We start from the raw sequence: 57,671 nt of genomic DNA on the forward strand, positions 1-57,671 counted from the left end.
AAAAGCTGCCCAGCTCTGCGATATATTCTTTATTGGCATTGTTATCTCCGGAAATCATCTGCAGATTGCACAGCTCAATCCCTTCAGTGACGTTCCGGGCCAATGATTTTTCTATAGCCTCTGGATAATTCATGAATTTAATATCCTCATACAGTTCGCGCCAGGCACAGATCCGGTCATAGTATTTCCGGTTAGTCATCTTGCCTGTGATACTGTCGCCTCTGCGCAGATACAAATATTTGGGCGAATCCAGGGAAACGACCTTCCCGGCCTGCATAAACAGCTTATAGGTCGCGAACATGTCCTCGAAATATTTGCCGACCGGATACCTTACCTTTGCGAACAGCTCCGCCTTATACAGCTTATCCCAGGCCAGATTCTTGATCTCGGTATCTTCCAGCAGCTTTTTGAAGGCTTCTTCATTATTGTAGACACGGACTTCATGGGAGAATTCCTTATCCATATACACATCGTCTTCAACCTCGGTATGGCCGCACACGGCAATGTCTGCATCATGGGCGGTGATCAAGCCGTGCAGAGCCTCATACATATCGGGTTCAATCCAGTCGTCGCTGTCTACAAAGCCGATATATTTCCCTTCGGCAATATCAATGCCGTAATTACGCGCGTCAGACAGTCCGCCGTTCTGTTTGTGGATGACCTTAACCCGGGAGTCGAGCTCTTTATAACGTTCGCAGATTTCGCCGCAATTGTCAGGAGAGCCATCGTTTACAAGAATCAGTTCGAAGTCTCTGAAGGTCTGTGCGAGGATGGAATCGACACATTTACGTAAGTACATTTCAACTTTATAGATAGGCACAATGATGCTTATCTCCGGTTTCATGCAACAATCACTTCCTTTCAAAATAACGGATGACTGGGCCAGAGACAGAAGTGTCAACAAGATTGCGCTATAGTACATTTTTAACTCGGCACAATGATTTGTAATTATATTACTATCTGAGTTAAAAGATTGTATATACTACTTTAGTTTACTTATAACTGCTTCGTTTATTGCAAAAAAGAGCGCCGGAGCGCCATTTTCGGCTGCTCAGAGCGCTCTTGAATTTCGGAGAAAAGCAAAGATTTAGCGGATTTCGATCTTCAGCGAGCTGTTGAAATGCCCGCCCTGCGGAAGGGTGATTATGCCGGTCTTGTCCTGCAGATTCCCCGTGAAATCCTCTTCGTCCGCGATGCCCTGCCAGGGCTCGATGCACACGAACGGCGCGTTCTTCGGCTGCCATAGGCCAAGATCAGGGAAGCCCCCGGAAGTGACGGCCACGCTTTTGTCTGTAAGCTTGCTTTTCAGCGTAACCGTCTTTGATTGAACGCCCTGAAAAATCAGCGCCCCTTCCAGAAACAGTTCGTGGGAGAGGGGCAGACGCTGTTCATTATCCAGTACAGACGTGCTTTTGCCGCTGATGATGAGACCCGCATCATTCAGGAACAGACGGTCCAGCTGCTCTGATTCAGAGAATTCAAGGTAATTGTCGGTGATATCGCCCTGCCCGTCCAGCGGGCAGTTGAAGGCCGGATGGGTACCGAGCTGGAAGAAAATATCCTGCTCATCCGTATTCTCGACACGGTAGCTGATCTCGAGCGTGCTGCCGCTCAGGATGTAGGTGAGCTCCAGGCTGAATGCATACGGATAGCTGGCTAAAGTCTGCTTGTTCTGGGACAGCCGGAAAACGGCCTGGGTATCAGTAGCTTCAACCAGTGTGAATTCACTGCGTCTGGCAAAGCCGTGATTGGAGATAGTGTAGGTGTTGCCGCCACTGCGGATCTCACCGCCGCGGGCTGCCCCGATAATCGGGAACAGCACCGGAGAACGGCCTGTCCAGAATGCTGCGTCTCCGCTCCAGATATATTCATTGCCGGTAGCCAGCAGCCTGAAGCTGATCAGCTCAGCGCCCAGAGAGTTAATGACCGCCTCGGCTTCCCCGCTGCGCAGTATAGTGTTCATGTGTTAAATCCCCTTCCATTTTCATTGTAGTGTTCATCGTGTTTTCACTTCGTGGCAGCTCATATTCTACCAAACTCTTCCGCTGTGTTCTAACAGAACGTGAATATTTCCCGAAAAACATTATTACAGACTGTACAGTGACTAAAAATGCCATTGGTATAACATATAGAGAAAGCAATAGTACCATGATCGTCAGAAGCGGAGGGGAATATAACATGCAAATGCAGCAGCTATTGGTAAATGGCGAGAGGCTGAGGAATACCATTGAAGCCTTTGCGGATTTTGGGCGCACGGATCAGAACGGGGTAACGCGGCTGTCGCTGTCAGAGCAGGATGTGCTGGTGCGTAATTATTTCCGTTCCTGCTGTGAAGAGCTGGGCATGACAGTAAAGACCGATGACATGGGCAATATGTATGCCACGCTTGCCGGCAGGGAGGCTGGCCCGCCTGTAGTCATCGGCTCCCATCTGGATACGGTGAAGAAGGGCGGCAGATTCGATGGGGTACTGGGCGTAATCGCCGGGCTCGAGGTGGCAAGAACACTGGTTGACCACGGTATTACCCCGCGCCTGCCGGTAACGGTTATGAACTTTACCAATGAGGAAGGAGCACGCTTTGAGCCTTCAATGATGGCCTCCGGCGTACTGTCGGGCAAGTTCGACAAGGCAGCCATGCTGCAGAAAAAGGACCCGGAAGGGACGACCTTTGAGCAGGCGCTGCTTGCCAGCGGCTATGCCGGAGAGGCAGAGAACCGGATAACAGAGGCGGCAGCTTATCTGGAGCTGCATATTGAGCAGGGACCGGTCCTTGAGCGTGAGCAGCTTACAATCGGGCTGGTGGACTGCGTAGTCGGTATGGCCTGCTACGAGATTGAAGTGACGGGCGAATCAGACCATGCCGGAACGACGCCGATGGAGATGCGCAAGGATGCGCTGTTCGCGGCTGCAGATATTATTACTGAACTGCGGGCGAAGCTGGGCAAGCTTGATTCTGGACTGGTATATACGATGGGGCGGATGAATGTGCTGCCGAATATTCACACCGTTATCCCGAACAAGGTGATTTTTACGGTGGAAGCGCGGCATAAGGATATGGATATCGTCCGTGAAGTGGAGGCAATCATTAACGGCCTGCCGGAAGAGCTGCTGGAATGTACGGTTCATACAAGTAAGCTGTGGGGCCGCGATACAGTCTGGTTCGATCCGCATATATGCGGTCTTGTGGAGCAGGCAGCGGTCACACTGGGTTATTCCCGCCGGACAATAGCCAGCGGAGCAGGCCATGATGCCCAGTTCGTAGCCGGATTCCTGCCGTCGGCAATGATCTTTGTGCCCAGCGTAAACGGCAAAAGCCATTGTGAAGAAGAGCTTACCTCCTATGCGGATTGTGAAAAGGGTGTAAATGTCGTCCTGGAAACCGTGCTGTCGGTGCTGAGGGGCTAATGGTGTTATTAAACATTACGTCTGAGAGAATATAGAGGGAAGGGCACCGGCTGCGGTGTCCTTTTTCATGTGCCGGATAGCCTGAATTGGCCGGATTTATCTCATTGTGTAAAAACACAATCATGGCAGATAATGTTTTTCTTTTTACCCAAAATGCTATAGAGAACCGCATGTTATGATTCTTTACATAAGAGAACCACATAAGACGGGAGCGATTAACAATGATTATTGGCGTACCTAAAGAGATCAAGAATAACGAGAACCGTGTAGCGATTACCCCTGCAGGTGTTGTCAGCCTGATAGCTGAAGGACATAAAGTGCTGGTGGAAGCCGGAGCCGGAGGCGGCAGCGGATTTCCGAATGAAGCATATGCCGCAGCCGGTGCTGAGCTCATTGCTGACGCCGCTGCTGTATGGGCTGCCGCTGAGATGGTCATGAAGGTTAAGGAGCCGCTGGAAAGCGAATACGGCTACTTCCGTCCGGGCCTGATCCTGTTCACTTATCTCCACCTTGCACCAGAGCCTGCACTTGCCGCAGCACTGAAAGATAAAGGGGTATTCGCTATCGGCTACGAAACGGTTGTAGACGGCCGCACACTGCCGCTGCTTACACCAATGAGTGAAGTGGCCGGACGGATGTCTGTGCAACTGGGTGCACAATTTCTGCAAAAAAATTACGGCGGACAAGGCATTCTGCTCTCCGGTGTTCCCGGCGTCAGCAGAGGCAAGGTCAGCATTATCGGCGGCGGTGTAGTCGGCACAAACGCAGCAAAAATGGCGATTGGCCTTGGTGCAGAAGTAACCATTATCGACCTGAGCGCAGACAGACTGCGCCAGCTGGATGATATTTTTGGCTCGCAGATCAGCACACTGATCTCTAATCCGTATAACATTGCCAAAGCTGTCGCGGAAGCTGATCTGCTGGTGGGTGCGGTACTGATTCCGGGTGCTAAAGCACCTAAGCTTGTAACGGAGGAGATGGTCAAAGCGATGAAGCCGGGCTCCGTCATCGTCGACGTGGCGATCGACCAGGGCGGCATCGTCGAAACGATTGACCGCGTAACCACCCATGATAATCCGGTATTTGAGAAGCACGGCGTCCTGCACTATTCCGTAGCCAATATGCCGGGAGCTGTAGCCAAAACCTCGACCATTGCATTAACCAACGTAACCGTTCCTTATGCACTGCAAATAGCGAATAAGGGTGTATTCCAGGCTATCGAAGACAACGCCGGACTGAAGAGCGGTGTCAACGTAGCTAACGGAAAAATCACCTGCCAGGCCGTGGCCGAAGCTCTTGGGGAAGAGTACTTCACGGTAGAGAAAGCAGTAGAGCAGGAGTTCACTCTGATCTAAGAGGTGTTCAGCCTGAGGATAGAGAGAGAAGCAAGGCATACAGGAACTATAGAGAGCAGAGGGGTAACACTCTTTAGCCCGGCGGGTATCCTCCGGGTTTTTTCTATGCAGAAATACTGGTTTTCAGCAGATGGCGAACAGCATATTTTACAAATAACCCCTAGTCATGTTAGGTTTTCTTGCATAATTATATAGCCAGCACCAAATCTGAGTAATATAATGTAAACACTTATACGTTAAAGATTCGGATTCTTCAGGCTGAGGTGGGTACATTGACAGAAGCAGGTCCAACTTTTGACCGTTTTTTTGACAGTATGGAATCCCTGGCGGATACCATCAGCGAATCGCTGCAGTCCCAGGTGACAATAGAGGACAGTAACCACCATGTTATCGGCTACAGCTCCCATCAGTTTGAGAGTGATCCGGCGCGCATCTCCACAATCATCGGCAAACGCGTGCCTAACACGGTTATCATCGGACTCCGTAAAAAGGGCATCATGCACCAGCTGGAGAACACAGCCCGCCCGATCCGCATTCCGGCGGTAATGGAGGTGGGGCTCGGACCGCGTCTGGCCATGTGCATCAAGCATCAGCAGGAGATTCTGGGCTACATCTGGGTGGTGGACCGGGGGAATCTGGCTGAGGGCTATGCTGAGGGGATTGTCGAGAAGGCCGCGGGGATCGCCGGGCGTTATCTGCTGAAGCAGCGCGGCTGGAAAAACAGGCAGGACAAAGCGTTTGAGGATTTCTTCTGGAAGCTGCTGACCTCGCATTATGACAATGAGCCTCGTATCCGCCAGGAAGCGGAGGCCTGGTCCATTCTGCTGCCGGAAAGCTATTACATCGGGGTTATTGAGAGCGACAAGGTAATGGATGAGCATTTTCTGCTGCGGCTGCGGCAGACGATGGATGCTTATGCCGGGCAGCGTCTGCTGTTTATGACGGCTGAGCATAACCGCCTGATTCTGCTGTTCTCGTTTGTGTTTCCGCTGGAGGGGACAGGGGTTCTGGCCTCGTTCGTGCACAAGCTGCTTACAGACATGAGCCGGAGTGAGAATTGTGTGCTTACTGCCGGATGCAGTCCGGGGTACAGGGAATACACCTCAGCCGCGATGGCTTACCGTGAAGCACTGTCCGTGCTGGAGATCAAAAAGCTGCTGCCGTACCATGCCCGCAGCCTGCTGCTCTATGATGAAATCGGGTTCTGGGCATATGTTCCGGCTATTATCGAACAGAAGCGCAGCCGGCCGCGGCGCAGTGCACTGCTCGATCCGGTTAAGCTGCATGACCGTGAGCACAAAAGCGATTTTCTCAAGACGCTTGCAGTCTACCTGACGCTGGACGGAAACCTGAAGGAATCGGCAGCCTTTCTGCACATTCATACCAACACTCTGATGTACCGGCTCAACCGGATCGCTGAAATTACCGGCAGAAGCCTGAAGGAGACCGATTACCGGACCTCCATCTATCTGGACATCCTTACCGAGGAGACGATGCAGGTGAACAGCTGGTTTCAGGAGCGGGGCGGCAGCACGGGTTCTATTCCATCCTAATAATGCACAGGTGAAAGTCCGCCCCCGGAAGGGGACCGGACTTTTTTTGAATGTAACAGAAAGTGTGCACCAACTGCATACCCGACACGTACAATAACCTATATTTTGTGAAGGAATCAGGAAAGGGGCTGACAGAATGGGATTCGGCTATGGCTCACCCGGAGGCTCGGATTTTGAGCAGAGGATGCGGGGGGAGATACTGGCGGCGGCGATGCTGATGAATGCGGGCGGAACCGATTTTTCCAATTTTAAAAATTCCCGCTGCAATCCGAAGTATTGGAACCGTACGGCAAGCGGCGGATTTGAGCTGAGACAGGGAGTGCGCCCTTCGGCGGCGGTTAATGATATTTTTGTAAACGGTCAGCTGTATGCATTTGAATGTGCAATGGCGATGGTGATGATTCTCTATAAAGCGACGATTGCCTCAATCGGTGCGGACGCGTTTGACCGCTATTTTACGGACCTCTTCCTGTGGGACTGGAATTACGACAGCAATCTGCAGATGATCACCACCTTTAATAAGTTTGAGATGCAGCCGGGGGACGTGGTGTATTTCAAAAACCCGGATCATGATCCGGAGCTGCCGGAGTGGCAGGGGGAAAATGCGATTATGCTGGGGGCAGACCAGTACTACGGACATGGACTCGGCATTAAGAGTGCCGAAGAAATGATAGCTTCACTTAACAGGAAAAGAGTTCCGGGCAGCAGGACGTCTGCATACTTGACCGACGAGGCGCTGCATCCCAATTTCGCCTATATCAGCGGGCTTGCGGCGAGAGGCGGCGTACCGGCGTTAAAGGGAAATAGCGATAAAAATGCTATCTTTTCGAGGATTGGTGTACGCACCTATATTTATAAGTAACAACGGCCGGCGGGGCACTGCGCTAAAGAAAGTGATAATCGTGTGTATGAAGGAGGACTGTTCTTAGGCTATCCGGCTGAGACAGTCTTTTTTTGGCTGGGGTCAGCCCGATTTGCACAATAAACAGCAGAGAAGTCCACACCAAAGGGAACTGCCGGAATATTACTATATAAATCACTCAGCCGTCTGCCGGTCAAATCGTCCAAGCTATAGATTTGGAGGATGCTTACAAACAGAGGCTGAGGGTGGGAGAAATAGCTGGGACTAAGGCGGCGTAAATCCCTGTTCTGCGGACGAAGCCGTTGTATTACTGTGCGAAGAATCGTAAAGATTCACAATCTGAAGCTAAGGGAAGTGGTGATGGAATGAGCTTTTTATCAACGGGGCCGATTGAAAATAATCCGGTCGGCGGGGTAAGACCGACTCAGCAGGTGACCATACGAATAGATAACCGGAGCGATACTATTGCATCTACAGTGTCGCTTCAGGGTTATTACATGAGCGGCGGAACGAGAGTGCTATATGTCAGTGAAGCTCTCAATATTGCGGCCAATCAGGTAATCACTGTTAATTATTTTGCCGATCTGGATGCATTTGAGTTCACCTTTGCTACTCCTGCTGCGCCTCCGGCAATTGATCCGGTACAGGTTTCGTTATGGGGAAAAAGCAGTACAGGCCAGCTGGTAACCGCCCACCGGCTTGTATCCGCTGAACTGCTCGGAGAGACCGTAGGGGTTACCGGTGCAACCGGCGCGACTGGATCGCCTGGAGCCGCAGGTGTAACCGGCGCAACAGGAGCAACGGGGGCTGGCGTGACTGGGGCAACCGGTGTAACAGGTGTAACAGGTGTGACCGGTGGGACTGGAGCGGCAGGAGTAACGGGCGCAACGGGAGCAACGGGTGTTGGAGTGACTGGTGTGACCGGTGTAACTGGTGCCACAGGAGTGACTGGTGGGACTGGAGCGACAGGTGTAACGGGAGCGACAGGAGCAACGGGAGCTGGAGTGACTGGTGCAACCGGTGTGACAGGAGTGACCGGTGGGACTGGAGCGGCAGGAGTAACGGGCGCAACAGGAGCAACGGGGGCTGGCGTGACTGGGGCAACCGGAGTGACCGGTGAGACTGGAGCGGCAGGAGTAACGGGCGCAACAGGAGCAACGGGAGCTGGCGTGACTGGGGCAACCGGTGTGACAGGAGTGACCGGTGGGACTGGAGCGACAGGTGTAACCGGCGCAACGGGAGCAACGGGAGCTGGAGTGACTGGTGCAACCGGAGTGACCGGTGTGACAGGAGCGACAGGTGTAACGGGAGCGACAGGAGCAACGGGAGCTGGAGTGACTGGTGCAACAGGAGCAACCGGTGTGACCGGTGAGACTGGAGCGGCAGGTGTAACGGGAGCAACGGGAGCAACGGGTGTTGGAGTGACTGGTGTGACCGGTGTAACTGGTGCCACAGGAGTGACTGGTGGGACTGGAGCGACAGGTGTAACGGGAGCGACAGGAGCAACGGGGGCTGGCGTGACTGGTGCAACAGGAGCAACCGGAGTGACTGGTGAGACTGGAGCGGCAGGTGTAACGGGAGCAACGGGAGCAACGGGAGCTGGAGTGACTGGTGCAACAGGAGCAACCGGAGTGACTGGTGAGACTGGAGCGGCAGGTGTAACGGGAGCAACGGGAGCAACAGGTGTTGGAGCGACTGGTGTGACCGGTGTAACTGGTGCAACCGGAGTGACCGGTGGGACTGGAGCGACAGGTGTAACGGGAGCAACGGGTGTTGGAGTGACTGGTGTGACCGGTGTAACGGGAGCGACAGGTGTAACCGGCGCAACGGGAGCAACGGGAGCTGGAGTGACTGGTGCAACCGGAGTGACCGGTGGGACTGGAGCGGCAGGTGTAACTGGCGTAACGGGAGCAACGGGAGCTGGAGTGACTGGTGCAACAGGAGCAACCGGTGTGACCGGTGAGACTGGAGCGGCAGGTGAAACGGGAGCAACGGGAGCAACGGGAGCAACGGGTGTTGGAGTGACTGGTGTGACCGGTGTAACTGGTGCAACCGGTGGGACTGGAGCGGCAGGTGTAACTGGCGTAACGGGTGTTGGAGTGACTGGTGCAACCGGAGTGACCGGTGGGACTGGAGTGACTGGTGCAACAGGAGCGACAGGAGTAACTGGAGCTGGAGTGACCGGTGTGACTGGTGCAACCGGAGTGACCGGTGAGACTGGAGTGACAGGTGCAACCGGTGTAACGGGAGCAACGGGAGCTGGAGTGACTGGTGCAACAGGAGCAACCGGAGTGACTGGTGAGACTGGAGCGGCAGGTGTAACGGGAGCAACGGGTGTTGGAGTGACTGGTGTGACCGGTGTAACTGGTGCAACCGGAGTGACCGGTGAGACTGGAGTGACAGGTGCAACCGGTGTAACGGGAGTGACTGGAGCAACAGGAGTGACCGGCGTAACGGGAGCAACGGGTGTTGGTGTAACCGGTGCAACCGGTGTGACTGGAGCAACAGGTGTTGGAGTGACCGGGGCGACTGGCGCAACCGGCATAACGGGCGTAACGGGAGCAACGGGAGCCGGAGTCGCCACAGAAGGATTTTCAGCATTCCTGCCTACCTTAGCTACAGCTGCAAGCACCCAGCTTACCGGCTGGACGGTCACTACTCCTTACTATGACAGTGCCACTTTCAATGAGACTACCGGTAACTACACCGTTCCGGTAACCGGGCGGTATTCCTTTGAAGCGACCATTAACTATGCAACCACTGCCGCTATCACAATCTCATTAGGTGCAGCAACAAACCCGGCCTTTGTCCTGCGGAGAACTTCACCGACGACTACCGACCTTGTAAGCGGACTGTTCCCGCTGCTTAACGTTAACGTTGCACTTATACTCACGCTTAGAACGATTTTAGGAAACGGCACCGTGACCCTGACAGGGGATTTCGAGCTTAATGCCGGCGATGTAATCGGGCTGTTCTATGTGGCTGACGGTTTGACGGTTCCGCTTAATCTTGGCGGCAGCACCTCGGGAAGTGTCTGGTCGATGGTCCGTCTGACTTAATTTTCTTACCTTGGCCCAGGTACACTGCGGGCAAAAAAAGAAGCCGGTTCCCGGGGATAATCCCGGGCCGGCTCTTTTAAGCTTTTTACACGGAGAGATTAGTGTGACAGCTCCACAAAATCACCGCGGAACCGTTCATAATCAGCAGCTCTGCATTCCAGCCGCAGCCTTGTGCCCTGCTCTTCGTAGCTGACCTCCTGAACATGGGCGTGTTCGTTAAAATAAGAAACGATGCTGCCGCGGTCAAACGGAACAAGAATTTCACACTGGATATAATCATTGAACACATGTGAACGAATCAGCCCCGTAAGCTCGGAAATTCCGCTGCTCTGCCTAGCTGATATTGTAATTGTGCCGCCTTCGACAGCCGGGTAGGCACGGTCAGTCAGATCCGATTTATTGTAAGCATACACTGTAGGAATACCGTCAGCCCCCAACGCTTTCAACGTTTCTGAAGTTACTGCCATATGCTGCTCATGCTGCGGATCGGATGCATCTACGACGTGAATCAGCAGGTCTGCTTCGGTTACTTCCTCCAGTGTAGAGCGGAACGCCTTGACCAGATGATGGGGCAGCTGGCTGACGAAGCCTACGGTATCTGTTAAGAGGAAGGTTTTGTGGTCCGGCAGCCTGATGCTGCGGACGGATGTCTCCAGTGTTGCGAACAGCATATTCTTGGCAAATACCTGCTTATTTGAGCCTGGGTGATAGGTCTCAACCATTGCGTTCAGCAGGCTGGACTTGCCTGCATTGGTATAGCCGACAAGACAGACCACAGGCACTTCATTTTTATGCCGTTGCCTCCGCTGGATCTGGCGCCGCTCGACCTGACCCTGCAGCTCGGTCTCTAGTGCCGTGATCCGTTCCTCAATTCTTCTGCGGTCCAGCTCCAGCTTTGTTTCACCGGCGCCTCTGTTTTTGAGACCTGATCCGCCGCCCTGGCGGCCGAGCGATTCCCGCATCCCGTTCAGGCGGGGCAGCATATACTGCAGCTGAGCGACCTCGACCTGCAGCTGGGCTTCTTTTGTTTTGGCGCGGTCGGCAAAGATATTCAGAATCAGAATCGTCCGGTCAATGACCTGGCGGTCCAGGGAGGACTCCAGGTTGCGGATCTGTGAAGGGGCCAGCTCATCATTAAATATGATTAGGGTATCCTCATCCTCCACCAGCATGGACAGCTCCTGGATTTTGCCGGTTCCTAGATAATGGGAAGGGTTAATCCGGCTGGCCTTCTGGCTGAGCTCTCCGATAACCGTTATATTGCAGGCAGCCGCCAGATTGCGCAGCTCCTCCATGGAATAGGCGAAGTTTGTGTCATTTTGCAGCTGTACTCCAACAATAATTGCGTGCTGCCTAGTGGTTTCCATATAATAATCAACCTCCTGAAATTTGAGAAAAGTAAAATATGCGGGCTGACGGCGGGAGATTGCGGTCCGGGCAGACATAAAAAAGCACAGGCGTTATCTGCCTGTGCTTACAATAGAGGTAACAGAATAGGCTGGAGGTAACATGCGGTGTACGCACGTTACCTTACAGCAGGCATATTTCACAGCTGAGATGACTCCGTTCACCCGGACATATGCCGGAGAAAACGGAATTCCCGATGCCTAATCGAAGGCAAGGATTCATTGCTATGAACAATACAATTTCTAAAGGCGTGGCGGATATATACCGGAACACCGGTCCGCCGGTCAAGCTGCGGGTTGCCCTTAAAAATGGATAGACCTATCCTGAGACCTCTGCACATGGGCAGAACTTTAGCGCTATTCATGTCTGATTAGCCGCGCAAAGTACGAATCCGGATAAAATCTATCACATTCATTTGCAACCCTCCGTTCCTAAAAGTTGAGTTAATCTTAGCACATCCGTTATTTTCTGGCAAACGGGTCCCCTGAGCTATGCTGAATCCAGAAACTTCTAAACTTGTATGCATACAATATAGGATGTGAGGTTACTTGGAGAGGAGGAGGCGAAATGCCTGTATTAACTTCGAATACACTGACGAGCAATGCAACACCGGGTTTCGGTCCCATAAGCCAGGCGGTTGTTAAGGTCGTTAACAACGGGACGTCCCGGGCCGTAGTGTATCTGACCGGACTGAACAATGATGTGAGCCCGGAAACTATGTTTGTTCAGGAGCTGTTTGAGCTGGATTACCAGGAAGTGATCAGCAGAACCTACAATATTGAGCAGGACTTCTTTCAGTTCAATGTAGTATATTCCCAGGAGAATCTGCGTGTTCAGATTTTTCTTGTCGATAGCGCAGGAACCTATTCCCCCGTTAGAATGCAGCAGTTGGCCGTAAGCCGGATTACTTCGGAGTTCCGCGACAATATCACCCTGACAGCAGCCGGCTTTGCGGCTATCAGCTTCCGCAGAAACGGGGCGCTTACGATACCTGAAGCGGTAGCGGCTGAACTGCGGGCAGACAGTCTGGAGATCCTCGCATCAACACCGGTTCGCTATCAGCTGATAGCAGGCGGTACGCTCAACGGCAGCTTTGTTAATTTTCCGACACCGACAACGGCAATACCGTCAACCGAAACTGCGCTGCAGGTTAATTATACGTGTACAACGGTAACGGGAGGCAATGTAATTACGCAAGGTCTTGGATCAGGCATTGCCGGAGCCTATCAGAATATTCAGGTGAGTCTGCTAAGCCAGCAGCTGATGTACGATCTGCAGGAGGAGCCGATTACGCTCGTGATCAGCTCGCTTGCCGGCGAGGATAGTGTGGCTGCAACGTTTAGAATGTCGGAGCAGTGGTGAGGACAACGTGTTTCTAGCCCCTTATTTCCCGGGAAACGATTTAAAAGTATACCATGGTGAAAGTAAAAAAGGACGGCCCCGCTACTGAGGCCACTGAAAAAGTCCATTACGAGCTCTAAGAGACATTCCACATAGAATGTCTCTTTTATCTATATAATTAAAAGATTAAATCAAAACGTACTCAGTGAGCATAAAGAGCCACGAACATGTAAAGCAAGAAGCTTTTCAGGAAAGTGAAACGTTTAAGGCCAAAGCGAAAGAACGGTACAAAATTGAAGCTAAAAATAGTGAACTCAAACACAGACACGGGTAAGATGTTGCATCCTCCTCTGGTTTAGTTGGCATGGAAATCCAGGGAGCCATGGCGATATTCACCGTTAATTTAAAGCGAATATTGAAACTGATGGAGTAAACGAAAGCTAATAATAACAAGAAAAAGACGACGTCCATTCGGAAGAAACGAGTGGACGTCGTTTTTTTGAGATATGATTGTGGCTTTACCAGAAAAGGTTAGTTTTTCAGTGGCCTCCCGCTACGGGCCGTCCTTTTATAATATCCGGACTTATGCCCCGGAGTGCCGGAGCCTCGCTGAACAAGCTAAGTGGGAATTCTCCATCTATTTCTCAGTCCTCTCCCAGGTAGAGGACTATTAGTTAGTAAAACGCCACCTAATCTTGTGCTATTAGCCATTATTAAAGAGTTATACCCCAAATAAGGGTAGTTTTTCTACCTAATCCTTAAAAATGATCAGATATGATGAATTGTAGTGGCGAAAATCCAACTAAGTGCAGCTGAACTCCACCTGTGAAAAGAATCAGCCTGCCCATTCCCGCCGCAGCGTGAACAGATCCTTCAGCGCATCATTGTTAAGCTCGGTAATCCAGTTCTCGGAGCCGGAGATGACATCATCGCTGAGCTGCTGCTTGCTCTCCAGCATCTCGTCAATCCGCTCCTCCAGTGTACCAAGCGAGATGAATTTGTGTACCTGAACGTCCTTGGTCTGGCCCATCCGGTAGGCCCGGTCCGTAGCCTGGTTCTCTACAGCCGGATTCCACCAGCGGTCGAAGTGGAACACATGGTTGGCGGCCGTCAGGTTAAGGCCTACGCCGCCTGCCTTGAGCGAGAGAATGAACACATTCGGCTGCTCAGCCGCCTGCGGAGCCCCCTCGGGAGGCGCCGGGGTCTGGAACAGCTCAATCATGCGGTCGCGTGCCTGCTTGGAAGTGCTGCCGTTCAAGTACAGCACGGGTTCCTTCAGCTCCTGGCTGAGCACAGACTGGAGCATCTGGCCCATGCCGACATACTGGGTGAAGATCAGGCAGCGCTCATTCTCTTCGCGCAGCTCACGCACCATTGCGAGCAGCCTTTCCAGCTTGGCTGAGCGCTCAATCAGGGATGCGGCAGCTCCAGCTTCGCTGTCCGGATCAGGCAGCGCCTCCTTCGTCAGCAGCACCGGATGATCGCAGAGCTGCTTGAGGCTGGTCAGTGCTGCAAGGATGGCTCCCTTGCGCTCGATTCCCTCCAGCTTGTTCATCTTCTCCAGCAGCCCGGTTACGTTCTGGTCGTACAGGGCTGCTTGCTCTGCCGTCAGATTGACGTAGGTTTTCATTTCATTCTTGTCCGGAAGATCCAGCTGGATGCTAGGGTCTTTCTTTTTGCGCCGCAGCATGAACGGCTTCACCAGCTTCTGGAGATCGGCTGTCCGCTCGGGATTCCGCTCCTTTTCAATCGCGTTCGCGAACCGGTCCTGGAAGGACTTAGCGCTGCCCAGGTACCCCGGCGTAATGAAATCATAGATTGACCACAGCTCGGACAGCCGGTTCTCAATCGGCGTACCCGTCAGGGCAATCCGGTGCAGCGCCGGGAAGCTGCGTACTGCGGCAGACTGCTTGGTTCCTGCGTTCTTGATGTTCTGCGCTTCATCCAGGCATACTGCAGCCCAGGTGAACTGCTGCAGCAGCTCCTGGTCAAGCGCAGCTGTAGCATACGAAGTCAGGACGACATCCGCCTGCGAGGCTGCGCCGTAGAAATATCCGGCATTCAGCCGCCGGCTGCCGTAATGCAGCATAACGTTCAGAGATGGGGCGAAGCGCTGAAGCTCCTTCTGCCAGTTGCCGAGTACGGAGGTGGGACAGATAATCAGTGCCGGCCAGTCCGGCGGATCAGTCTGCGGCACGGCAGCCTCCGGATCGGCGGCAAGCTCCTTCATGTGCAGCAGATAGGAGATCAGCTGCACGGTTTTGCCTAGACCCATATCATCGGCCAGTACGGCCCCGAGCCCGAAACGGCGCAGGAATGCCAGCCAGGCGAAGCCCTCATGCTGGTAGCTGCGCAGCTCAGCCCGCAGGGCGGCCGGCACGGGCGGGCGCGGCCACTGGGAGCGCTGTCCGAGCTGTCCGATCAGCTGAACCAGCTGCTCGTTCAGCTCCACTTCCAGCCGGACGAGCGCCGCCTGCTGCTCGGCCTCTGCCGCCGCAGCTTCCGCGCCGTCGTCCTCCTCGCCGCTGCCCAGCAGGTGCAGCTGCAGCACATCCTGGAAGGACAGGCCTCGCGACTTGTCCATCCCGGCCATGGCCCGCTGAATCTGGGCCAGCAGGGCGGGGTCAAGCGGAATCCACTTGCCCCGGAACTGCACAAGCCGCTCGCCGCGCGCGACCAGCTCGGCGAACTCCGCCTCCGAGAGGTCGGCGTCGCCGATCGAGATGCGCCAGTCGAAGTCGACCAGCGCATCCAGCCCGAACAGCGACCTGCCGCCCCCGCGGCTGCTTTCGCCGGAGCTGATTCGGGCGCGCAGGCGCGGCTTCCGGCGGCTGGCGGCCTCCCACCACGCCGGCAGCAGCACCTGCCAGCCGGCTTCCAGCAGCAGCCGGCTGTCCTGGTTCAGGAACCGCCACGCGAGCTCATCGCTCAGCGGTTCCCCCAGCACATCGTCCCCATGGCCGATGTGCCCGCCGGGCAGGCTCTCGCGCAGCCGCGAGAGCCACCCGGATGCCCGTTCGCGGACGTATTCCGTCCACGATGCGGGCCACTTGCCGTGCGGCTCACCGCCCTTCGTGAGCCGCAGCGGCACAAGCGCGGATTCGTCGCGCTTGTCCTGCAGAAGGAGCCGGAGCCGCCAGTAAGGCGACTCCTCATCCGGCTCGAGCAGCTGCAGCACCGGCCGGAACGGCGCAGTGTCCGCCTTCCAGCCGATCGACATCAGCCAGCTCTCCTCATCCAGGCCGGGCGCGGCTGCGCCGCCGCTGAACAGCAGCGGGAACTCGCTGCGCAGGTCGCCGGCTTCGGCTTCCGTGCTGTAATAGCGCTGGAAGACCGCTGCCGAGAAGGCGGCGCCCAGACCCGCTGCAAGGCCCGTCCGTCCGGACAGTCCCTGCAGTGCAGCGGCGAGTCCGCTATCTCCTTCGGCCAGCTGCTGCATAGCCTGTTCGTCCCAATGCCACTGCAGCTGGCCTTCGCGATAAGCGGCGAAGTCTGGCATATACCGCTTCTCTGCCAGCAGATCCGAGACGGCCGGAGCCAGCTCGCTCAGCAGGGCGGCATCACCCTGCCAGCTCCAGCCTATATGTCCCAGCAGCTGCTGCTGCGCGAAGAACGGGACAACCTGCTCAGCAGGCAGCACGACCAGATCTACGCCGTCTGCATTCTGCAGAGTCAAGTCGGTTCCGTAGAAGGACTCTTCATGCCAGGCGAACAGGAGCTGCTTCAGCTGGACGCCGGGAACATAGTCATTCCTGTCATCGACGGCATAGATCAGGGCATCGCCGTACTGGGTCAAGGCCAGCTGGACCGTTAGATTACGTATAGATTTGCTCATGGGATCAGCTTTCCTTTCCGCAGCTCTTCCTGCAGTGCGCGCAGCCTGCTGTTCCGGGAGGTGAAGGAGTCCATGAATTCCTCCCAGCGGTCGTCACGCTTAAGTTTTTTATACAGCTTAGCCAGCCGTTTGATCAGCTTGACCGCAGATTTATAGCTGTGCCTGTTTTTCTCCAGCACGAACCGCTCCACAGCCTGATGATAGAACGGCAGCAGCAGCTCAGGTGCATTCTTCTCCAGCGGCTGAAGGTCTGTGACGCGGAAGTCGGCAGGGGTTTTGCCGGAAGCGAGCTGGTAATCCATCCATTCCCGCCACCTGCCGTACTGCAGCAGCAGCTCCTCATAGATCTCACGGGAGAGGGGCAGCATGCCGGACAGTGTATCCCACATGAGCGGCTCACTTTCCGGTAACTGGCGGACAGCATCCATCCAGTAGCGGGCGTAATCACTCAGATTGTATAACCGGCTTGTCAGCAGCGGGCCGATCTCGGCCAGCCAAGCTGTAAGGCGGGTCCAGTGCCCTGCCTGGCTGAGCGGGACAAAGAAGCTCAGCAGCTCATCCGGGTGGACACCGGACCGCTCCGAGGCTTGGCGGAGCTGCTCCCAGGCTGCCTGGTCGTCGCCCAGCAGGAAATACATCCGGCCTTTAGCCAGCAGCAGCGCCTGCCGGGAATGAGCGGCTTTAAGCCCGTTTTTTGTCTGCTGAAGGATCTCCAGCTCCTCCGAAAAAAGCGCATTGCCGTCTGCGCAGGGTACAATCCAGTGCCTCCAGAGCAGATCATAGCAGGCGGAGAGATGCGGCTGGTCCCTTGAACGGTCCCGCGTCTCCTCCAGCATGGCCTGGCGCAGATGGGATACGGTATCCAGCACCCGGGGCCATTCTCCGGGCTCTGTCTCCAGCGGCAGCGGCTGCTGGAGGATCGAGAATATATCAGTCTGCAGCTCAGAAAGGGCAATGGCGGTATAATAGCCGAGCGAGTAACCCAGCGCAGCGCTGGCTGCTCCGGGCAGAACAGGCTGCAGCAGCTTTTCCAGAATGAAGAGGCGGGTATGCAGCCTGAAGAGCCTGTCCGCAGCGGGAGAGAGCTCAGGCTTGGCTTCATCAATGGTACTCAGCGCCCGGCTGGTATACTGGGGATTGCGCACCGTATGATCCAGCGGGGCTGTAAGCAGCTGCATATACTCATGCCACTGGTCTACAGTTGCTTCGGGAATCAGCCCGCTGAGCTTTTTCAGCAGGGCACTGCGGCTTCCTTGATCTGCCGGATCGGCGGAAGCGGCTTTGGGGCGGTTAGCCGTCGCCTTGGCATTCGCAAGGAGCGCCACTGACCGCCCTTGAGCATGTGCATAGTGCATGAGCACTGCAGCCATATGCTTGCAGGGTCCGTCTACGGGACAATCGCAATAGCTGCCGGAGAAATGATCGAGACTGATATAGACGTGGTAGGCCTCTCTGCCTTCAACCAGCGCCCGCATCTTCCGGGGTTCGCTGATTGAGAACGTCTGAATGCGGTTTTGTTTGAAATATTGAAACCCCCGCTTTAGGGTCAAATCATCGAAATAATAGGCCGTATCTGAAATGAGCTTGTCCCATTCGGCCTGGTCCAGCACATAGTTTGGCTGCATCGCAATAAGTCTCCTGTGGGTAAAAAGTTTTGCTCAAAAATAAGAAAAGAGCTGTTCCCTCCATTATAGCATCTATATAAGTGTTGCCTGTTATCTTTCACTTTCATGACAATTTTAAATAAAATTTAAAAAAAGTCTGCCCGATATGACATGCCCCACATTGCCGCAGAGTCATCCATGCTACTCTAAGGGTCTGAAACTCTAGGGAACTGGCGGAAGGATGGAGCTGTAACCATGCTGCGATTTAAAATGAAGTATCTGCTGAACAACAAACAGAACCGGCTGATTCTGTTTCTGACCATAAGCGTCTCGTTATGCATTACACTGATCGGCCTCTTTTCCTACAGGGAGTACCGGCAGGCGCTCGATACGGAGCTGAATACGCCGAATGTCGAGCTGCTTCAGATTAACCTGGATGTGACGAACCGGGCGTTCCGCGAGGCTGACAACAAGGCGGTTGACCTCACCTTTAACCCGGCCGTGCTTGCGTTCCTGTCTGCTGATGCGGACCAGGCGGCGGAAGCGGCGGAACAGCCGCAGAATGTGCTGCAAGCGCTGGTGTCCGAGCCGGACATCCGGGATATAAGCGTCGTAAGCTTCCTGGGCCGGTCCGTCATCTCAAGCCGGTACGGCTACAGGGCTGCCTGGGAGGAAGCGCCGGAGCATGACTGGAGCGGGTGGCTGGAGGAGATTAAAGAAAAGCCGCTTCTGATTAAAAGAAGGCTGTACACCGGTGCGGATGCGGGCCTTGGCAACACGGAGCTGCTCTCGCTGGCCCGGCCGGTGGTCCAGAACGGTGCTGTTACCGGGGCGGTGCTGATCGACCTCGATTACGATACGCTTTTCTCCAAAATGTACACTCATTTGTCCAGCTATCAGTTTGTATATAATCTGGAGGGGGAGCTGATCTATCCGAAGCTCAATCTGCCTTTCCCGCTGGCTGAGATGAAGGACGTTCTCAAGGAGATTGATGTAAGCCCGTTTGCCCATGTGAGGATGGACGGCCAGGCTTATATGGCTAACCAGGCTTTTTCTAATGTCACCGGCTGGCGCCTGGTATCACTGGTTCCGATGGAGCAGCTGCTGAAAAATGTAACAACCGCCCGCAATATGATGCTGATGCTGTCGCTGATCTCGATCGCGGTCGGCTGTTCGGCAATCTATTATTATAATTTCGCCGCCTTCCGTCCGCTCAAGCGGATTAACAAGCTGCTCAGCCCGGAGCAAAAAGGGCAGGCGAACCGCAATCTGTTTGATCTGGAGCCTGTAATCGGCAAGCTGGTCGGTGATTTCCGGAGCAAATCACTGGTTGCTGACTGGAGTCTGCCGGAGCTGCGAGCTAAATTCCTCAGTGATCTGATCGCCCGGAATATGGGCAAGCAGGAGACGGAGACGAAGTGGGAGCATTATTTTGCCGGCTGGCAGCAGGGGCCCTTTGAGGTGCTGATCATTTCCATCGACCGTCATTCAGAATGGGTAGCGGCTTACACAGAAGAAGACCAGCAGCTGCTCAAATATGCGATGAACAATATGGTATCTGAGTTTTACGGCCCGTCCTGGCGGACGGTCACAGCAGCTCCGCGCAAGGACAGTCTGGTTCTGCTGCTGCAGCCGACGGAAGGGCAAGGTCCGTGCAATCTGTATGAGGATACTATGAAGCTAACCGGAATTATCGCTGAGGTGCTGGGTATTTCCGTATCTGTAGGGATGGGTGCGGAGGCGCAGCTGATCGGCCAGGCCGCCCGCTCCTACACCGAGGCGGATATTGCGTTATCCTACCGCCTATACGAGGGATACGGACGGGTTCATCTGTATTCCGGACTTGAGAATAGGCCGGATGAGAGCGGCGGAGCAGCCGATGATGTCTGGAAGCAGGAGGTGCTGCATGCCCTGAAAAGCTCTGATGCCGCTACCGGACACCAGTGGGTGCGCAGATGGGCCGCAGATCTGCGCAAGAAAAAGCTCCAGCCGCAAAAAATAGTCCGTGTGCTGGACGATCTGCTGGAGGAGATTATGAATATTGCCGCCTCTGGAGGCTATACCCTGCCTTCCGAGCTGGCTGACTATACGTGGTACCAGGTGTCTACGCTTGATCTGGCCGATATAGAAGAGCTGCTGTGCAGTATCATCAGCCAGATGGCAAGCGCGCTGGAAGTACACCGGCAGTCCAAGGAATATCTGCTGGTACAGAATCTGATTACTTATATGGAGGACAATCTGCAGCGTAACATCGGTCTGCAGGATATCGCCGCCCATGTCAATCTGGGGGTCTCCTCGGTCAGCACGATTTTTAAGGAGGAAACCGGAACCACCCTGTATGACTATCTGACTAACCTGAGAATAGAAAAAGCCTGCGGGCTGCTGCAGGGCAGCACCCTGAAGGTGGCGGAGATCGCCCAGCTTGTCGGCTACCAGAATGAGAACAGCTTTATCCGTGTCTTCCGCAAGAGCAAGTCGCTTACCCCGGGCAAATTCCGGGAGAACAGCAAATCTTCCAGACAGTATGCAGATCTGCCAAAACCGCATGGTTCCGGGGTTTCTGACGATTCGGAATAAGATAATACGATTGCTGCCCGCCCTCTGAATGCTTTAAAGTTCTATTTGAGAAAACTTTCACAGCCTTGCATGCCGCGGCTGATGCTCATAAGAATTCAGGGGGGGAGCGCAGTAAACAGACTGAAGAAAGAGGGATAACCTTTGAAACGGACAACGAGGATTGCGATAGGATCAGCAGCTGTTCTGATAGCTGTGCTTCTCTTCATTGGAGCCCGGATGGCCGGGTATAAGGACGGAGGCGGCGCCGATGCCGGATTTCCGGCTAAGCCGATTACGCTGATCGTACCGTATGCTGCCGGCGGAGGAACAGATACCACTGCACGGGCACTGGCCAAAGCGGCCGAGAAGGTGCTGGGCCAGCCGGTTATTGTACTGAACCGGACAGGCGGGGGCGGCTCTGTCGGACTAATGGAGGGCGCGAATGCTAAGGCTGACGGGTATACAGTCACTTTTTTACCTGCGGAGCTGACGATTCTGCCGCATCTGGGACTGCTGCCGATAACTTATGAGAAGTTCAAACCGATTGCCCAGACGAATTTTGATCCTTCCGCCATTACCGTAAGAGCCGGGGCGCCATGGCAAACCGTAAATGAATTTCTCGACTTTGCGAAAGCGCATCCAGGGGAAGTGAAGATGGGAAATGCCGGAACGGGGAGCATATGGCATTTGGCTGCCGTAACATTAGAACGGGAAACCGGCGTGAAGTTTGCCCATATCCCCTTTGAAGGTGCAGGACCGGCGGTTTCTGCCTTGATGGACGGCTTTGTCGATGCGGTGCCTGTAAGCCCTGCCGAGGTGAAGAAGGTTGTGGACGAAGGGAAGCTGCGGACGCTGGCAATCAATGCCGATAAGCGTTCAGAGGCGCTGCCTGATGTGCCCACACTGGAGGAACAGACGGGAATCCATGTGAATTTTACCGGTACATGGAGAGGGCTTGCTGTACCGAAGGATACGCCGGATGCCGTTGCGGAGCTGCTGGCAGAGGCCTTTATAAAAGCAACAGAGGACCGCAGCTTCCGTGAAGCAATGGCGGTGAACGGGCTTGGACTGCTGGTGAAGGACGGCAAGGCATTCTCGCGGCAGCTCAAGGAAAGCGATGATTTATTCTCACGGATGATTCCGGAGCTCGGACTGAGCCGTAAGTAACTTGAAAGCGTGCTCAGACCGCAATACAGAAATGAAAGGTATGATGAATAATTATGAAAATTAAAAAGACACTCGATCGAATTCCCGGCGGCATGATGCTGGTACCGCTGTTCCTGGGGGCGATTATCCATACGGCCTTCCCGAACGCAGGCGAATACTTCGGCGGCTTCACCAAAGGGCTTATGACCGGTACTGTGCCAATTCTTGCTGTGTGGTTCTTCTGTATGGGCGCTGCGATTGATGTACGGGCGACCGGAACGGTACTGCGCAAATCGGGAACCCTGGTATTGACCAAAATAGCTGTAGCCTGGGTTATCGCCATCATTGCCATCCAGTTCCTGCCTGAAGGCGGCGTCAAGAACGGCTTCTTCGCCGGCCTGTCCGTGCTTGCTATCATCTCGGCGATGGATATGACCAACGGCGGCTTATATGCTTCCATTATGCAGCAGTACGGCACCAAAGAAGAATCCGGTGCATTCGTGCTGATGTCACTGGAATCCGGCCCGCTCGTAACCATGCTAATCCTCGGCAGTACCGGTGTAGCCGTATTTGAACCACATGTATTCGTAGGTGCTGTGCTTCCGTTCCTGGTCGGCTTCCTGCTGGGCAACCTTGACCATGACCTGCGTGCTTATTTCGGAAAAGCAACACAGACCCTCATTCCGTTCTTCGGCTTCGCGCTGGGCAGCTCGATTGACCTTGGCGTCATCCTGGATACAGGTCTGCTGGGTATTCTGCTCGGTCTTACTGTTATTGTGATTACAGGTATTCCGCTGATTCTGGCTGATAAATATATTGGCGGCGGCAACGGCACCGCCGGTCTGGCTGCATCCAGTACTGCCGGAGCAGCTGTAGCGAACCCGATGCTGGTGGCTAACCTGAAGCCGGAGTTTCTGCCTGCGGCTGAGACAGCAACAGCACTTGTAGCCGCCTCCGTTATTGTGACCTCCATTCTGGTTCCGATTATTACGGCGTATTACTCCGATTATATGAAAAAGAAGAGACCGCCGGTGGCAGAGGGGCCTAATGATCTGTCAGTACCCAAAGCTACTGTTTAAAAAATTCATATAACAACAGTAATTATATATTATATAAAATAATATTAACCCTCCATGAGCTGGACAATCGAGCTGTGGAGGGTTCTTTTTGCACTGTCGTAATCTTGCTCTCCTGTTCCTGAAATCTGCATAAGCCGGGAGCAATCGTTTATACTGGCGGTATGAGGTGATGTTAGATGGAACAGACGTTGTTTGAGCGTATTTATGCTTCAGTGGTCAGCCGCGAGCCGACCTATGACGGCGTTTATTATACCGCTGTGCTGACGACCCGTATCGTCTGCCGCCCGTCCTGCCGGGCGAGAACGCCCAAAGCGGAGAATGTGGAGTTTTACCCTTCTTTGGAAAAAGCGGTCAGGGCGGGCTTCCGCCCGTGCAAGCGGTGCCGGCCCGAGGAAGGCGGTGCGCTCCGCCCGGATGCAGTGCTCGCCGCCCGGGCGGATGCTGTTATGGCGGCCCGGCTCGCAGAGAAGCTGACGCTGGCGAAGCTGGCTGAGGCGCTTACGGTCAGCCCGTTTCATCTGCAGCGCACGTACAAGCAGGTAACCGGCCGCTCGCCTGCCGTGAAGCTGGATCAGCTGCGGTCAGACAAAGCGTGTGAGCTGCTGGCCCATACAGATACGCCTATCGCTGAGATCGGCAGGACGGCAGGCTTTCCGGGCGCATCGCATTTTGCCGCCTGGTTCGCGCGCAAGAACAGCCTTTCACCAACAGAGTACCGTAATCAATCTAAGGGAGGGACTGCCGATGAGCAGGCACGCGAATAAACCGGGAATGCCCGGGAACCGGAAGAATACTGCTACGCAGCCTGTGATAATCTATCACCACACCGTAAGTCTCGGGGGCAGAGCATGGACACTATGGGCGAGCGCCAAGGGATTGGTCCGTGTATCGTATGAACAGGATCAGGGACAGCTTCCGGCAGGCTGGCTGAACCTCCATGCCCCGGCTGCCCGGGTGGAGGAGAATGCAGATGTTTTTGCGGAGATGGGTGTTATCAGTCTGCTTGAGCGCTATTTCGCGGGCGAAGCTGTCAGCTTCAGCAGTCTGCCGCTAGATCTGTGGGGAACCGCCTTTCAGCAGGAGGTCTGGAATGGGCTGCTGCAGATTCCTCATGGAAGCCTTGCTACCTATAAGGAGCTGGCTGTGCAGATCGGCCGCCCGCTTGCGGTCCGCGCAGTCGGTGCGGCTAACGGGCAGAACCCGGTTCCGGTTATTGTGCCGTGCCACCGGGTCATCGGGGCGAACGGCACCCTGACCGGCTACCGGGGCGGGCTGAAGCTGAAGCAGGAGCTGCTGGCGCTTGAGGGAATAACACATGTGGGGGCGAAGGGTCATGAACGATTTGCTTTTTGAGCTGCCGCTGCCGGATTATTTTGACTTGAATGCCTGTCTGGCCTATATGAACCGTTCGCCGCTGGAATGTCTGTTCCGGCCGGATAGCGAGGGGGTAAACCGGCTGTTTATTGTGGAGGGAGAGCCGTGTCTGGTCCGGCTAACAACGGCGGCGGAACAGCCTCCGCGTCTGCAGGCAAACCTGCTGAGCGGGGCTGTTCATGGAGCGGAGGCCACAGCAGGGCTGGTCCGCTATATTGTGGAATGGTTCGACCTGGACCGCGATCTGGCTCCGTTCTACCGGATCGCGGATGAAGATCCCTTGCTGCAGCCGCTGGCTGTGAGCGAACGCGGCCTGCGGATTATCGGCATTCCCGATCTGTTCGAAGCGCTGTGCTGGGCTATTCTCGGCCAGCAGGTCAATCTGGCCTTTGCTTACAGGCTCAAGCAGCGGCTAACTGCTGAATATGGGGCTTCACTTGAATATGAAGGGCACACGTATTATCATTTTCCCGGCTCGGAGGTGTTCCTGACCGTGACCCAGGAAGAGCTGTGCAGCCTGCAGCTGACCCGGAATAAAGCGCGGACGGTGCTGGAGGTCGCTGCCCTTATCGCCGGAGGCGGCCTAAGCCGGGAGGAATTGCTGTCCCTGCCTTCGCCGGGGGAAGCGGAGGCGCGCCTGCTGAAGCTCCGGGGAATCGGCCCCTGGACCTCGCAGTATGTACGGATGCGCTGCCTGCGTGACACCACTGCCTATCCGGTAGGCGATGTAGGGCTGCAAAATGCGGTCAAATTCCTGACCGGCATGGACCGCAAGCCTACTCCTGCCGAGCTGCTTGAGCTGGCGCTTCCCTGGAAGGGCTGGGAAGCCTACGCCACCTTTTATTTGTGGCGGGCGCTTTACTGAACAACTGTCCGCTCATCTCTTGCTAAAAAGCATGCTGAATTTGCAGAAAAGGCCCGTACAGCTGCAGGGCAGCTGACGGGCCTTACGAGAGAGATTACTGCTGCCGCTTAGTAAATATCTGGAAAGTAACGCCGAACTTATCGGTCACCATGCCATAGGCAGGGCTGAAATAAGCAGGTCCCAGCTCAATATCAACCGTTCCGCCCTCCTTCAGTACGTTATACAGCTGCCCGGACGTATCCGCGTCACTGGTAGAGATACAGAGATTCAGCCCGTTGCCGGTCTGCCTTGTCTGCCCCGGCTCCAGATCGGCTACGAACATTGTAGTCTCTCCGATGCGGAGTACGGAATGGGCAATGCGTGCCTTTTCCTCATCGGACAGCGGATTCCCGGCTTCAAGCGGACCCTCGCCTACCGTCTGCATAAACATCAGATTTGCGCCAAGACTCTCCTGATAGAATGAGATGGCTTCACGTGCTGTTCCTTCAAGCAGAATAAACGGATTTACTTCTATAGTCATTAACAATCGCTCCTTCGGCGGTGGATTTGCCCGTTCATCCGGGCTATACTCTTATTGTAGACTGCAATAGTGACAACTATTGTCATAAATAAAAAAGTAATGGAGACAACACTATGTCCAAATCCAAACGGCTGCTGGAGCTGATGATGACAGTAAACCGCAAGCGGAAGTTTACGGTCAGGGAGCTGGCCGATGAATTCGGCGTGTCCGCCCGGACGATTCTCAGGGATCTTCAGGAGCTGAGTGAGCTCGGTGTTCCGCTGTATTCGCAGGTAGGACCGCACGGCGGCTATCAGGTGCTGAAGGAACGGATTTTGCCGCCGATTGCTTTTACTGAGGAGGAGGCAGTGGCGATTTTTTTTGCCAGCCATGCCCTGCGCCACTATGAATATCTCCCCTTTAAGGAAGAGTCGGTATCTGCACTGCATAAATTCTATAATTATATGCCTGGAGATGTGCGGGATAAGATTGATGACTTGAAGAACCGGATTGATTTCGTAATTCCGGCGCGTGAGGCAGAGTTCCCTTATTTGTCCATACTGCTGGAAGCAGCCGTGGAGCAAAAGGTACTGCTGATCGGCTATGAATCGCAGGGTGAGCACAGGCTGCGTCCAGTCCAGCCGGTCGGCATTTATGCCGCAGGCGGGCTGTGGTATTGTCCGGCCTATTGTTTTCTGCGCGGCGGTCTGCGGGTCTTCCGCTGTGACCGGATTGATTCTGTAACCGAGGATGCTTCCGGCCTTACGCCGCTTGATCTTCGCCGGGTGCACCTGGGAAACAGGCATACATTTGAGGCAGAGGGAATGGCGGAAGGGCAGCAGGAAGGGGACGGGCTGAAGCCGGAACCGGGACAAGACGGGAACCGGCTCAGGCTGCGCGTGGAACTGACCGTTAAGGGAGTTCAGGCCTGTGAGGGGGAAATGTGGTCATCCTCCCTGCTTCATGTAGACTCTGACGGCACCGGCAGGCTGGAGGGGACAGTTCCGGAGCGTGACTTGCGTTACTTCGCCGGATTCCTTATCGGCATCGGCCATGAGGCGACCGTTCAGGAGCCGGCTGAGCTGGTCAAGGAGCTGAGGGCTGTGCTTGAAGAGCTGCTGGAGAAATACAGCTGAAGTCCTGCCGCAGAGCAGAAGAGAGTATCTTTGGACAGCGAGCGCGGAATATACCGCATATTCCGCACGGACAAGCTAGGAGCGGAAGCCTTAATCCTTCAGCCATACCTCTGCCAGCAGCCGGATGCCCGCACGGATTCGATCTCCGGGGATTGCCCCGAATCCGAGAATGAACTCCGGCGTATGGGGCTCCCTCTGCTCCCACCACGTATAAGAGGCCGGGGTGACACGGATTCCGGCTAATGCAGCTGTGTCTGCCAGCAGACGTGCGTTTCCGCTGCTGTGTAGCCTTACCAGGAGATGAAAGCCGGCACCCTGGCCGCGGACTGTTGCCTGTTCTCCGAAGTACAGCTGCACGGCTTGCAGCAGAGAGTCGTGTTTCTTCTGGTAGTGCAGCCGCATCCGCCGCAAATGTCTGGCGAAATGGCCCCGCTCCAGAAAATAATGCAGTGCAATCTGGTTCAGCCTGGAAGCGGAGTGCTCCAGGTACAGCTCCCTTGCGAGGCTGCGGTATACCGGAAGCAGACTCACCGGCAGCACCATGTAGTGTACACAGAGGGCAGGGGCGACAGACTGGGCGAAGCTGCCCATATAGACCACCGGACTGTTCTCCGTGAGTCCCTGCAGGGAGGGAACCGGCCTGCCGTGATAGCGGAATTCGCCGTCATAATCATCCTCAATGATATAACTGCCTGCAGATACGGCCCAGTCCAGCAAGGCGTGGCGCTTGGCTATGGGCATAATCATTCCGCACGGAAACTGGTGGGACGGAGAGATGTATACGGCGCTTGCTCCGCTGCTGCGCAGCTTCTCTACATTTAGCCCGTCCTCCTCCAGGGGAACAGGAATAATCTCATAGCCGCTTCTGCGGAATGCGGACGGCAGCAGATGATATCCAGGGTCTTCAATGGCAAGCTGCCGGGTTCCCGGGGGCAGAATGTGACAGAGCAGCGAGGAGAGCTGATGCTGATCGCCGCCGATAACGACCTGCTCCGGCATGCAGCGCAGCCCGCGGAACTGCCGGAGGTGGGCGGCAATGCTGCCGCGCAGGGCCGGTTCGCCCTGAGGATCGCCGTATTGCAGCAGATCGGGATTAGCGAGCTGCTCCTGAAAGAGGCTGCGCCAGATTTTGTAGGGGAACAGTGAGAAATCATTTTTGGAGATATGAAAATCATAAGCGTACTGCTGCGGGTCACGGGGTGTAATCGGCAGAACGGCTTGAGTCAGCTGCAATCCCTGGCGTTCAGCCGGTCCGCCAGCAGCTTCTGCCCCGCTGAACGCATGCATCGGCTGGACTATATATCCGCTGCGCGGCCGGCTGGTGACAAACCCCTCGGAGACCAGCTGCTGGTAGGCCAGCTCAACGGGAGTGGCGCTGATACTCAGCTGCGCCGCCAGGCTGCGGATGGAGGGGAGGCGGGTGCCGGCAGGCAGAACGCCGCCAAGAATCTCTTTTTTGAAATAGTCATACAGCTGTATGTAGTACGGGAGCTTCCGGTCATCGCTCAGCATCGGGTTTATCAGCATCATGTTCTCCCATCTGTCCTTTGGAATTTGCTTGTTTTGTATATTTTATAAGATACAGATTGGCATTACCATAGAGTTATCAATAGAGACAGGGGATGGCATTATGAGCAGGCATTCAGGTTTATTAACAGGGGAACGCGTATATCTGCGCCCGCTGAACGGGGAGGACGCCGGGCTGTATTACCATATGTTCTTTGGGGCGGAGACACGCCGGCTGACCGGAACACAGAAGCATATTACAAAGGAGCAGATTACCGGCTATATCGACCGCAAGGCGGGTGATGACAGCAGTGTGCTGCTGCTGATTGCTCTAATAGAGAACGATGAGGTTATCGGCGACATTGCAATACAGGATATGGACCGGGGCAACCGTACCGCCAACCTGCGTCTGGCTATCGGTGAAGAGCGGCATCAGAATCAGGGCTACGGGCGGGAAGCGCTGCTGCTGATGCTCGATTACGGCTTTGGCATTCTCAATCTGCACAGAATCGAGCTGGAGGTCTACACCTATAACAGCCGTGCTGAGCATGTCTATGAGAGTGTCGGCTTTGTGCGGGAGGGTGTGCGTCGGCAGACGCTTTTTTATAACCATGAGTACCATGATGTTGTAATGATGAGCATGCTGGAGCATGAGTACCGGGAGCGATATTTAAAATAAAGGTCAGAATAGGTCAAAAAAATTGAGCGGCTAAATAAACAGCCGAAAACCATGCCGAAATGCCGGAATTTAACGGTTTTTCGGCTTTTTCGGGTTTTGATCCTGCGGTGCAGCATGATTATAATAAAGCCATAAGAAAGGTCAATCAAGGTCAAAGTGGAATTAAAAAAAGTCAATGAGAGGAGAATGGAAGATGTTTGATTTGGTCCCTTTTGGAAAACGCAGAGATGATGTTTTTGGTGCAATGGCAAAGTCGTTACATGATGTATTTAATGATGAGTTTTTTGGCCAGGTGACCGGCAGCGCCCTGTCTTTCCGGACAGATATCCGCGAGAGTGAGCAGGCTTATCTGATTGAGGCTGAACTGCCGGGCTTCAGCAAGGACGATATCGACATTGATTATGCCAGCCCTTACTTGACGATCAAAGCAGTGCGCAAGGAAGAAAAGAGCGGGGAGAACAGCCAGCAGCAGGTTGTGCGCCGGGAGCGCCGTTATGGCGAATATGTCCGCCGTTTCTATGTGCAGGATATTAACGGGGATGACATCCGGGCCTCGCTCAAGGACGGACTGCTGATGCTAGAGGTGCCAAAACGGCAGAAAGCCGCCGGAAAGCGGATTGAAATTCAGGACCACGGCAACTCCGGACCGCAGCTTCAGTAAGCTGTTAAGCCGGGCGGAGAGCTGAAGCAGTCCGGGGCGGCTCCGCCGGGCTTTTTATATAGCAGTCTATACAAAGGCGCATTGTAGTGGGTTTACCGGCTATGATGCGTCTTTTATGAATAGCATAGATAGTGTGAAATGGTATGCAGAGTCTCTGAAAGGAGAGGATTCTCATGGCGGGCCAAAATTACTACGATGCGCTCGGGGTAAGCAGGCAGGCAAGCAGACAGGAAATCAAAAAAGCTTACCAGAAGCTTGCGAAGCAGTGGCATCCCGATGTGAATAAAGCCCCGGAGGCGGAGACCCGGTTCAAGGAAGCTGCGGAAGCCTACGAGGTGCTGGGCAATGAAGAGAAGCGGGCGGCATACGATGAGGAGCTGCGCTACGGGGCTGCCGGCTTCGGCTCCGCCGGCGGCTGGCGTGCAGACGGTCCGACAACGGGCCGGCAGGCCGGCTGGGATTCGGCATTCGGTGAAGACCGAGGCAGTGCTTATTCCGCTCCCGGCAGCGGGTTCGGTGAAGACGACCTGTTCGGGATGTTTTTTGGGAGCCGGGGAGCGGAGGGCCGGCCCGGCTTTGATTTTTTTGGCAGCAGCAGCGGCTTCGGCGGAGGGCCTAGTATGATGCAGGCCCAGCTGGAAATCACACTGGAGCAGGCATATAAGGGCGGCAATGTAAGCGTAAAGGCCGGCGGGCGGGAGGTAGCGGTCAGCATTCCGCCGCGCTCAGCGGAGGGAACCGTGATCCGGGTGCCGGGTGCGGCCGGCCAGAGTGAGGAGCTGCTGATCGTCTTGCAGCTTGCGCCGCATAATATTTACGGGGTTGAAGACGGGGATCTGCACGGCACGGTTGAAATTGCGCCATGGCAGGCGGTGCTTGGCGGCGAAGCCAGGGTACCGCCTGCCTGACGGCAGCAGCATTAAGCTGAAGATCCCGGCCGGAACGGCAGGCGGCCGCACGCTGCGCATTCCGGGCAAGGGACTGAAGCGCCGGAACGGCATCAATGGAGATATCCTGTTCCGGCTTGAGATTGTAATTCCCGAGGTAACGGGCGAAGCGGAAAAGGCGCTCTACCGCAGGCTGGCTGATACAAGCAGCTATCAGGCAGGAATAAGGTGCGGAAGCGGCGGAAAACAGCGGCAGAAGGCGGCTATGGGCTAAGCAGGCTGGTTAATAATAAGGAAAGACAATAACAGATGATGAAATAGATCTCACAAAAGGTGATGAATGCATATGGATTTCAACAAGTTAACGCAGAAGCTGCAGGAAGCGGTTGCTGCGGCACAATCGCTGGCGGCGGCTGCCGGGCATCAGGAGATCGACAATCTCCATTTGCTTAAGGCGCTGCTCCAGCAGCAGGAGGGCCTGCTGCCAAGACTGCTGCAGAAGCTGAATCTTCCGGCGGCTGAGCTGCTGCGCGGGACCGAAGAGCTGCTGCAGCGGAAGCCGAGTGTCAGCGGTTCAGGCGCCGGCACCATGCGGCGATATGCGTCGGCCTCCTTAATTGAAGTGCTGGATCAGGCCGAGAAGGAGGCGGCTGCGATGCACGACGAATTCGTAGCCGTGGAGCACGCCGTGCTGGCGATGGTGTCGGATACCGGCAGCGGCAACCGGGAGCTGCGCAGCCTGTTTACCAGCCGCGGAATTACACGTGACAAGCTGCTGGGCGTGCTGTCTGAGATCCGCGGCCATCAGCGGGTGACCAGCCGGGAGCCTGAGGCCACCTATGAGGTGCTGGAGAAGTACGGCCGTGATCTGGTCGCTGAGGTGCGGGCCGGTAAAATCGACCCGGTCATTGGACGCGACGGGGAAATCCGCCGGGTGATTCGCATCCTCTCCCGTAAGACGAAGAACAACCCGGTACTGATCGGGGAGCCGGGGGTCGGAAAGACGGCAATCGTTGAGGGCCTGGCCCACCGGATTGTCCGCCGGGATGTCCCTGAGGGGCTGAAGGACAAAACGATCTTTTCGCTGGATATGAGTGCTCTGGTAGCCGGTGCGAAATACCGCGGAGAGTTCGAGGAGCGGCTGCAGGCGGTGCTGAGGGAAATCCGTGAGAGCAACGGCCGGATTATTCTGTTCATTGACGAGCTGCATACCATTGTCGGTGCGGGTAAAACCGAAGGTGCGATGGACGCCGGCAATATGCTGAAGCCGATGCTGGCCCGCGGCGAGCTGCACTGTATCGGTGCAACCACGCTGGATGAGTACCGCAAATATATTGAGAAGGACCCGGCCCTGGAACGCCGCTTCCAGCAGGTCCTGGTCAGTGAGCCGGATGTGGAGGATACAATCTCCATTCTGCGTGGGCTGAAGGAACGGTTCGAGGTGCATCATGGAGTCAAAATCCATGACAGCGCCCTCGTCGCTGCCGGTGTGCTGTCAGACCGCTATATCACGGACCGCTTCCTGCCGGATAAGGCAATTGATCTGGTGGATGAAGCCTGTGCGATGATCCGTACCGAAATCGACTCGATGCCCGGCGAGATGGATGAGGTAACCCGCCGCCTGATGCAGATGGAGATTGAAGAAGCGGCGCTCAAGAAGGAAACCGATGATGCCAGCGCCCGCCGGCTGGAGAATCTGCAGCGGGAGCTGGCCGATCTTAAGGAGAAGCATCTCACCATGACCGCCCGCTGGGAGAAGGAGAAGTCGGCCATCCAGGGCATCCGTGAGCTGAAGAAAAAGCTGGAGCAGGCCCGCAAGGATCTCGTTGACGCCCAGGAGGTCTATGACCTGAACAAGTCTGCTGAGCTCAGCTACGGCATTATTCCGGAGCTGGAAAAGCAGGTGAGGGCGGCTGAGGAAGCCGCGCAGCAGGATCAGGAGACCCGGCTGCTGCGGGAAGCCGTGACTGAGGAGGAGATCGCCGATATTGTGTCGCGCTGGACCGGTATTCCGGTCAGCAGGCTTGTCGAAGGCGAGCGGGATAAGCTGCTGCGGCTTGAGGAGACGCTGCATGAGCGGGTTGTCGGCCAGGAAGAGGCCGTGTCCCTGGTAGCGGATGCCGTGCTGCGCGCCCGGGCCGGGATTAAGGACCCGAACCGTCCGATCGGCTCGTTCCTGTTCCTCGGTCCGACCGGGGTCGGCAAGACCGAGCTGGCCAAGGCGCTGGCGGTCTCGCTGTTCGACCGGGAGGACGGCATGATCCGTATCGACATGTCGGAATACATGGAGAAGCACAGCGTCTCCCGTCTTGTCGGTGCGCCTCCGGGCTACGTTGGTTATGAGGAGGGCGGCCAGCTCACCGAGGCGGTCCGGCGCCAGCCTTATACGGTCGTACTGCTCGATGAGGTCGAGAAGGCCCATCCCGATGTGTTCAACATTCTGCTGCAGCTGCTAGATGACGGGCGGCTGACCGATTCACAGGGCCGGGTTGTCAACTTCAAGAATACGATCATCATCATGACCTCAAATATCGGCTCGCCGCATCTAATCCAGGGAACGGATGACAATGGTGATCTGACCCAGGCCGTTAAGGACCGTGTAATGAAGGAGCTGAGCGGCCATTTCCGTCCGGAGTTCCTTAACCGGGTGGACGACATTGTCATGTTCAAACCGCTGACGATGGCGGAGATCGGACAGATCGTTGTCAAGCTGGCCGACGGTCTGCGCCTGCGGCTGGCCGAACGGGGCATCGGGCTAACACTTAGCGATGCGGCAGTCGGCTTCATCGCGAAGGAGGGCTTCGACCCGGTCTATGGGGCGAGACCGCTCAAGCGGTTCATCCAACGCAGTCTGGAGACGCCGGTCGCACGGGCGCTGATCGCCGGCGAAGCGGAGGAAGGCTCGGTCCTGGCTGTTGACGAAGTAGACGGCAAGCTGTGTGTGGCTATCCGTCAGCCTGAGCCAGCTGCATCAGGCAAGGTCTGAGCGGGTGGCTTGTGGCCGGCCGGAGATAGCAGAGGGTGTGTGGCTGCCCAGCTGGAGAAAGCAGCGGTTGTATATGGCTATCCGGCTGGAGATAGTGGGGAATGTGTGCGGCTGTCCGGCTGGAGTGCCGCCGCAGGCAGCAGTTCTTCTGTAGCAAGAAGATTCCGGCCTTCCGGAAGTATCCATGAGGAATAGCTGCACTTTGTACAATTAAACAGGCTGGAAATCCTGCTTTTTCGGAAATAGCTGCATTTCGTGCAGCTATTTCTGGAGTTTTCAGCCCAAAAAGCCCGTTGTCGAACTTTTAATTGCACAAACGAGACAATTTCATAATTCAGTTTGCTGGAAAGCAAGACTGGGCCAAAATCTGAGTTTGTTTTTAAAAAAATCAGGCCACTTGTTGGGAGTTTCTTAACTGCTTGTTCAACTTGTCTAGCGCAAACTTACTCAAATTGTAGGCCAATGTGCTGAGCTGGAAATCGACACTTGCCCGGACGCCGCGGTGACGCGTGCGTTTCATCCCAAAATACTCTTTGAGATAGGCAAAAACACGTTCTACAGCCGTTCGTTTCTTGTACAGTTGCGTAAAGCTCTCGCTTCCTCTTGCTGGGTTGGCATGCTTACGCAAATCGGTTTGGATTCGGATTTTAAACACTTTTTGGCAGCCGGATTCGGAAAACGGACAGTCTTTGCACTGGTTAGGCTTGGTGTAACGCAGCGTTTCGTACTTAGCATCGAAACTGTCGTAACGGTAGGCGTGTCCCTGTGAGCACACAGGGGTGTAGTCCTGGTTCATCCCCTCAGGCGGTTTTTTGTGGTGAATCATTTTAATAATAGGAAAAGCGCCTAAGGAATGAATCAACCGGTAAATGGCCGAACTGTCATACCCTTTGTCGCCCAAGACATGCTTCACCTTCAGCCCAGGAAACTTCAGGTGTAGCCCCTTTAGGAGCAGGACGGCCATCCGCTGGTCATTCAGATTCGCCGAACTAAAGACACCGCTTAGCACATACTGAGAATCCGCATCCACCAGTACGTTTGCCTTAAATCCGTAGTAACTGGTGAGTCTGCCCTTTGTATTTTTCTTGTCAAAGCGTGCAGCGTGCCGGGGGATCGTGCTCAGGAGCTCGTTATAGGTGTAAGATAGCATCGCTTCAATCGTTTTCTCAAAGGGCGCTAAGGTCTCTTCATAAGCGTCCCGTTCCAGACGCCGGCGCTCTTTTTCTTCCGCAGAAGCCCGCCCACGTCGGTAGACTGGTTTTTTAAGCGGTTCGTTCGCTGGCTGAGGCTCTGGCTCGGCATTCTCGAACTCCAGTTGCTGGATTTCTGGAGCTTTGCTTGGTTTTTTGGCACGGCGGGCCGCTCGGCATTTCGACGCAGATTCACTGAATTGGCAATCCCAAGCCTCCACAATGGAGGAGTCAACGGCAAGGTGCGTGCCCGTAGTAAAGCCCTCTTCCATGGCAGACAGCACCAAGGTATCCTGCAGTTGCTCAAGCATTCCCGTTTGCTCAAGCGCAGAAATCAGACGGGAGTATGAAGCCAGGCTCGGAATAGGGTTCGAGCCGGTAAATCGGCACTGCGCCCGAAATTCCTCGCTATGCTTAAGGCGCCTAACCAAGGAAGAAACAAACTCAATGCCCTCCATTTTTGAGATGAGCAGCGAGTAGATCATGGCAGGGAGGTTTAGCTCCTGTGGCCGCCCACGGTGGTTCTTTTTCCGGAGGACGTGCAGGACCGGAGCCAGGTTTAAGTGATCAAAGATTTGGCTGTATTTATCTTCCGGGCGCATTTGGAGCAATTCCTCGAAGGAAAACAGCTCTTCTTGTCGAATAGAATAGATAGGGATTACCTCTTTTCTTCTCGGGTGTTGGTTTCGTCGCCTATAACTTCGAGAACTTGGGGAGGTACTCCTTTTTCTATGCTCAAAAAAACCAGGTATAGCAAGGGTTTTGAATTATGAAATTGTCTCCAAACTGCAATTAAAGGACGCTGCGGGCTTGTTTTGGTTAGGAATAGTTGCACAGAGTGCAGTTAAACTGGGAGGCTGACCAGTGGCTGACCAGTGGCTGGGCCGTACAAGCTATAAGTTGCACTTTATTGTAATAAGACGCGCTAAGCTGCTTAATGAGCCAGCTATCCTAAACGGACGGCTACCTTACATGACGGAAGTTAGTCTGCAGAACGATATTCCGCCTTCAGAGCTCTAATGTTAAATTTCTTTAATGCCCTATGGGGAACAGCCTAATTCTGTTGTGTGAAATATATCAGAATGCTGTTACAGCTGGTTTATGGTTTAATCTGTTGCGCAAAAATACAATCTGCCGGCCTGCAATCTCATTCTACCCAGGGAACCAGCTTGGGCTGCTGGTCGAGGATGGACTGATACTGCTCCTTCCAGCCGTATTGGCCTTCAGGGTCCAGCAGCATGTAGCGCAGGTATTTATCAAGCCGGTATTCCGGCTTGGACCAGCCCAGATGCTTGAGGCGCAGATTGCTGAGCTGGTGCGGCAGCTCAAAGCTGTTCTCCGGAAGCCGCCCGCAATGCTGCGGCGAGTTGTTCCAGACGTAGTTGAACTCCTTCCGGTAGCGCAGCAGGAACGGCCGGTAGCTCTGGTGGGAGCGCCAATATTTATCGTCACGGTAATGGTTGTCATCCCAGAAATCATACAGACGGAAGCAGAAGAGGTCGCAGCCCTCCTCCTGCAGCAGAAGGCCGATGTCCCGGGCGAACCGTGCTTCAAACACCTCATCGGCGTCAAGGCTTAAGATCCACTCAGGGTTCGTTGCGGTAACTTCCTCCCATTGCTGCATGCGCAGCTCGGCTTCATTGCCGAATTTGGAGATGTCATTGCGCACCAGGCGAAGCGGGATGCCCTGCAATACCTCACGGCAAATGTCTGCCGTATTGTCGGTGCTGCCGTCATCAATAATAACGGCCTCATCAATGTATTTGCGGTGTTCCTGCAGAACCTGCCGGAGGAAGCGCCCGCCCTCGTTTTTGACAACCATTGTAAGCGTGAGCTTGGGCCGCCCGTCCGCCGCTGTCCGCTCCGGCCTTACGCTTGCGACAAGCTCACCGCCGTACCCGTCCCGGTTCACGCCCGCCGTATTCTCTGCCGTCTGATCCGAATCCCGGCCCGGAGCTGCTGTATCCGCCGTTCCATGCAGACCACGGTCTGCAGCTGCATTAGCAGCAGTATCGGACTCCTCCGCACTTGCCCTGGCCTGGATTAGATCAGCCAGCCCGCTCTCACCAGCCGCACTGCCCACGTCCGCTGCCGGCTCCGCAGTCGTCAGCCGGACGTAATCCGCAACCTTCTCCAGGTCGCTGTCACGGTACAGATGCAGCGCCGGGTAATGGGTATCGACATACAGTGCGATGCCGAGGGCGGCAGCCCGGATACAGAAATGGCGGTCCTCGCCCCAGTAGGAGATGTTGCGGATCATGTCGTAGCTGACACCTGCGCAGATCGCCCGCCGGCTGATCAGGGTGCAGGCCCCGAGGCCGCCGACCTCATAGATACCCGGCAGCTGCAGCTTGGCCAGAAAAGCGTGGAACCGGCGGTTAATCTCCTCCTGGCCGGGCTTTTCCCCGGGCATGAGCTCCCACTGGTTATACTCGTCATGCATCCAGACCTGCGGCTGCAGCATCGTTCCCGGCTGCCACTGGGTCCAGAACACCTCCGAGATGATATCCTTTTGCGTGCCGATCAGATGCAGCAGGGTGTCAGGATGGAGAATCAGATCGGAATCAATCAGGAACAGATGATCATAGCCGAAGGCCTCGGCCCGCCGGATCATCAGATTTTTGAACCCGGCTACCTTCCAGACCAGATCGGAGTTCCAGTAATGGGTGGTGTCATTACGGATATAGGCATCACTGAAGCCAGAGGATTGCAGGAACACTTCACTGCCGCCCGGGGCGAACCTTTGCAGCAGCAGAGTAGAGGCAGAATCCTCATTGTCATCAATAAAATAAAAATCCAGCACGATTCCGTCACGCCGCAGTCGCAAAAGCGAGTTCAGAAAAGGCTCCAGAATCTGCGGTTTTTGATGAATCGGGCTGCCGAGCAGCACCCGGATCTTCGTCTCACTCATAGCCTGACACTCCTGTGCAGGGTCACCATAATTGTACATCCCCTCATATATGCAAATAGATGATATGAATTATATGTATTCAATATATTGAGAGAAGTACTAGACTAATCCTGATTTTTTGCAGCATTCAGGAAATTTATGGGTTGGTGCTTTGAGAGGGGCTGTTGTACAATACCGCATAAGCAGATGCAAGCCTTACATAAGAGTGAGAGGAGTGGGGGAAATGGAGCAGTCACCCCTGAAGGTGGAGCAGCTGATTAAGCTGCTGCTGGCGATGAATCCGCGCGCCGAGGTGTTCTGGCATGATGAGGAGGGGCAGTACAGGGCGCTTTTGGATCAGGACATAGAGGAGATTTACGCACCGGAAAAAGCGGCCAAGACGATTGTCCGGTTCGGCAGTCCCCATAATCCGCAGTCAGCGGAGGATACTGTATGAAGCGGGCGGCTATTACCCTGGAAAAAGGGCAGGTTATTGAGCTGGAGCTTTATGAGCAGGATGCTCCGGGTACAGTTGCCAATTTTGAAAAGCTGGCGAACAGCGGCTTTTATAACGGCCTCACCTTTCAGCGGGTGGTCCGTAATTTCGTAGCCCAGGGCGGATGCCCGGAGGGTACGGGACGCGGCGGTACGGAGAAAATCCCCTGTGAAACGCAGAATAATCCGCACAAGCATGTACGGGGGGCGCTTTCGATGGCGCATTTCGGGCCGAATACGGGCAGCTGCCAGTTTTTTATCTGTTATGATACCTTTGATTATCTGGATCCGTGGCATACCGTGTTCGGCGGTGTAACGGCCGGCATGGAGCATGTGGACACGCTCAGACGCGGGGATGTTATAAGGGAGATCCGCGTGTGGGAGAGTGCCTGAAGGCGGTATACCGTGGGCTTTTGATTTAATTTACATTTATGATAAAAATCAATCATTGTAATTCCGAGTATTCCGATATATAATTCAAAAACAGAAAGTGATATTGCTCACACACATGGAGGAGAGAGAGACATGAAAAGAGGGTTATCTGGAATTGCCGTTTTAATGCTGTTAACATTTTTGATTAGCGCATGCTCCGGCGGAAACAACGCGGCATCGACCAATACAAATGCGACACCGGCGGCTACTGAAGCAGCTGCCAGCACTGAACCGAAAGATGGAGGCAGCCTGATTATCGGGGTAGCTTCCGATCCGCAGGTGCTTAATCCGAACTATGCAGGCGACCGTGTCAGCCTGACTATTGACCAGGCACTCTACGCGCCGCTGTTCCAGGTGAACAATGGTGAGAAAACCTTTTACCTGGCGGAAAGCCTGACCCCTTCTGAAGACAACCTGACTTATACACTGAAGCTGAAGGATGGCCTGACCTGGCATGACGGCGAAAAGCTGACTGCAGATGATGTGGTGTTCACGATCGCCAGCATTCTGGATGAGAAGCAGAACAGCTTCCTGCGCGCCAACTTCCTGATCAACGACCAGCCCATCACAGCTACCAAGGTGGACGATCTGACTGTTGAGTTCAAGCTTCCGCAGGTCAGCCCGGCGTTTGAAGCCACACTGGTGCAGGTATCCCCGATTCCGAAGCATATCTTTGAGAATGAAGCCGACATCGAGAAGAGCACGAAGAATGCTGCTCCTGTAGGCTCCGGTCCATTCAAATTCAAAGAGTATAAGGCAGGCGAATACCTGACGGTGGAGCGTTTTGACAACTACTTCGGCGGAAAGCCGCATCTGGATTCCGTAACGTACCGTATTGCCAAGGATGCCAACGCGGCTAACCTGGCCCTGCAGAACGGCGAGATCAATGTACAATACCTTGATCCTAAGGATGTAGCGACGATCCAGGCCACTAACAATTTCGAAATTCTGCCTTACAGTGAAGGACGTCTGGCTTATCTGATGTTCAATGCGAACAGCGATACCGGCGCTCTTGCCAAAAAAGAAGTCCGTCAGGCGCTGTCCCTGGCCCTCAGCCGCGATGAGCTGATCCAGACCGCGTACACCTCCAGTGAATATGCAGACCCGGCCAAGTCGTTCCTGACTCCGGACGCCCTGTATTTCACCAATGACGTACCCACCTTCGACAATGATGCTGCAAAAGCGAAAGAATTGCTGGCCGCTGCCGGTGAAAGCAATTTAAAGCTGAGATATATCGTTCAGAGCGGTAATAAGGCTCAGGAGGCCATCTCCCTGTACGTTCAGCAAAAGCTGAAGGGAATCGGCGTTGAGGTTGAGCTGCAGAATATGGATTCCTCCGCATGGGTACAGAAGTTCATCGACCTGAAGGCTACTGACTATGAGCTGGCATTGACCGGTTATATCATGGGATATGATCCGGATGCCTACCGCATTCTGTTCACTACCGATGCTTCTTCCAACTACTCGCATTACTCTAATGCTGAAGTTGATAAGCTGCTGAACGAAGGCGCCGGCGAAGCGGACACAACAAAACGCGGCGAAATCTACAAGCAGATTCAGGAAACCATTGCTGAAGATGCACCGATCTATCCGATCGCTTATACTAAGACTGTTGTGGCTGTATCCAAGAACTACGGCGGTATCGACGAGGCTGTCCTGAAGCCGGTCGTTATTTTCGAAGACCTGTCCAAGATCTATCAGAAATAAGTACGGTCCAAAATAAGCACGGCCAAAAATAAGCTGGACCTCCAGCTTATTTTTTTGCCGATCATGAGCTGGGAGAATTACGTATGAGACAACTCATCGTCCGTAGGCTGCTGCAGACCATCCCGATGCTGTTTTTTGTATCGGTTGTCTGCTTTGCCATGATTAAGCTGGCGCCGGGAGATCCGGTGCTGTCCTTCGTTACACCTAATATGCATGCCGATGATATCGAACGGATCCGCCATAACCTTGGCTTGGACAAACCGGCCTATATTCAATATTTTATCTGGTTAGGCGAGCTGGTTCAGGGCAATTTCGGCTACTCCCTGGTTAACCACCAGCCTGTGCTGGGTCAGATTCTGGAACGCCTGCCTGCTACAGCGGGCCTGATGGGCAGCGCCATTGCGCTGGCCGTGCTGCTGGCGGTTCCGCTTGGCCTGATTGCCGGAGCAAACCGTAACCGCTGGGTAGACAAGCTGGTTAATCTCATTGCTTACATCGGGATTTCGGTTCCGCTGTTCTGGCTGGCGATTCTGCTGATGTATCTGTTCGCGATTAAGCTGCACCTGCTGCCAAGCATGGGTATGCGTACCATTGGCGTGGAATCCGCCGTTGATGTGCTGAAGCACGGCATTCTGCCCTGCACCGTTCTGGCCTTTGGCTTCCTTGCAACCTATGTCCGTTATATCCGGTCCAGTACAATCGGACAGCTGAAGGAAGAATACGTACAGATTCAGTATGCCTTCGGGTCCAAGAAATCGACGATTCTGTTCCGGCATGTCCTGAAGCATGTCCTGCTGCCGGTTATCACGCTGCTCGGAATGTCTATGGGCGATCTGGTAGCCGGAGCGATTGTGACGGAGACCGTTTTTTCCTGGCCGGGTATCGGTTCACTGGGGATGACAGCCGTCCGTGGGATGGATTATCCGGTCATTATGGGCATAACGCTATTCTCGTCGCTGATGCTGATCATCGGCAATCTGGCAGCGGATATTCTCTACAGCTTTGTAGATCCGCGCATCAAATTAAAGGGGTGACCTCATGAATCGCAGTAAATGGAAGAACCTGCAGTCCGAGCTGTTTACGAACGGTCTGGGTGTCGCCGCACTCGTTATATTGGTTGTCTTTACGCTGGGAGCGATTTTTGCCTTCCTGTCCGGCTATGACCCGAATGCAATGGATGCGATGAACAGGCTGACACCGCCGGGCAGCGCCCACTGGTTCGGGACGGATGATTACGGCCGGGATTATCTCGCACGTGCGCTTTATGGCGGGCGAGTCTCCCTGCTCGTCGGCTTTGCTTCAATGATTGTTGCCACCGTCATCGGGGTAGCCGTAGGCGTCATCAGCGGCTATTTCGGCGGCTGGCTGGATAATCTGCTTATGCGGATACTGGACATTATCATGTCGATTCCGTCTTTTCTAATCTTGCTGCTGTTAAGTGTGTTCCTGAAGCCTAGCGTCGGCAATATCATCATTATTATTGCCCTGCTGATGTGGATGAGCGTAGCCCGCGTCATCCGGGCGGAGACGCTGACGATCAAGGAACGGGAATATGTGCTGTATGCCAAGGCCTCGGGCCAAAGCGCTTCCGGCATCATCTGGCGGCATATACTGCCGGGGCTGATTCCGGTAACGATTGTAGGAGCAACGAATAACATCGCTTCAGCCATAATGATGGAATCCTCGCTGAGCTTCCTCGGCTTCGGTGTACAGCCGCCGAACGCCACCTGGGGCAGTATGCTGAACAGTGCGCAGGGATATATTGCCCAGGCGCCTTATCTGGCGCTGTTCCCGGGGCTGATGATTTTGCTGACAGTGCTGAGCTTCAATGTGCTGGGCGATATTTTACGGGTCGGCTTTGAACCTAAGCTGATCCGGAGATAAGGGAGTGAAGACATCATGAGTGAGCGGCTGCTCTCTGTTGAGGATCTGCAGGTATCGTTCTCCACCCGTGACGGTGAGAATCAGGCTGTGCGGGGTGTGAGCTTCCATATCAATGCAGGCGAAACTGTCGGGATCGTCGGAGAATCCGGCAGCGGTAAAAGTGTAACTGCTAAAGCGATCATGTCGCTAATTACCCCGCCCGGACGGATTACCTCCGGCAGGATTCAGTTTCAGGGCAAGGAGCTGACTGGTCTTTCCGAGAAGGAATGGCGGAAGCTGCGCGGCAATAGGATCGCGATGGTCTTTCAGGACCCGATGACCTCGCTGAATCCGGTTAAAAAAATCGGCCAGCAATTAACCGAAGTCATCCGCAGACACCGCGGATTAAGTAAAGCGGATGCCAATAAGGAAGCGGCGGAAATGCTGCGCCAGGTAGGCATCCGTGACCCTGAGCAGCGGCTGAACCAGTATCCGCATGAGTTCAGCGGCGGGATGCGCCAGCGGGTCATGATCGCGATGGCGCTCTCCTGCCAGCCGGAGCTGCTGATCGCTGATGAGCCGACCACGGCGCTTGACGCCACTATTCAGGCGCAGATTCTTGATCTGTTCAAGGAGCTGAAGGGCAAGTCGGATACCGCAGTCGCGCTGATCACCCACGATCTTGGTGTGGTGGCGCAGGTCTGCACCCGGGTTATTGTCATGTACGGCGGACTAGTCATGGAAGAAGGGACGGTCGAGGACATCTTCTACCGCCCGCAGCACCCGTATACGCAAGGGCTGCTGCGCTCGATTCCGAAGCGCGGCGGCGGCTCGCGCGAGCGGCTCATTCCGATCGAGGGCACACCGCCCGATCTGCTGAACCCGCCTCCGGGCTGCCCGTTCATGGAGCGCTGCCTGCATGCCTTTGAGCGCTGCAGCCAGCGCCCGCCGGTGACCGGGCTGTCGCCCGGACACCACTCGATGTGCTGGCTGGCGGCAGGCGAGCAGCCGGCTGTGGAAGGAGGCGTTACACAGTGAGCGAGAGTAAGATACTAGTAGACGTAAATAATCTGAAAAAGCACTTCTCCAAGGGGAAGGATCTGCGCGGACGTGATACATCCGTGCTCAAGGCAGTGGACGGCGTAAGCTTCCAGATCCGCCGCGGAGAGACCTTCGGGCTGGTCGGAGAGTCGGGAAGCGGCAAGTCAACCGTCGGGCGCTGCCTGCTCCGGCTGTACGATTATACAGCAGGCGAGGTTTCGTTCGACGGGCAGCCGCTCGGGCGTCTGGGTGAGAAGCAGCTGAAGCCGTTCCGCAGAAGGATTCAGTCTATTTTTCAGGACCCGTACTCCTCGCTGAATCCCAGTCTGAATGTGCTGGACCTGATCAGCGAGCCGATGAAGATTCACGGTGTACACCAGGGCGATGAGCGCAAGGAAGCGGTAGCTGCGCTGCTGGAAAGGGTAGGCCTGAAGCGGGAGCATCTGTACCGCTATCCCCATGAGTTCAGCGGCGGGCAGCGGCAGCGCATTTCCATTGCCAGGGCGCTGTCGGTAAGACCGGAATTCGTCGTCTGCGATGAGCCGATCTCGGCGCTCGACGTCTCTGTCCAGGCCCAGGTGGTTAACATGCTGGAGGATCTGCAGGCCGAGTTCGGGCTGACTTATCTGTTCATCGCCCATGACCTGTCGATGGTCCGGCATATCTCCGACCGGATCGGCGTTATGTACGGCGGACGGCTGGTTGAGGTAGCAGACAGCGATGAGCTGTATGACAATCCGCTTCATCCGTATACCAGAGCGCTGCTGTCCTCCATTCTGGAGACAGATCCGCTGAAGGCGACGGAGCGCATCCAGCTGGACGGCTTCTCCGTCTCACGGGGCGAGGGCGAAGCAGCACCGCTGCAGGAAGTAAGCCCTGGCCACTTTGTAGCTTATGATTTCAAGGAATAAACAGGAGGTAATGAAATGACGGAATCAGTGGGTAAAGTCAAATTATCGCAATGGGATGCCTTGCTGCTTGAGTCGCTGCGCGGACAGGGCTGGTCTGATGAGCAGCTGCTCGGGATCACATCCGCAGCAGAGCTGCCGGAGGATAACAGCCCGTTCCAATTCGATTATAAGCAGCTGGCTGCCTTTGCGGCAGAGAAGCCTAAGGAGTACCGGCAGGCAGTAACGGAAGGCTATCAGATCAAATACAACACGATCCGCGGCATCCGCAGCTGGATTCTGGTTGCGCTTGGCAAAGAGCCGAAGCTGGAGCTGGAAGAAGGCCGGGAAGCGGTTGAAGCGGAATTGACGGCCGATGAGAGAATCCGTGTCGAGCAGGTGCTCTCCTTCGGCTGGGCGATTAGTCCTGCCGATCCGCAGGCGGACGGTGTTTACCGGATTGAACCGGTTCAGCGGTAACCGGTGAACAAATGAGACGGCCCTCCGGCATCATGCCGGAGGGCCGTTTATATTACATTTCTGTTGCGGACACAGGAAACAGGGATAAACACAGCCCTACAAGCATGAAATAGACTAAGGAGGAGGCGCTTGCAAGTCTCCACCATTTAATTGGATTTTTGCCACCTAATTCTTAAAATACACAGCATTTCTAATGATTAGTTGGAAAATCAACACTTATTTTGGACTGCGGAAGCCATTTGGGGAGGAAAGGGGAAAATTAAGTAGCGTTTTTCCCACTAATGCTCTCTCAATCAGCAGTTGCTTCGAAATTAGATGGCGAATTTCCACTTAGTTTGACAAACATCACCAGCTCTTCAGGCAAATCCGTAATAGCATAAGTAAAGCTGCGTTTACGCGGCCCCTCAGCACTACATATTCAGCTGAATCTTACGCGTGCTGAGCACACCGTCCAGCCCGGTAGGGTCTGCCTTTACTTTAAGTGCTACGAAGGCTTCGGCCCGTTCTGAAGTGCGGATACGCACCGGCTTGGTCTCCATGTGCACCAGCTCCCACATTACATTAGCTACGGACTCTGCTGTCTGCGGCTCTACATTACGCTGCAGAAAGGCTGCGGTATAGGCATCAATTACAGGCTTGTACTCATCCTCCAGAATGCCTCCGGTAACAGCTACATGGCCCATAACAGTATTGGTGAATTCTGTAGCAATAGCTCCGGGTTCCAGCAGGGTTACATCAATGTTGAACTGCGGCTTGTAATAGGTAGCCAGGCTTTCGAGCAGTCCCTCTACCGCGAACTTGCTGGCACAGTATATTTCATTCATCGGCTGGCCGACAAGTCCGCCTACGCTTGAGGTTGCAACAATATGGGCATATCCGCTCTTCTGCAAAAGCGGCAGTGCAGCCTGAATAGTCTGCATCACTCCGTAGACATTTGTGTCAAACACGCGGTGAATATCTTCCATCGGCGCCTGTCCAAGAGCGCGCAGATAACCGTAGCCGGCATTTGCGAACAGCACATCTAGTGTACCGTGCTCATGCGCGATCCGTCCGATAACCGCCTGGATACTGGCCGGATCGGTGACCTCGAGCTGCACAAAATGCAGATTGCTTTTATCAAGGTAGAGCTCCTGATCGCGTTCCAGATTCCGTGTCCCGGCATATACAGTCCAGCCTTCCCTTGCGAAAAGCAGAGCCGTTGCCAGGCCGATTCCGGAGGATGCGCCGGTAATGCAGATAATTTTACCCATATTCATGTTGCCTCCTTATTGGTAGTTGGAACATATTTTTACACATTGCAGCATAAAGCGGGTGCAGCTTTCTTAAGTTTACATAAAGACTGCATTTTCGCGTATTTTTGCGGACACCTTATATTGTAGGATCGTTTTCATTACGGTAGACTGTAATGGAGTCTATAGCTGCAAGCGAATGGAGAGGAACGATGGAAGTGTTTAAGCGTTATTACGCAAATTTGACGGTCCGGCGCTTTGGGATTTTAGTGCTGATCGGTCTGCTGCTCTACAGTATCAGAGATATGCTTAATTTAGTGCTCCTGACATTTTTGATTGCTTATGTGATGAACAGCTTTCAGGTTCTGCTGACGAAGCGGATCAGCAAGTTCGTCAAAGTGAACAGCAAAGTCATTATTGTCATTCTGTACATGGCGCTGATCGCGATGATCGTGCTTGCCCTGGTTAAATATTTACCCAAAGTGTTCGAGCAAGTCAAGCAATTAACCACTTATCTAACGAACCTGACTTCTGACGATATTCCGCAAAACCAGATCACCCTGTATCTGTTCAACATGCTCAAGGACCTCAATTACCAGTCCTACCTCAAGGGCGGAATTGATTATGTGTTTAAAATCAGCAACTGGGGCACCACCTTCGTATTATCCACCATTCTGAGCTTTGTTTTCATCCTGGAAAAAGGCCGCATTGTCAGCTTTACTTCCAGCCTGAGAGAGAGCAAGATTTCCTGGTTCTACGTCGAGCTTGAGTATTTCGGCAAAAAATTCATTTCCTCCTTCGGTAAGGTCATTGAAGCTCAGATTCTGATCGCACTGTTCAATACCGTGTTCACCGTGATAGGGCTGTGGATTCTGGGCATGTTCTTCTCACCGTTCCCTTACCTGTTTGCGCTATCCATCATGATTTTCCTGCTCAGCCTGATCCCGGTGGTCGGCTTCGTTATCTCACTGGTTCCGCTTTGTATTATCGGCTATAACATCGGCGGGCTTGAAATGGTTATCTATGTACTTGCCATGATCGCCGTGCTGCACTTTATGGAGGGTTATTTCCTCAATCCGAAGCTGATGTCCTCGAAGATGAACCTGCCGATGTTCTACACCTTCATCGTGCTGCTCTTCTCTGAGCATTACATTGGGATTTGGGGCCTGATTCTCGGGATTCCGATCTTTGTATTCTTCCTGGATATTCTCGAGATAACCCGAGATGAGCCGCCCAAGCCCTTAAAATAATAAACAGGCAGCCCGCCAGCAGATAACTGCTGAACGGCTGCCTTTTTTTAAAAAGCTCAAGCGGGAATCCTGCTTTTGGAATCAGCCGAATGTAGTGGTGACGCTTTCGGTTACGAGTTCTCTCAGCTCGGCTGTTTGGGCTATGTACTGCTCAGCCGTAATACTGCCGTTAGCCAGCCGGAGATCCAGCTGCTCTGTAAGCTGTGCGACCTGCAGATTAATAACGCTGTCCACGTTGCCGCCGTTCTCTGCTGCGATATCCTTCAGGGATTTGCCTTCATACAGCGACTCATACAGCTCTTCATCAGAGGACTGGTTCAGCGCGTCCAGCAGCGCATCCTTGTCAGCCACAGGGGTCGAGGTGGACCATTTGGCTACCGGAGAGGCAAGGGCGGCGGTTCTGCCCCAGGACGTTCCTCCAAAAGACATGGCAACAATCATGGTCCCGACAATCATCACTCGTTTTATATTCATGTAAATATCCTCTTTTCATTATTAATTATATCGGTAAAGGGTTATAGGCTGGGTCGGCTAGGATAAGTATGCTTAAGTGCATTATAAACGGGAAAGCTGAGGCTAAGCTTAAGTCCGGTTAAAGATTACCTAAAGTTGAATGCGGACGGCCGGCGCCTTTGGCCGCACAGACAATTCAAGTTATACTATCAGCAGAAGCAGAAAGGTTACTGCGGGAAGCAGTGCCAGATAGTAAATAAACCATAAGGGTAAGGGGTGAACCGCCCATGAATAAAAAAGTGCTGGTCGTCGACGATGAACAGAGCATATCCGGCGCAATTGCCTACGCACTCCGGCGGGAGGGCTATGAGGTGGATACGGCAGGCGACGGGGAGGAGGCGCTCTCCAAGGTGCAGACCTTCCGGCCGAGTGTGCTGGTGCTGGATGTTATGATGCCGAAGCTGAACGGCTATGATGTATGCCGGCGGCTGGAAGACCGTGATGATATCGGTATTATTCTGCTGACAGTCAAAAATGATATTGTCGATAAAATCATTGGCCTTGAGCTGGGGGCAGACGATTATATGACGAAGCCGTTCGAAATCCGCGAGCTGCTGGCCCGGGTTAAGGCTCTTCTGCGCAGGCTGGAGAAGAAGACGGGCGAATCTATAGGCGAGGTGCTTGAGTACGGGGAGCTGCGTATCTATTCGGAGCGGCGTTCTGCCGAGCTTAAGGCTGAGGAGCTGGAGCTGACGCCGAAGGAGTTCGATCTGCTGCTGCTCCTGCTCTCTCACCCGCAGCGCGTATATATGCGGGAGGAGCTGCTGGAGCAGGTCTGGGAGATGGACTATGCCGGCGGCACACGTACGGTGGATATTCACATTCAGCGGCTGCGTAAAAAGCTTGGCGACCCGTATCAGAATATGCTGCAGACCGTCTACGGGGTAGGTTATAAAGCAGTGCCGGCAGGGAGCTACCCATGAGATTCAGCATCAAGCTGAAGTTCAGCCTGTTTCTGGGTCTGCTGCTCATTCTGGCGGTTAGTGTGCTGAGCTATTTCGTCCTGCGCGGGGTGGAGCGCAATGAGCAGACCCAGGCGGAGGCTTCGCTTGCCCAGCATGTCAAAACAGTCAACCTGCGTGTAAAGCAGGCTTATTATACCGGCGTGCAGCCCCCGCCGCAGCAGTTTCTGCAGCGGCGCGGGCGCGAGCTGGCGACGGAGCTGGCGGGCTTTACCGGCCTTGAGGTAACACTCTATGATGCGCAGGGTGAGCAGGCGGGAACCTCGGTGCAGGGCGTTCCCGTGCCTGGAGATCCAGGCACGGCAGAGGCGCTCACTTATGCACTGCAGAACAAAATCGCCTACCAGAGCAAGGGGGACAAGCTGCTGTATCTGGCCCCCCTTCAAGGTCCGGAGGCACAGATGGGCGTAGTACAGCTCCAATACCCGCTGAAGAATGCGCAGGCGTTCCAGCAGACGCTCCGTAATCTGTTCCTGACCACCGGAGCCGCTGTGCTGCTGCTCAGCTTCATCACCGGTTATTTGTATTTTAACCGGGCAGCCGTAGCCATCAGCCGGCTGAAGAAGGCGGCGGAATCGATCCGCCGCACCGAATATATCCCCGCCCCGCCGCTGGAGCGCAGGGATGAGCTGGGTGAGCTGGCGGAGGGCATTTATTACATGAGCAGGGAGATTGAATCAAGCATTGCCGCCAAGGATGAGGAGCAGCGCAAGCTGCAGCTCGCCGTAACCAAGCTTCAGGCGCTGGAGCAGCAGCAGAAGCAGTATATCGGCAACATCAGCCATGAGTTCAAAACACCGCTGACTTCAATTAAAGCCTACGTAGATCTGCTTAACATGTACGACGATGATCCCCAGCTGCTGCTGGAGGCCAAGATCAGCATTGCCAAGGAGACAGACCGGCTGTATGAGATGGTGGATAAGGTGCTGCAGCTGACGGCGCTGGAGAAATATGATTTTGAATCACAGGCAGAAAGATTCGAGGCGGCTGAAGGGCTGCAGGATATATGCGGACGGATGAACGGCAAGGCGGAGCGTTTCGGGCTGACATTAACTCTTGAGGCAGAGCCTGCGCATATCTGGATCGATAAAGAGAGCTTTATGCATATCTTCATCAATCTGATTGATAATGCGATCAAGTATAATGTTCCGGGCGGTACGGTCTCTCTGCGCAGCGAGGTCCGGGAGGACCGGGTGGAGATTACGGTCAGCGATACCGGAATCGGGATTCCGTCTGAGGCGCGGGAGAAAATTTTCGAGCCGTTCTTTACGGTCAACCGCGACCGCGCCCGGGCTTCGGGCGGTACCGGACTCGGGCTGTCACTGGTGCGCAATCTGGTTGAGAAGCAGGGAGGGAGTATTGCTTTGCTGGAGACGGAGGGGGAGGGCTCAGCCTTCCGGCTTTCTTTTCCGCAGATACAATAACGTTTACAAGTTGGAAACATCCTGCGGCGGTTTGGAAACAAGTATGGGGTATTCTGGGTGCAACAACAGTAGTAGGGGGAAAGCGATCATGAGCAGACAAGCGGGCGGAAGGCTGGGTAAGGCCGGGCTGGCAATGCTGGGTGCGGCAGTTATGCTGTCAATGACAGCCTGCAGCCCGGATGAGACGGAGGCAAGGCAGGTCGTTGAGAAGGCAGGCTCGAAGATTACGGTAATGGATAACACCAGCGAATCTGTCTATACCCGGCTGCAGCTGGAAGGCATCGACAAGGTCGGAGGCATGCGCAGCATGGACTGGGTGGACGAGGATGTTATTGTGGTGGATAAAGAGAACCGCAGCCTGGCTCCGCAGATGATTGAAGGTACAGAGCAGTACCCGCATAACCTCTACCTGCACAACCTCTCTACCGGGGGGGATACGCCGCTGCAGGAAGGGAACCAGAATTACGGAGCTGCGCAGGTGTCTCCCGATAAACAGTATGTTTTTTATAAAGAAACCAATGAAATGGTCGGCCTCGGCTATATCCGGAATCTGGAGTCCGGCTCTGCCGTCAAGGTGGATGAAGCGCCGTTCCGGGTGGAGGAGGGGAAATGGGCAGACGACGGGCGTGTTGTGTTTCCCGGCATGGATGGAGTGATTTACAGAACGGATGTGCAGGGGGCAAAAGAGACTGTCGTGGAGTCCGGTGAATCCTATGTGCATGAGGTAGTGGAGTCTGGCGGAATTCTTTACTACGTGACAGGAGACAATATGGAGCTGACTGCTTATGATACAGATTCAAAGGAGTCCAAGGTGCTGAAGCAAAACGTGGTCTGGGTGGCGCCTTCTCCGGACGGCAGCAGGCTGGCGGTCGTGAAGCGGACCCGGCCGGGAGAAATGGTGCTGGTGCTCTGCGACAGCGAGGGCAATGAGATGAACGAGCTTGCCTCCGGCCAGCAGGTATTCGGAACCAGCTGGTCACCGGACGGCAGCAAGCTGGCCTACTCGTTAACCGCGGAGAACCCGGCGGATGACCAGAACGGAGTCTTTATTACCGAGCTGGAGAGCGGGGAGCAGACACAATTGCTGAGTGATATTGCAATTGCCGACCAGCTGCGCTGGAGCCCGTCCGGCAAGAAGCTGCTGGCTTCGGCGGCCGTGCTGAAGGACAACAAGGTTGAATCTACGACCTATGTGATCAGGCTGTCCCAGCCATAATTAAAAACGCCTGAGGGTTGGCTTTCGCTCAACCCTCAGGCGTTTTTAATGCTGTTATTGCGGGATCAGCTGGCTGATCTGGTTCAGCAGACCGTTGATCTGGCTGATTGTTTCTGGAATTCCTGTTGATTCAAAGGCGGCTTTGCCCTCCTCCAGGTTGGCTGCAGCCTGATCCAGGCCCTGCTGGAGCTTCTCGTTATAGCTCACGATAGACTGGTGGAGTTCAGTAGCATATTCAGGAACCTGAAGATTGGCATAACCGGTAATCTGCTCCTTCAGGGCATTCAGCCGTTCTGTTAAGTCCTCTCTGGCTTGGACGTCTGTGGCTGCATCAGCAGCCAATGTCTCCATCTCCTGACCGAATGCTGTTAAGGTCTGCATGTATGAGGCTGTATCTGTGGCAAAGGTGACACTGTCCCCGACCTTCTCGGCAAATCCGCAGCCCGGGACTATCAGCAGGATGAGCAGCAGCAGACCCAGTCCATATTTCTTCATTTGCTTCACTCCTCTTTGGTTAGGTATATGCCATGTTTATTGTATTTCATACGTCTTGCCGGCAGAGCGGGTTACGGTAAACCTCATGAAATTACGATGAAAATTCGATGAATTAAAGTTAAGAAAGAGAATAAATTAAATTCTTACTTGACAGGTGGGATTAAAGGGTTATATGATTACACCAATCCTTTACCAGTAATTAAATGAACAGTGAAATAATGAACTGAGCCGATTGGACCGCCAAAGGCTCCCGCAGTACTACCCTATGGAGGGAGTCTGCCGGGAGCCTTTTTTTGTATACTCGGGGTTCCCGCAAAGTACCTGAGTTAGCTTCATGTACAAGCGGCACTTTGTGGGGGTGTTTTGTTTGGCTGACAGAGGAAGGCGGGGAAGAGATGACAGATGAGCAATGGGAACAGCTGGAGGAAGCAGACTATCTGTTCCGCAGAATGGTGCGCAGATTCGTTAAGGAACGTGACCGCGTGAACGTCGAGGGCATTACCTTGCCGGGCATGCTGATTCTGAACAAAATTATCCGGGAGGGCGAGCAGCGGCTGAGTGATTTGGCCGGCGAGCTCGACTTCACCTCCGGTGCGATTACGGCACTAAGCGATAAGCTGGAGACAGGCGGATTTACAGTCCGCAGGCGGAAAGAAGATGACCGCCGGACAGTGCTGCTTGATATTACAGCCAAAGGCCGGGAGCTGGTTCAGCGCAACAGCAATATCGGTGAACGATGTATCACGCTTCTGTTCGAGGGCTTTACGGAGGAGGAGCTTGCCCAGCAGAGCCGCTTTTTTGAGCGGATCACCCGGAATCTGGAGGGATTCTCGGATACACTGCTGGAGCTGGCCAGACAGAATGCAGAAGCTCCCCCGCCTCCGGCTCCTGAGCAGAAGCCGCGAAGAGCTGTGCCGGATAACAAGTATCTAAGCTACTGATAAGCGGTCCGGGTGATAATTGCTAAGCTGCCGAGTAACTGTAACAAGCTGCAAGTGCTTAAGTTATGGAGAGCTGTGCCGGATAACAAGTGATTAAGCTGACGATAAATTCGTCATATAACGAGTCTGTATTATTCTTATAACAACGCTTGTTACACAATATAGTGCGACAAGTCGGATTGCGATAAGCCTAAGGAAATCCTATGCGAAGCCTATGGAAATCCTCTGGAAATCCTATGAAAAGCCTGTGCGAAGCCTAAGGAAATCCTATAAAAATCCTGTGCGAAGCCTCCGCCGTGTTCATCTGAGTAAATAGGTGGAAATTGTCTATCTAATCCCCGGCCAAACGCCGAAATGAGGACATTAGGTGGAAAAAGGCTAACTAATTCTACTGTTTTTGAGCTTATGAGAGGTTAGCGATCGAAATAAGTGGCGATTTTCCATCTAACGCCTGCAAATAGGAAGAATGGATCAAATTAGGTGGCTAAAATCCAACTAAAGGCTGCTTCTGAGGCCAACGTGGAGCATACGCTCGCAAGTACTGGTTAGTGCGTCCAGAGCGGGCTTTCATACACAAATTGAATCCAGGGAGCTTATCCTCGCAATAGCTAAGCTTATGCTTTGAAGCAAATGTTATCCGAAGCAAACGCAGGGAGTCTACGCTAACAAAAACTAAGCATATGCTTCCGAAGCAAGTTTTTGTACGAAGCAAACGCAGGGAGTCTACGCTAACAAAAACTTTTAAGGAGAGATAATCATGGGACACTCAACCATTTATCCGACAGGAGCTACCTTATACAACCCGGCCAAGGCATGGAGCGGCTATACCGTCTATCAGGCAGGGGAGGAAGGCGTCGTACTGATTGATATGAACGGCAAGGAGGTCCACCTGTGGCAGGGGCTGCTGGGCTTTCCGGCCAAGATTCTCCCGGGCGGCTATGTGCTGGGCAGCACAGGCAGAAGAGACCCGAAGTTCGGCATTCAGGACAATGTCGATCTGGTTCAGGTGGACTGGGACGGCAATATTGTCTGGAAATTTAACAGCTATGAGCATATCGAGGACCCGGGCTATGAGCCGCTCTGGTATGCCCGCCAGCACCATGATTATCAGCGGGAAGGCAATCCGGTAGGCTATTATGCTCCGGGACTTGAACCGCAGGTGCATAGCGGAAAGACGCTGATTCTGGCTCACAAAAACCTGCATAACCATGACATTTCCAACAAAGAGCTGCTGGACGATACCATTCTTGAAGTGGACTGGGAAGGCAAAATCGTCTGGGAGTGGAAGGCCAGTGATCATTTTGCCGAGCTTGGTTTTGATGAGGCGGCGCGCAATGTATTGTTCCGTGACCCGAATACCCGTTCCTTCGGCCATCTGGGCGGCGGTATCGGCGACTGGCTGCATATCAACTCTGCTTCCTACGTAGGTCCGAATAAATTTTACGATAACGGGGACGGACGCTTCCACCCCGACAACATTATCTGGGATGCCCGTGAGGCCAACATTATTGCCATTACCGACAGAGCGACAGGTGCTATTGTCTGGCGGCTCGGACCGGACTATTCTCTGCCTGAGGTGAAGCACATCGGCTGGATTATCGGCCAGCATCATGCCCACATTATTCCGAAGGGCCTGCCGGGTGAAGGCAACCTGCTTGTATTTGATAACGGCGGCTGGGGCGGTTACGGCCTGCCGAATCCGGCATCGCCTTTTGGACAAAAAAATGCTGTTCGTGACCACTCGCGCATTCTGGAGATTAACCCGGTTACTTTTGAAATCGAGTGGCAATATACCTCGGCAGAGGCAGGCTTCTCTGTCCCGACGGATTCTTACAAATTCTACAGCCCGTATATCAGCTCAGCCCAGCGCCTGGAGAATGGCAACACACTGATTACAGAAGGCTCCAACGGACGCCTGTTCGAGGTAACCGCAGAGCATGAAATCGTGTGGGAGTATATCTCGCCGTACACAGACCGCCGCAATACCAATATGGTGTACCGTTCCTACCGGGTGCCTTACGCCTGGGTTCCGCAGCTTACGAAGCCGCAGGAGACGGCAATTGAGCCGATTGATGTGACGACGTTCAGAGTGCCGGGAGCAGCGCCAAAAGGCTCGGATTCTGTAGTGGCTGTAGCCACCACCCTGCCGTTTGTAGAGGGAGCCGCTTGCGTGGCTACGGCAGATGAAGGTGTCTTGCAGCGTAAAGGCTAGCCCATTATATAACGAAGAGGTGGATCGTCTTGAAAAAAACAGGAACCTGGTACGGAACCGTTATTCTGCTCTTATCCCTTTCGCTGGTTACTATACTTTCCGGCTGCAGCTCCAAAGGTGATGCGGCAGCTTCGGGGGAAGCCGGAAACGGCAAGCCCGCAGTCTTGAACATTAAAATTGCCGACACCAACACCAACCCGGTGTTCCGGGTGGCAGCGGACAAGGGGTTTTTCAAAAAGCATAACATTGACGCAGAAATCATCACCTTTGCTTCTCCGGCCGAGGGGGTAAACGCCCTGTTCATTAAGCAGGTGGATATCGCTTACGGTGCGGACTTTCCTGTGCTGAATGCGGTATCCAAGGGCGGGTATTCCATTATTGCTTCTGCCGGGCAGGCCACAGATCAGGCGGCTGCAGCCTGGAAGCTGTATGTCAGGGATGATATTCAGTCGGCGGCTGATCTGAAGGGCAAGAACCTGAGCTTCATCCGCGGTACCTTTATCCCGTATCTGTGGGATGAATATCTGAAGGAGCAGGGCATTGCGCTCGGCGATGTGACGTTGACCGGACAGGGCGGGTTTGACGAAGCTTTTATAGCCCTGAAGCAGGGGGATATTGATGCGGCCTGGGTCATCGGCTCGGCACTTGTTGACAAGCTCGCTGCCCTTGAGAATGTGCATGAGCTGAGCGATATGTCCCAAACGCCGGTGCGGCTCGGCATGGGCATTGTGAGCAGCGATACTTTCATTGCAGCCAATCCGGATGGAATCGGCGATTTCCTGGCTGCGGTCGATGAAGCCTCGGCGTATGCCCAGGAGCATCCAGAAGAGGTGGCGGATCTCATGTATGACGAGGTGAAGCAGCCAAAGGAAAATACGCTGAAGGATCTGCCGCTCAATCCGTGGATTATCGGCTTTACACCGGCTGCCTATGACAGCCTGGCCGGACAGAAGGCCTATATGCTCGGTGCGGGAATCATCGAGAAGGATTTTGACCTGAAGGCGGCAATAAATCTGGAGCCGCTTAAAAAAGTGCTGCCGGATACCGTAACTTACGGGGAATAGAATAGCCGGCGGGTCAACGGGGATTTACTATTTTAACTCAAAATGTCCAGGAGGTGTCTTAGATGTCTTCACTTGCAGGCTCACACGCCATTCAGATCGAGCAGCTCCGTAAAAGCTACAGCGCCCAGACAACAGGAGACGTTCATTACATTATTAAGGATGTAAACCTGGTGATTAAAGGCGGAGAATTCTTCGTGCTGCTCGGTCCGAGCGGCTGCGGCAAGTCGACACTGCTTAACATGATTGCCGGGTTCGTCTCGAAATCGGGAGGCAACCTGAAGGTGGATAATGTCGAGATCGACCGGCCGGGCAGAGACCGCGCGGTGGTCTTTCAGCAGGCGGATTCCTCCCTGTTCCCCTGGCTGACGGTGCGGGAGAATGTGGAGTTCGGGCTGCGGATGAAGAAGACGCCGAAGGCCGAGCGCAAAGCCATTTCTGACCGCTTCATTCAGCTTGTCGGCTTAGCCGGGCATGAGAAGAAGTTCCCGAAGGAGCTGTCGGGCGGCATGAAGCAGCGAGTGCAGCTGGCCCGGGTACTGGCGAATGATCCGGCCATTCTGCTGATGGATGAACCGTTCGGCGCTCTGGATGCGATGACCCGGCGGACGATGCAGAAGGAGCTGGTTAATATCTGGAGGGAGACGCATAAGACGGTTATATTTGTCACTCATGATATTCAGGAGGCACTGCTGCTCGGAGAGCGTATCGGTATTATGTCGGTCGGCCCCTCCTCCAACATCACGGATGTTTATGACAATCCGCTGCCTTTTCCGCGGGACGTGGCTTCCCCTGAGTTCTACTCGCTGTACAACAAGATTCAAGGTCATTTTGAAGAATAGATAAGGGTGTGACAGATGATGAAATGGGTGGAGAAAAAATGGGTCTCCGTCACCCTGCTGTGGCTGGCCGCCTTGTGCATCTGGCAGCTGGGTGCGCTGATATACGGTCCTGATGTCATTCCGGGGCCGTGGGCCACGCTCCAGGGCGGCCGGGAGCTGATCAGTGACGGTACGCTGGTGCAGTACATCGGGATCAGCTTTTACCGGGTGCTGGTGGGCTGGGTGCTCGGCAGCCTGCTGGCCGTTCCGGTCGGGCTCATTATCGGCAAAGTGAATATTATCCGGATTTTTGCGGAGCCGTTCCTGAATTTTATCCGCTTTATTCCGCCGATTGCCTTCATCACGCTTTTCCTGGTGTGGTTCGGAATCGGGGAGCAGTCCAAAATTGCGCTGATCATGTACGCCACCTTCTTCATTGTAGTGCTGAATACGCTGACCGGCGTCATGGCGGTGGAGGAGGACAAAATCCGCTCCGCACGCAGCATGGGGGCAAGTGAATGGCAGATTCTGCTGCATGTCATCGTTCCGGCGACCACGCCGTATATTTTTACGGGTATCCGTCTGGCGATGGGCACCTCGTATATGGCGATTATCGGGGCGGAGATGATTGCTTCGAACGAAGGGGTAGGCTATCTGATCTGGAACTCCAGGCTGTTTTTCCGGACGGACTGGATTTTTGTCGGGCTGTTCTGCCTTGGCTTCATGGGATTCTTCACTGACAGGCTGTTCAACTGGTTCGGCCGCAA

The 57,671-nt window shown here is 54.4% G+C and carries 47 protein-coding genes and 1 pseudogene (2 of these 48 only partly in view); 36 read left to right on the forward strand and 12 right to left on the reverse strand.

The window, feature by feature from the left end:
* A protein-coding gene (locus tag R70331_RS01145) for a glycosyltransferase family 2 protein (RefSeq protein WP_042172126.1) crosses the window boundary here: on the reverse strand, positions 1-844 show its 5' portion. It extends 146 nt beyond the left edge of the window; the window shows 844 of its 990 coding nt (coding positions 1-844); it begins with the start codon at positions 842-844; its stop codon lies beyond the left edge, outside the window.
* Positions 845-1,087: 243 nt separating this feature from the next.
* Positions 1,088-1,963, reverse strand: coding sequence for an aldose 1-epimerase family protein (locus tag R70331_RS01150; protein WP_042172127.1), 876 nt, complete (start codon positions 1,961-1,963; stop codon positions 1,088-1,090).
* A 215-nt stretch (positions 1,964-2,178) separates the two neighbouring features.
* Between R70331_RS01150 and R70331_RS01155 the strand changes: the two genes are divergently transcribed.
* The 5 genes from R70331_RS01155 (at position 2,179) to R70331_RS01175 (ending at position 10,234) form a co-directional block, all read left to right on the forward strand.
* Positions 2,179-3,405, forward strand: coding sequence for a Zn-dependent hydrolase (locus R70331_RS01155; protein ID WP_042172129.1), 1,227 nt, complete (start codon positions 2,179-2,181; stop codon positions 3,403-3,405).
* A gap of 221 nt (positions 3,406-3,626) precedes the next feature.
* The gene (ald, locus tag R70331_RS01160; RefSeq protein WP_042172131.1) at positions 3,627-4,760 is read left to right on the forward strand and encodes an alanine dehydrogenase; all 1,134 of its coding nucleotides are present in this window, start codon (positions 3,627-3,629) and stop codon (positions 4,758-4,760) included.
* 272 nt (positions 4,761-5,032) lie between these two features.
* Positions 5,033-6,313: a PucR family transcriptional regulator gene (locus R70331_RS01165; RefSeq protein ID WP_052418867.1), complete on the forward strand. Its 1,281-nt coding sequence runs from the start codon at positions 5,033-5,035 to the stop codon at positions 6,311-6,313.
* A gap of 136 nt (positions 6,314-6,449) precedes the next feature.
* Positions 6,450-7,175, forward strand: coding sequence for a hypothetical protein (locus R70331_RS01170; protein WP_042172133.1), 726 nt, complete (start codon positions 6,450-6,452; stop codon positions 7,173-7,175).
* Between the two features lie 365 nt (positions 7,176-7,540).
* Entirely contained in the window at positions 7,541-10,234 is a 2,694-nt protein-coding gene (locus R70331_RS01175) for a collagen-like protein (protein WP_197071553.1), read from the forward strand.
* A gap of 98 nt (positions 10,235-10,332) precedes the next feature.
* Here R70331_RS01175 and hflX read toward each other — a convergent pair whose 3' ends face one another.
* Positions 10,333-11,601 carry a GTPase HflX gene (hflX, locus tag R70331_RS01180; RefSeq protein ID WP_042172134.1) on the reverse strand — a complete coding sequence of 423 codons (1,269 nt, stop codon included), beginning with the start codon at positions 11,599-11,601 and terminating at the stop codon, positions 10,333-10,335.
* Between the two features lie 607 nt (positions 11,602-12,208).
* Between hflX and R70331_RS01185 the strand changes: the two genes are divergently transcribed.
* Both R70331_RS01185 and R70331_RS31380 read left to right on the forward strand, forming a co-directional pair.
* Positions 12,209-13,003, forward strand: a complete 795-nt coding sequence (locus R70331_RS01185; protein WP_042172136.1) for a hypothetical protein — start codon at positions 12,209-12,211, stop codon at positions 13,001-13,003.
* A 172-nt stretch (positions 13,004-13,175) separates the two neighbouring features.
* A pseudogene (locus tag R70331_RS31380) lies at positions 13,176-13,415 on the forward strand (transposase); the annotation flags it as partial.
* Positions 13,416-13,817: 402 nt separating this feature from the next.
* Here R70331_RS31380 and R70331_RS01190 read toward each other — a convergent pair.
* Positions 13,818-16,817 carry a DEAD/DEAH box helicase gene (locus tag R70331_RS01190; RefSeq protein ID WP_042172138.1) on the reverse strand — a complete coding sequence of 1,000 codons (3,000 nt, stop codon included), beginning with the start codon at positions 16,815-16,817 and terminating at the stop codon, positions 13,818-13,820.
* The gene (locus R70331_RS01195) at positions 16,814-18,442 is read right to left on the reverse strand and encodes an SWIM zinc finger family protein (protein WP_042172140.1); all 1,629 of its coding nucleotides are present in this window, start codon (positions 18,440-18,442) and stop codon (positions 16,814-16,816) included. Before R70331_RS01195 ends, R70331_RS01190 begins: the two co-directional genes overlap by 4 nt.
* Before the next feature lie 234 nt (positions 18,443-18,676).
* On the opposite strand from R70331_RS01195, the gene R70331_RS01200 reads away from it, so the two are divergent.
* The 6 genes from R70331_RS01200 to R70331_RS01225 all read left to right on the forward strand — a co-directional run bounded on the left by R70331_RS01200 (position 18,677) and on the right by R70331_RS01225 (position 25,441).
* Positions 18,677-20,998 (forward strand): helix-turn-helix domain-containing protein, encoded by a 2,322-nt coding sequence (locus R70331_RS01200; RefSeq protein ID WP_042172142.1) that lies wholly within the window; start codon positions 18,677-18,679, stop codon positions 20,996-20,998.
* Positions 20,999-21,214: 216 nt separating this feature from the next.
* A complete protein-coding gene (locus R70331_RS01205) occupies positions 21,215-22,144 on the forward strand; it encodes a tripartite tricarboxylate transporter substrate binding protein (protein WP_081947811.1) in 930 nt (309 codons plus the stop codon).
* A gap of 53 nt (positions 22,145-22,197) precedes the next feature.
* Complete coding sequence (gene kdgT, locus R70331_RS01210) at positions 22,198-23,202, forward strand: 2-keto-3-deoxygluconate transporter (RefSeq protein ID WP_042172147.1); 1,005 nt, start codon at positions 22,198-22,200, stop codon at positions 23,200-23,202.
* A 176-nt stretch (positions 23,203-23,378) separates the two neighbouring features.
* Positions 23,379-23,966: an Ada metal-binding domain-containing protein gene (locus R70331_RS01215; RefSeq protein ID WP_042172149.1), complete on the forward strand. Its 588-nt coding sequence runs from the start codon at positions 23,379-23,381 to the stop codon at positions 23,964-23,966.
* A complete protein-coding gene (locus R70331_RS32265) occupies positions 23,947-24,555 on the forward strand; it encodes a methylated-DNA--[protein]-cysteine S-methyltransferase (protein ID WP_269322277.1) in 609 nt (202 codons plus the stop codon). Before R70331_RS01215 ends, R70331_RS32265 begins: the two co-directional genes overlap by 20 nt.
* Positions 24,536-25,441, forward strand: a complete 906-nt coding sequence (locus R70331_RS01225; protein WP_042172151.1) for a DNA-3-methyladenine glycosylase family protein — start codon at positions 24,536-24,538, stop codon at positions 25,439-25,441. Before R70331_RS32265 ends, R70331_RS01225 begins: the two co-directional genes overlap by 20 nt.
* Before the next feature lie 94 nt (positions 25,442-25,535).
* Here R70331_RS01225 and R70331_RS01230 read toward each other — a convergent pair whose 3' ends face one another.
* A complete protein-coding gene (locus tag R70331_RS01230) occupies positions 25,536-25,961 on the reverse strand; it encodes a VOC family protein (RefSeq protein ID WP_042172153.1) in 426 nt (141 codons plus the stop codon).
* Positions 25,962-26,074: 113 nt separating this feature from the next.
* Here R70331_RS01230 and R70331_RS01235 point away from each other — a divergent pair, with 113 nt between their 5' ends.
* Positions 26,075-27,076 (forward strand): helix-turn-helix transcriptional regulator, encoded by a 1,002-nt coding sequence (locus R70331_RS01235; RefSeq protein ID WP_042172154.1) that lies wholly within the window; start codon positions 26,075-26,077, stop codon positions 27,074-27,076.
* A 90-nt stretch (positions 27,077-27,166) separates the two neighbouring features.
* On the opposite strand, the gene pdxR is transcribed toward R70331_RS01235, so the two are convergent.
* Entirely contained in the window at positions 27,167-28,606 is a 1,440-nt protein-coding gene (gene pdxR, locus R70331_RS01240) for a MocR-like pyridoxine biosynthesis transcription factor PdxR (protein WP_331281495.1), read from the reverse strand.
* Between the two features lie 100 nt (positions 28,607-28,706).
* Between pdxR and R70331_RS01245 the strand changes: the two genes are divergently transcribed.
* From R70331_RS01245 to clpB, 5 genes are all read left to right on the forward strand, one after another.
* Complete coding sequence (locus tag R70331_RS01245; protein ID WP_042172158.1) at positions 28,707-29,261, forward strand: GNAT family N-acetyltransferase; 555 nt, start codon at positions 28,707-28,709, stop codon at positions 29,259-29,261.
* A 193-nt stretch (positions 29,262-29,454) separates the two neighbouring features.
* Positions 29,455-29,922: an Hsp20/alpha crystallin family protein gene (locus R70331_RS01250; RefSeq protein WP_042172160.1), complete on the forward strand. Its 468-nt coding sequence runs from the start codon at positions 29,455-29,457 to the stop codon at positions 29,920-29,922.
* A gap of 173 nt (positions 29,923-30,095) precedes the next feature.
* Positions 30,096-30,830 carry a DnaJ domain-containing protein gene (locus R70331_RS01255; RefSeq protein ID WP_052418868.1) on the forward strand — a complete coding sequence of 245 codons (735 nt, stop codon included), beginning with the start codon at positions 30,096-30,098 and terminating at the stop codon, positions 30,828-30,830.
* Complete coding sequence (locus R70331_RS30215; protein ID WP_052418869.1) at positions 30,799-31,083, forward strand: DnaJ C-terminal domain-containing protein; 285 nt, start codon at positions 30,799-30,801, stop codon at positions 31,081-31,083. Before R70331_RS01255 ends, R70331_RS30215 begins: the two co-directional genes overlap by 32 nt.
* Positions 31,084-31,155: 72 nt before the next feature.
* Complete coding sequence (gene clpB, locus R70331_RS01260; protein WP_042172162.1) at positions 31,156-33,795, forward strand: ATP-dependent chaperone ClpB; 2,640 nt, start codon at positions 31,156-31,158, stop codon at positions 33,793-33,795.
* Between the two features lie 388 nt (positions 33,796-34,183).
* On the opposite strand, the gene R70331_RS01265 is transcribed toward clpB, so the two are convergent.
* Entirely contained in the window at positions 34,184-35,587 is a 1,404-nt protein-coding gene (locus tag R70331_RS01265; RefSeq protein WP_052418870.1) for a transposase, read from the reverse strand.
* A gap of 545 nt (positions 35,588-36,132) precedes the next feature.
* A complete protein-coding gene (locus R70331_RS01270; protein WP_042172166.1) occupies positions 36,133-37,896 on the reverse strand; it encodes a glycosyltransferase family 2 protein in 1,764 nt (587 codons plus the stop codon).
* A gap of 223 nt (positions 37,897-38,119) precedes the next feature.
* Here R70331_RS01270 and R70331_RS01275 point away from each other — a divergent pair, with 223 nt between their 5' ends.
* From R70331_RS01275 to R70331_RS01310, 8 genes are all read left to right on the forward strand, one after another.
* Positions 38,120-38,332: a hypothetical protein gene (locus tag R70331_RS01275; RefSeq protein WP_042172167.1), complete on the forward strand. Its 213-nt coding sequence runs from the start codon at positions 38,120-38,122 to the stop codon at positions 38,330-38,332.
* The gene (locus tag R70331_RS01280) at positions 38,329-38,763 is read left to right on the forward strand and encodes a peptidylprolyl isomerase (RefSeq protein WP_042172169.1); all 435 of its coding nucleotides are present in this window, start codon (positions 38,329-38,331) and stop codon (positions 38,761-38,763) included. Before R70331_RS01275 ends, R70331_RS01280 begins: the two co-directional genes overlap by 4 nt.
* A 132-nt stretch (positions 38,764-38,895) precedes the next feature.
* Positions 38,896-40,509, forward strand: a complete 1,614-nt coding sequence (locus tag R70331_RS01285) for an ABC transporter substrate-binding protein (RefSeq protein ID WP_042172171.1) — start codon at positions 38,896-38,898, stop codon at positions 40,507-40,509.
* Between the two features lie 83 nt (positions 40,510-40,592).
* Positions 40,593-41,543, forward strand: coding sequence for an ABC transporter permease (locus tag R70331_RS01290; protein WP_042172173.1), 951 nt, complete (start codon positions 40,593-40,595; stop codon positions 41,541-41,543).
* A gap of 4 nt (positions 41,544-41,547) precedes the next feature.
* Positions 41,548-42,393 (forward strand): ABC transporter permease, encoded by an 846-nt coding sequence (locus tag R70331_RS01295; protein ID WP_042172175.1) that lies wholly within the window; start codon positions 41,548-41,550, stop codon positions 42,391-42,393.
* Between the two features lie 15 nt (positions 42,394-42,408).
* A complete protein-coding gene (locus R70331_RS01300) occupies positions 42,409-43,410 on the forward strand; it encodes an ABC transporter ATP-binding protein (protein WP_042172178.1) in 1,002 nt (333 codons plus the stop codon).
* Positions 43,407-44,324: an ABC transporter ATP-binding protein gene (locus R70331_RS01305; RefSeq protein ID WP_042172181.1), complete on the forward strand. Its 918-nt coding sequence runs from the start codon at positions 43,407-43,409 to the stop codon at positions 44,322-44,324. Before R70331_RS01300 ends, R70331_RS01305 begins: the two co-directional genes overlap by 4 nt.
* A gap of 15 nt (positions 44,325-44,339) precedes the next feature.
* Positions 44,340-44,780: a hypothetical protein gene (locus R70331_RS01310; protein WP_042172183.1), complete on the forward strand. Its 441-nt coding sequence runs from the start codon at positions 44,340-44,342 to the stop codon at positions 44,778-44,780.
* A 410-nt stretch (positions 44,781-45,190) separates the two neighbouring features.
* Here the strand turns inward: R70331_RS01310 and R70331_RS01315 are convergent, their stop codons facing one another.
* Positions 45,191-46,036, reverse strand: coding sequence for an SDR family oxidoreductase (locus R70331_RS01315; protein ID WP_042172185.1), 846 nt, complete (start codon positions 46,034-46,036; stop codon positions 45,191-45,193).
* 185 nt (positions 46,037-46,221) lie between these two features.
* Between R70331_RS01315 and R70331_RS01320 the strand changes: the two genes are divergently transcribed.
* A complete protein-coding gene (locus R70331_RS01320; RefSeq protein WP_042172188.1) occupies positions 46,222-47,259 on the forward strand; it encodes an AI-2E family transporter in 1,038 nt (345 codons plus the stop codon).
* An 81-nt stretch (positions 47,260-47,340) separates the two neighbouring features.
* Here the strand turns inward: R70331_RS01320 and R70331_RS01325 are convergent, their stop codons facing one another.
* Positions 47,341-47,733: a hypothetical protein gene (locus tag R70331_RS01325; protein ID WP_042172191.1), complete on the reverse strand. Its 393-nt coding sequence runs from the start codon at positions 47,731-47,733 to the stop codon at positions 47,341-47,343.
* A 266-nt stretch (positions 47,734-47,999) separates the two neighbouring features.
* Here R70331_RS01325 and R70331_RS01330 point away from each other — a divergent pair, with 266 nt between their 5' ends.
* The 3 genes from R70331_RS01330 (at position 48,000) to R70331_RS01340 (ending at position 51,374) form a co-directional block, all read left to right on the forward strand.
* A complete protein-coding gene (locus R70331_RS01330) occupies positions 48,000-48,695 on the forward strand; it encodes a response regulator transcription factor (RefSeq protein ID WP_042172194.1) in 696 nt (231 codons plus the stop codon).
* Positions 48,692-50,158, forward strand: a complete 1,467-nt coding sequence (locus tag R70331_RS01335; protein WP_042172198.1) for a sensor histidine kinase — start codon at positions 48,692-48,694, stop codon at positions 50,156-50,158. Before R70331_RS01330 ends, R70331_RS01335 begins: the two co-directional genes overlap by 4 nt.
* Positions 50,159-50,246: 88 nt before the next feature.
* The gene (locus R70331_RS01340) at positions 50,247-51,374 is read left to right on the forward strand and encodes a TolB family protein (RefSeq protein WP_042172200.1); all 1,128 of its coding nucleotides are present in this window, start codon (positions 50,247-50,249) and stop codon (positions 51,372-51,374) included.
* A 54-nt stretch (positions 51,375-51,428) separates the two neighbouring features.
* Here R70331_RS01340 and R70331_RS01345 read toward each other — a convergent pair whose 3' ends face one another.
* Positions 51,429-51,869, reverse strand: a complete 441-nt coding sequence (locus R70331_RS01345; RefSeq protein ID WP_042172201.1) for a DUF6376 family protein — start codon at positions 51,867-51,869, stop codon at positions 51,429-51,431.
* A gap of 395 nt (positions 51,870-52,264) precedes the next feature.
* Here R70331_RS01345 and R70331_RS01350 point away from each other — a divergent pair, with 395 nt between their 5' ends.
* The 5 genes from R70331_RS01350 to R70331_RS01370 all read left to right on the forward strand — a co-directional run.
* Positions 52,265-52,810, forward strand: coding sequence for a MarR family winged helix-turn-helix transcriptional regulator (locus R70331_RS01350; RefSeq protein WP_042172203.1), 546 nt, complete (start codon positions 52,265-52,267; stop codon positions 52,808-52,810).
* Positions 52,811-53,567: 757 nt separating this feature from the next.
* A complete protein-coding gene (locus R70331_RS01355) occupies positions 53,568-55,022 on the forward strand; it encodes an aryl-sulfate sulfotransferase (protein ID WP_042172205.1) in 1,455 nt (484 codons plus the stop codon).
* Between the two features lie 29 nt (positions 55,023-55,051).
* Positions 55,052-56,086 carry an ABC transporter substrate-binding protein gene (locus R70331_RS01360; protein WP_052418872.1) on the forward strand — a complete coding sequence of 345 codons (1,035 nt, stop codon included), beginning with the start codon at positions 55,052-55,054 and terminating at the stop codon, positions 56,084-56,086.
* Between the two features lie 62 nt (positions 56,087-56,148).
* Positions 56,149-56,925, forward strand: coding sequence for an ABC transporter ATP-binding protein (locus R70331_RS01365; RefSeq protein ID WP_042172210.1), 777 nt, complete (start codon positions 56,149-56,151; stop codon positions 56,923-56,925).
* An 18-nt stretch (positions 56,926-56,943) separates the two neighbouring features.
* Positions 56,944-57,671: the 5' portion of an ABC transporter permease gene (locus R70331_RS01370; protein WP_042181986.1), read on the forward strand. The gene runs 49 nt beyond the window's last position; the window shows 728 of its 777 coding nt (coding positions 1-728); it begins with the start codon at positions 56,944-56,946; the stop codon falls past the right edge of the window.

Source organism: Paenibacillus sp. FSL R7-0331 (genome assembly GCF_000758645.1).
Lineage (GTDB): Bacteria > Bacillota > Bacilli > Paenibacillales > Paenibacillaceae > Paenibacillus_AQ > Paenibacillus_AQ camerounensis.

Excerpts from the sequence above, each read along its gene's own strand:
- R70331_RS01310 (WP_042172183.1), top strand. The coding sequence starts at position 44,340 with ATGACGGAATCAGTGGGTAAAGTCAAATTATCGCAATGGGATGCCTTG.
- R70331_RS01225 (WP_042172151.1), top strand. The coding sequence starts at position 24,536 with ATGAACGATTTGCTTTTTGAGCTGCCGCTGCCGGATTATTTTGACTTG.
- R70331_RS01255 (WP_052418868.1), top strand. The coding sequence starts at position 30,096 with ATGGCGGGCCAAAATTACTACGATGCGCTCGGGGTAAGCAGGCAGGCA.
- R70331_RS01170 (WP_042172133.1), top strand. The coding sequence starts at position 6,450 with ATGGGATTCGGCTATGGCTCACCCGGAGGCTCGGATTTTGAGCAGAGG.
- R70331_RS01215 (WP_042172149.1), top strand. The coding sequence starts at position 23,379 with ATGGAACAGACGTTGTTTGAGCGTATTTATGCTTCAGTGGTCAGCCGC.
- R70331_RS01365 (WP_042172210.1), top strand. The coding sequence starts at position 56,149 with ATGTCTTCACTTGCAGGCTCACACGCCATTCAGATCGAGCAGCTCCGT.
- R70331_RS01155 (WP_042172129.1), top strand. The coding sequence starts at position 2,179 with ATGCAAATGCAGCAGCTATTGGTAAATGGCGAGAGGCTGAGGAATACC.
- R70331_RS01275 (WP_042172167.1), top strand. The coding sequence starts at position 38,120 with ATGGAGCAGTCACCCCTGAAGGTGGAGCAGCTGATTAAGCTGCTGCTG.
- hflX (WP_042172134.1), bottom strand. The coding sequence starts at position 11,601 with ATGGAAACCACTAGGCAGCACGCAATTATTGTTGGAGTACAGCTGCAA.
- kdgT (WP_042172147.1), top strand. The coding sequence starts at position 22,198 with ATGAAAATTAAAAAGACACTCGATCGAATTCCCGGCGGCATGATGCTG.
- R70331_RS01290 (WP_042172173.1), top strand. The coding sequence starts at position 40,593 with ATGAGACAACTCATCGTCCGTAGGCTGCTGCAGACCATCCCGATGCTG.
- R70331_RS01320 (WP_042172188.1), top strand. The coding sequence starts at position 46,222 with ATGGAAGTGTTTAAGCGTTATTACGCAAATTTGACGGTCCGGCGCTTT.
- R70331_RS01265 (WP_052418870.1), bottom strand. The coding sequence starts at position 35,587 with ATGCGCCCGGAAGATAAATACAGCCAAATCTTTGATCACTTAAACCTG.
- R70331_RS01315 (WP_042172185.1), bottom strand. The coding sequence starts at position 46,036 with ATGAATATGGGTAAAATTATCTGCATTACCGGCGCATCCTCCGGAATC.
- R70331_RS01285 (WP_042172171.1), top strand. The coding sequence starts at position 38,896 with ATGAAAAGAGGGTTATCTGGAATTGCCGTTTTAATGCTGTTAACATTT.
- R70331_RS01185 (WP_042172136.1), top strand. The coding sequence starts at position 12,209 with ATGCCTGTATTAACTTCGAATACACTGACGAGCAATGCAACACCGGGT.
- R70331_RS01350 (WP_042172203.1), top strand. The coding sequence starts at position 52,265 with ATGACAGATGAGCAATGGGAACAGCTGGAGGAAGCAGACTATCTGTTC.
- R70331_RS01295 (WP_042172175.1), top strand. The coding sequence starts at position 41,548 with ATGAATCGCAGTAAATGGAAGAACCTGCAGTCCGAGCTGTTTACGAAC.
- R70331_RS01230 (WP_042172153.1), bottom strand. The coding sequence starts at position 25,961 with ATGACTATAGAAGTAAATCCGTTTATTCTGCTTGAAGGAACAGCACGT.
- R70331_RS01190 (WP_042172138.1), bottom strand. The coding sequence starts at position 16,817 with ATGAGCAAATCTATACGTAATCTAACGGTCCAGCTGGCCTTGACCCAG.
- R70331_RS01335 (WP_042172198.1), top strand. The coding sequence starts at position 48,692 with ATGAGATTCAGCATCAAGCTGAAGTTCAGCCTGTTTCTGGGTCTGCTG.
- R70331_RS01355 (WP_042172205.1), top strand. The coding sequence starts at position 53,568 with ATGGGACACTCAACCATTTATCCGACAGGAGCTACCTTATACAACCCG.
- clpB (WP_042172162.1), top strand. The coding sequence starts at position 31,156 with ATGGATTTCAACAAGTTAACGCAGAAGCTGCAGGAAGCGGTTGCTGCG.
- R70331_RS01200 (WP_042172142.1), top strand. The coding sequence starts at position 18,677 with ATGCTGCGATTTAAAATGAAGTATCTGCTGAACAACAAACAGAACCGG.
- R70331_RS01205 (WP_081947811.1), top strand. The coding sequence starts at position 21,215 with ATGGCCGGGTATAAGGACGGAGGCGGCGCCGATGCCGGATTTCCGGCT.
- R70331_RS01245 (WP_042172158.1), top strand. The coding sequence starts at position 28,707 with ATGAGCAGGCATTCAGGTTTATTAACAGGGGAACGCGTATATCTGCGC.
- R70331_RS01340 (WP_042172200.1), top strand. The coding sequence starts at position 50,247 with ATGAGCAGACAAGCGGGCGGAAGGCTGGGTAAGGCCGGGCTGGCAATG.
- R70331_RS01330 (WP_042172194.1), top strand. The coding sequence starts at position 48,000 with ATGAATAAAAAAGTGCTGGTCGTCGACGATGAACAGAGCATATCCGGC.
- R70331_RS01235 (WP_042172154.1), top strand. The coding sequence starts at position 26,075 with ATGTCCAAATCCAAACGGCTGCTGGAGCTGATGATGACAGTAAACCGC.
- R70331_RS01150 (WP_042172127.1), bottom strand. The coding sequence starts at position 1,963 with ATGAACACTATACTGCGCAGCGGGGAAGCCGAGGCGGTCATTAACTCT.
- ald (WP_042172131.1), top strand. The coding sequence starts at position 3,627 with ATGATTATTGGCGTACCTAAAGAGATCAAGAATAACGAGAACCGTGTA.
- R70331_RS01175 (WP_197071553.1), top strand. The coding sequence starts at position 7,541 with ATGAGCTTTTTATCAACGGGGCCGATTGAAAATAATCCGGTCGGCGGG.
- R70331_RS01250 (WP_042172160.1), top strand. The coding sequence starts at position 29,455 with ATGTTTGATTTGGTCCCTTTTGGAAAACGCAGAGATGATGTTTTTGGT.
- R70331_RS01270 (WP_042172166.1), bottom strand. The coding sequence starts at position 37,896 with ATGAGTGAGACGAAGATCCGGGTGCTGCTCGGCAGCCCGATTCATCAA.
- R70331_RS01345 (WP_042172201.1), bottom strand. The coding sequence starts at position 51,869 with ATGAAGAAATATGGACTGGGTCTGCTGCTGCTCATCCTGCTGATAGTC.
- R70331_RS01325 (WP_042172191.1), bottom strand. The coding sequence starts at position 47,733 with ATGAATATAAAACGAGTGATGATTGTCGGGACCATGATTGTTGCCATG.
- R70331_RS01300 (WP_042172178.1), top strand. The coding sequence starts at position 42,409 with ATGAGTGAGCGGCTGCTCTCTGTTGAGGATCTGCAGGTATCGTTCTCC.
- pdxR (WP_331281495.1), bottom strand. The coding sequence starts at position 28,606 with ATGATGCTGATAAACCCGATGCTGAGCGATGACCGGAAGCTCCCGTAC.
- R70331_RS01280 (WP_042172169.1), top strand. The coding sequence starts at position 38,329 with ATGAAGCGGGCGGCTATTACCCTGGAAAAAGGGCAGGTTATTGAGCTG.
- R70331_RS32265 (WP_269322277.1), top strand. The coding sequence starts at position 23,947 with ATGAGCAGGCACGCGAATAAACCGGGAATGCCCGGGAACCGGAAGAAT.
- R70331_RS01195 (WP_042172140.1), bottom strand. The coding sequence starts at position 18,442 with ATGCAGCCAAACTATGTGCTGGACCAGGCCGAATGGGACAAGCTCATT.